The organism is Sporolactobacillus laevolacticus DSM 442, assembly GCF_000497245.1.
GTDB lineage: Bacteria > Bacillota > Bacilli > Bacillales > Sporolactobacillaceae > Sporolactobacillus > Sporolactobacillus laevolacticus.
In genome coordinates this window covers 55,314-112,984 of record NZ_AWTC01000013.1, presented here as the reverse complement: position 1 = coordinate 112,984, position 57,671 = coordinate 55,314, and the positions used below count along the sequence as shown (strand labels likewise).

The window sequence follows — 57,671 nt, the reverse complement described above, 5'->3', positions numbered from 1 at the left end:
GTTGGTTCATCGGCGATAATGATTTCAGGGTCGCTGGCTAACGCGCGCGCAATGGCCACGCGCTGCTTTTGACCGCCTGAGAGTTGACTTGGTCGTTTTTTTAAGTGATCGCCAAGACCCACTTTTTTGAGTAGTGCGATTGCTCGTTCTTTCCGCTGACTGCCCTTAAGTGTAGTCATGTCTAAAGATACCAAAACATTTTCAACGATGTTTAGATGACTAATTAAATTATACGATTGGTATATATAGCCGATCGTACCGCGACGATAGTTGTCTAGCTGTTTTTCCTTGGTGTGGTCAAGCTGACGGCCGTCAACCTTAACCTGACCGGTAAATTTTCGATCCAATCCGCCGATGATATTCATCAGGGTTGATTTTCCTCCACCTGATTCTCCTAAAATTGAGACAAACTCGCCTCGATCTAGTTGGAGATCAATACCATTCAGGACGGGAAATTCTTCTTTGCCTAAAAAGTACGACTTGTGGATATCATTTAGTTCGAGAAAGGCCATGAGTCTCCTCCTTTATTTATTTTGCACCAAAGTTAAATATAAGAAAACTAAAACAGAAAGTCAACAATGTTTTAGTTTTTTTTTGACAAAACCTTAAATTGTTTTTAAAATAATTGTGACAAAAAATGAGCATAGAAGTGTGGAAGTGAGTAGGTATGAAACGAAGCGAACGAAAAGACATGATGCGCGAACGCATTTTACAGACTGCTTCTGAACTGTATTTAAAGGTGGATCCAGAGGAAGTTAAAATGCGTGAATTAGCGCGCATCATTGGCATTTCATCAGCAACGCTTTACAAATATTTTTCAAGCAAGGACGAGTTATCAAGGGCAGTAGTGATGCAAATACTAACCCAGTATCAGAATACGATTATGGATGATTTAAATGACCCGACACTGACATTCCCGGAGATCTTGCAGCGTATGCAACGTTTTTCGAGACAAGCACACCGTAATGTGAATATGAAGACGATGGATCTCTTCTTCAAAATGTACCAGGACAATAATGAAATTAATCGGCTGTTTGACAGTCGGAGTGATTTTTGGCGACAATTTGTCGCTCGTGGTCGAGCAGACGGTTACATTGCCGATGATCTTAGCGATACTGCGGTTTTTATCTACATTGACATGTTCTCCCAGTACTTTCGCAATCAGGAACATATGGATAAGTTCAAGATGACACCTCAATTGTTGCAGAAAATTGACCATGAACTGGACAAGATGTTTTTACGAGGACTGCTTGGCGAAAGCGATGATTGCATTGAGAATCAAACGAAGCCTGAAAACGAAGTCTAACTTAGCTCGGAATACATTGGGTAATTACGAATGACTGTATCTAGGATTACGGCCTCTTGTGTTATTACCCCATCTGTTTTTTGATCAACGGAGTTAGCAGGCAGAACGTTGATTTACCGGGATTTTGAATGAGTTAGAGACGCTTAAGCAGGGTTAAAAAGGGTTTGGATGGTTACACGAGTTGAAAACAAGTACTTAGTCTAAACTGATTTTAGTTCCTAAAATCAATCATTTTTTAGCTATTTTTTTCAAAAGCGTATGGTTTACAAAATATGCTGTTATTAACATAATAAACCCGAAGAAATTTGGGATAATTATGTTAGTATTTTGAAATATGCCTTCGTAATGATATAAAGGCGTTAAATAAATTGCAATACATGTAGAAATTATCATTCCTAGGAAGGGTATTACTATAACTAACTTTTTTATTCTTGCCATCGCTGCGATTATGTAAAAGAAAATATCATCGCATATCCAAAAACTCATTACAAACCAGGCGTGGGATAGCCTAATATTTAATTTAGTTTTGAGATAAGTGATAGTTAAAATATATATTATAAATAGAACAATTACAGGAGCAATATTAGCCAATTTCAACATTTTGGATAGTCTTTTTGTTATTTTGAAATTAATTTCATCACAGTATCTATAAAAAATACTCTTTGACAACATCATAAAAAAAGTAATTAGCAAACCAACCCCTAAAATTAAGTATGACATATCATTCTCTCCTCATTATTGGCTCATATCCGTCAACCGTGCAATAAGACCCAGTTCTCCCCATTATAAATTGATTGATGAGCTATTCGTGTGATTTTAATCATAAAAAGGGAAAGTACCCGCTCGGAAATATGGAAGCAGATTTGATCTCCATCATCTAATTCAAAAAAAGCCTGGTTATATGGTAGAGTGACCTGGAATCTCTATCCGAACCGCGATCAGCAACTCGCACAGACGCTCGATGGACTTTTGACATTGCCGACGTCTGAGGCCAAAGAAACGAATCAGAACTCGGACGAAAATTGCTTACAAAAAGAACACAAACAGGGGGAGAAATCGCCGAATGATTGCCTCTCAGCAGCCAGCTGAAAAATCGGATGGTGACACAGTGTAACCTGAAATTGTGATATGGCGCATAAATAAAGCCCGAAATCCTTACCATACCAAGGATTTCGGGCTTTTGTGTGATTACCCCATCAGGATTCGAACCTGAGCATGACGGAATCAGAATCCGTTGCCTTACCGCTTGGCCATGGGGTAATGAATCAGAACAAGAAATATTATACCCAGTTTGATAAATATATGCAAGGGGTTATTCAAAAAAAATTAAAATAATGTCGATCAATAAAAAAAACATGCTAATTATTGGCGATCTACATGATCAGGGATTGGTGAAAAAAACAAAATGAAAGGGCTTGCAAAAATAAAAGATAGCGTTTACAATGATTGGTGTTAAAGGATATCTAGCAATCGATTTAGTTAATCGATAAACAAAGGAGCGAGTTTTGATGGAAAACGAACAGACGAAGAAAAACAACATTCCTCATGAACTCTATGAAAGCTTAATGATGGGCATTCGGCACATGATTCCTTTTGTTGTAGGTGGCGGCATTCTGATGGCTATATCCTTCATGTTTGGTGTCAACGCGGCAGATCCTAAAGATCCTTCTTACAATGCAGTTGCTGCGCTTTTGTTTAATATCGGCCATGGTAATGGCTTTGCTCTGATGGTTCCTATTCTGGCGGGATTTATTGCCTATGGAATTTCTGGAACTTTGGCACTGGCTCCGGGTATGATCGGCGGTTTAATCGCGGCAAGTACTGGCAGCGGTTTCTTTGGAGGTATTATTGCTGGATACCTATCTGGCTACTTTATTCGTTTTCTGAATCACTTGTGCCGTAAATGCCCTAGTAACTTGGTGAATTTACGTAACGTACTGATCTATCCCGTTGTCAGTGTCTTGTTTACTGGGGCGGTCATGTATGAGGTTGTTGCTTTTCCGATGAGTGTTTTCAACAATTGGCTGGTTGCTTGCCTGAGCAGTTTTCATGGTTCAAGCCTTGAGATACTCGGGTTGATCCTCGGCGCGATGATGGCTGTTGATTTAGGGGGACCGATCAACAAAGCTGCGTATACTTTCGGATTGGCTATGATCAGCGCCGGCAATTATTACCCAATGGCTGCAATCATGGCAGGCGGCATGGTCCCACCGATCGGTATTGGTCTTGCGACGGTTTTGTTCAAAAAGAAATTTGACGCGTTCGATCGTGACCAGGGGAAAACCTTTTTCTTGCTTGGCGCAAGCTTTATCACCGAAAGTGCGATGCCTGTGGCAGCAAAAGATGTATTCAGAATCATTCCTTCGGGCATTGCAGGATCAGCGGTTGCCGGCGCGTTATCAATGGCCTTTCACATTGCGCTTCCAGCGCCGCATGGCGGCCTTTTTGTACTCCCGATCGTACAGGGCGGACTCATCCAGCAAGGGCTCTATCTGTTTGCTGTTTTAGCTGGTGTATTGGTAACTGCGGGTCTCCTAGGTGTATTGCGAAAAGATATTGTTCAGGAAGAAAAAGCGCAACCGCAACAAACGAAAATACCGGATGCTGTACCGACACCTGCTCTGAAAAGTTAACGTAGAAGTTCGTGTACTAATTGTTGAAATGTAAAATGAAAGCGTTATAATGATGATGTAGCAATCGATTAACAAATCAAGGTTAGGGAAAGTGAGTGGTCAGCGATGGAAACAAATGAACAATCAAAACATGCGACAATTTCCATCGTGGCCGAAAAAGCCGGCGTTTCAACGACAACGGTTTCCCGGTATTTAAACGAAAAATATGAATATATGTCATTGAAAACACGGAAACGGATTAAAGAGGTCATTGAGCAGCTCAATTATCGACCGAGCAATATTGCCAGAGGGTTAAAATCGAAGAAAACCAACTTATTAGGTGTCGTTGTCGCAGATATTGAAAATCCCTTTTCATCGATGATGATGAAAGGTGTTAACGATGTGTGCAAGCAGCGAAACTATCATATGCTGATCTTGAACACGGATAATAGCCAGATAAATGAAGAGGAGGGTATTCTCTCACTTATCGATCATAATGTTGATGCCTTACTGATCAACCCAACTGGTTATTCAAGTTCGATTTATACGGAATTAAAGGAAAGCAAGGTGCCTGTCGTGCTCATGGACCGGCAGATCGAACATTTTTTATTCGATTCTGTGACATCAAACAACTATGACGTGACGTATCAAGCGACGGCTTATCTCATTAAAAATAATTATTCGCGAATCTTTTTCGTTTCCGAGAATATTAATAGTATCAGCACGCGTTCAATCCGCAAAAAGGCGGTTGAAGATGCGCTGAGCGAGAAAAAATTAGATAAAGAGCATTGCATGTTGTTTATTGATAAAGATAATCCTTTGGATATTAAAGAAAAGTTAATGAAGATCAAGAGACTCTATCAAAATGAAAAACTAGCGCTTTTCGCGGTAAATGGCCAAGTGCTTCTTCTCTTGCTGCAGATGCTTCATGAACTTCATTGGTCTATTCCTGATGAGATCGGCATATATGGATATGATGACTGGGGATGGGGCGAATTAATTCAGCCCGGTATCACGGTCATTCAGCAAGATCCATACGAAATGGGTAAGAAGGCGGCGGAGCTTCTGATTGATCGCTTGGAAGGAAAACGATTGGGAGCACCGGAGTTGTTTGAACTTCCCGCAAATTTAATGATCCGTGGCTCAACCGAGTAAAATTTTTATTTAGTTATTTATGTAACCGTTTTCGTTAATCGATACACATATTAGAACACTTGCCAATTGGGAAGCTTCTGGCCAATCGAAATCTTATCCAGAATCTTTAATACTTTTCCGTATAAAGGGAGTGAGTAAAGTGAGTACATTATTTTTAAATACACTGATCTTCAAAAAGCAGCTGGATGCACATGAAAAATGTCAGTCTGAACTCTTTCAAACCGTGAAAGAATTAGGTGCTTCAGGCATCGAGGTCCGAAGAGAGTACTTTTTTGAAAACGGTTTATTGGAAGATATGGCACGATGTGGCGAACAGGCGAAAAAGTTTGGACTGCATGTGTTTTACTCCGTTCCTGAAAAGCTTTTTATTAATGGAAAGGTTTCGAACCGCCTGGAAACCTACTTTCGTGAAGGCGCCGTATTGAACGCTGAAAATATAAAACTTAATATCGGTGAACCACCAAAACTTAACTCAGAAACGTTCCGGATCATTGAGGATTTGATACAAACGTATCAAATTCAGCTAACCATTGAAAATGACCAAACGGATGAGAATGGACGACTCGGTTTTGTGAGCGCTACATTGGAAAAATTATGCGCATTGGATAGTCCAATTGGCTACACCTTTGATTTAGGAAACTGGCTCTGGCAAGGCGCAGATCCAGTTGATGCCGCAAAAAAAGTTGGCAAATTCACTACGATTTTTCATTTGAAGGATGTGTCAAAGAAAAACGGCCTTCATACTGAGTTGCTTGGTGAAGGAACGATTGATTGGGTTAGTGCGTTGCATATCTGCACAATCGGAATTCCAGTAGTCATTGAATATCCGATTGAATCTCTTGCAGCCTTGAAAAAGGAAATTGTAAAAGTCCGTGATGTATTAACGAATCAGAAAGAAGGTGCTCGGGTAATGGGCGAAGTGATCACTATTGGCGAACCGATGATTATGTTTGTTGCGGATACAAAGGGAGAATTGAAGGATGTCCAGCATTTTACACGCTATATTGCCGGGGCAGAAGTCAACGTGTCTGTTGGTGTTTCACGTTTGAAGCACAGTGTTTCATTGATCAGCCAGGTTGGAGATGATCCGTTTGGCGCGTATATCCGTCTCTTTCTTGATAAAGAGGGTATTGATACAGGTCTTGTTTCAGTGAACAACTGCTATCCTACTGGATTTCAATTAAAAAGTAAGACAGAAGTTGAAGATCCGGAAGTCGTTTATTTCAGAAAAGGATCGGCTGCCTCAAGATTAGATAAACGCGCAATAGACAACATTGATTTTTCGGGAGCCAAGATCCTTCACTTAACCGGTATTTTTCCGGCATTGAGCGCTGAGACGTTTAACGCGACACTAAGACTGATTGAAAAGGCGCGTGAAAATAATCTGTTGATCACGTTTGATCCAAACTTGCGACCGACTTTGTGGAAGAACGAGGAAACGATGAAGGCACGGATCAATCAGCTCGCCGGATTGTGCGACGTGGTCCTTCCCGGATTCAGAGAAGGCAAACGTCTGACAGGAAGAACAACGAAAGAAAAAATCGCTGATTTCTACCTGAATAACGGAGCGAAAACCGTCATTATCAAGCTTGGCAATACGGGGGCATACTGCAAGAGACTGAAGTCCGATGGCAACGTTGCCGAAACGGTTGTTTCAGCTTTCCACGTTGACCAAGTGGTTGATACGGTGGGCGCCGGCGATGGCTTTGCGGTAGGAATCATCACAGGACTTCTCGATAGCTTGCCGGATGCAGAGTTGTTAGAACGAGGAAATGCGATCGGTGCCATTCAAGTGCAGCATATCAGTGATAACGAGGGGCTCCCAAATCGTGAGCAGCTAGCTGCGTTTATCAAAAAGACAGACTTGAAAACTTTGAATGCAAAGGCCCAATCAGACAATGCTTTGAAAGCGATTTAACTCTATCTATTCAACGAACTCAAATTCAACGAACTCAAATTTTGAGAAAGTGGTGAATCTGATGAAACTGCAAATTGCGATTGACCGTGTGCCGCTGACAAAAGCCAGAGCGCTCATGAAGCAATTGGCCCCCTTCGCGGACATTCTGGAGGCAGGCACTTCGTTAATCAAAGATTATGGTGTGACAGCTCTTGGGGATTTAAAAGAGGCGGTTTCCGATACCCAGCTGCTTGGTGACATCAAGACGATTGACGAGGGTGCCTATGAATTCCGGCAAGGCTATCGTCATGGTGCGGATCTGCTGACGGTTATGGGGGCTTCCTCTGTTGAAACGATTCGAAAATGCTACGAAGTGGCTGAGGAGTACGGAAAAGAGATGATGATCGACTTGCTGGAGTGTACACCGAAAAAAGTTGAGGAGATTATTCAATTCCCAAATGCTATTTATTGCTTGCACACTTCAGTTGATCAAGGTGCGACGGCTGACCCAAACGGAGATGTCCTAACCTTTAAAAAAGCATTTCCTTCAGTAAAACGCATCGCCATAGCTGGCGGCATCAATCTAACGACCGCCGCAGCTTTGTCGGCATCCGCTCCGGAAATCGTTATTGTCGGCTCAGGTATTACAAAAGCAGAAGACCCAATACAAGTAGCAAAGCAATTTAGAAAGGTGATGGAAGAGCAATGCAAATTTTCGATGTGATTTTAAAAGAAATTGAAGATGTTATTGATCAAGTGGATGAAGTCGACCTTGACCAGGCGATGGTCCTCATCAGCAAGGACAAAAGGATCTTCGTTGACGGCTCCGGCCGGAGCGGGTTTCAAGCAAAGGGGTTTGCGATGAGACTGATGCACATCGGCTACCAGTCCCATGTTATTGGTGAAACCGTTACCCCGGCGATCGCGGCAGGCGATGTTTACTTTGCCGTTTCCGGTTCTGGAAAGACAAAGAATGTTGTTAATGACACACGTGCTGCAAAAGAAAAAGGATTGACCATTATCGCTGCGACAAGCAAAGCGGATTCACCGCTTGCTGAACTGGCTGATTGCACGATTGTGATCCCTGGAGCAACCAAAGGCGATAGAAATAAGAAATCGGTTCAGCTGCTCAGCTCTCTGTTCGATCAGGCTGTTCACATCACACTGGACGCACTTTGCCTCAAACTCAGTCTTCGTGATCACACGTCGGAAGAAGACGCAGTCAAAATGCATACGAACGTTGAATAATCAACGTTTTTAAAATAAATAACATTTTTCAGGAGGAATTCATAATGGATAATCTCAATGTGAACATTTACGCAGACGGTGCAGTACTCGATGATATGCTCTCAGCCTATGAATCTGGTTTCGTTAGCGGTTTTACAACGAATCCAAGCCTGATGAAAAAGGCCGGGGTAACAGATTATGTGGCTTTTGCTAAGGATGTCGTTGAAAAAATCCCGGACCTGCCGCTCTCCTTTGAAGTGTTTGCCGACGATTTTGAAACGATGGAAAAAGAAGCGGAGAAGATCCACTCCTTCGGCAAGAATGTCTTCATTAAGATTCCGATCACCAACACCAAAGGTGAATCTTCCATTCCATTAATTAAAAAACTCGAAGACAAAGGCTATTCCCTCAATGTAACGGCGATTCTAACGATTAAACAAGTGGAAGAAACGGTTGCCGCACTGAATCCTAACGTTGAAAACATCGTGTCCGTATTCGCAGGACGCATTGCTGATACCGGACGTGATCCCATTCCTTATATGAAGCAAGCTGTTGACATTTGCAAGACAAAAAAAGGTGCGAATCTGCTCTGGGCAAGCTCACGCGAACTGTTCAATGTGTATGAAGCTGATCGCTTAGGCGTTGACATCATCACGTGTACGCCAGAGATCATCACCAAGCTGAAAAAGGTGGGCAAACCGCTGGAACAGGTTTCACTCGATACTGTAAAAGGGTTCAACACAGACATCAAAACGTTGGGGTACACCATTCTGAACAATGAAGAAACTTCTAAAACTGTTTCTAGATGAGACGAATGAAAAGGAGTGATCGTCATGACGAAAGCGATTGAACAATTATCGATTGATACGATCCGCACATTATCTATAGATGCCATTGACAAGGCGAACTCCGGACACCCAGGGCTTCCAATGGGGGCGGCGCCGATGGCATACACGCTCTGGGCAAAGAAGATGAAGCACAATCCGGCTGATCCCAAATGGTTCGACCGTGATCGGTTTGTGTTGTCGGCAGGCCATGGCTCGATGTTGCTTTACAGCCTGTTGCACTTGTTCAATTACGGCTTGCCGATAGAGGAACTCAAAAAATTCCGCCAATGGGGCAGTCTAATCCCTGGCCATCCGGAATACGGTCACACGGTTGGGGTTGAGGCAACGACCGGTCCGCTTGGGCAAGGGATTGCGATGGCTGTTGGCATGGCGATGGCCGAGGCACATCTGGCGGCAACTTATAACCGGGATGGCTATTCGGTCATCAACCATTACACCTATGTGCTTTGCGGAGATGGCGATTTGATGGAAGGCGTCGCTTCCGAAGCCGCATCACTTGCCGGACGGCTGAAACTGGGAAAACTGATCCTGCTCTATGATTCCAACAGTATTTCTTTGGATGGCAAGCTGAACATGTCGTTTACCGAACAAGTGCGCCAGCGTTTTGATGCGTACGGCTGGCAGACGCTTCTGGTCGAAAACGGCAATGATGTGGAAGACATAGAAAAAGCACTGGATCAGGCGAATGCCGATGCGGAGCGGCCGACCTTGATTGAGGTACGCACAACGATTGGCTATGGCGCGCCGAATCTTGCCGGAACGAACAAGGCCCATGGCAATCCGCTCGGTTCCGAAGAAACCGAAGCGACAAAGAAAAATTACGGCTGGGAACATGAACCCTTTTATGTGCCGGATGAAATCCGCGACCATTTCAATACGCTGAATGTGTCTGAAGCCGCTGCGGAAACGGCTTGGAAGAAACAGTTTGAAGCCTATAGCGAAGCATATCCAGAACTAGCTGCCAAGCTGAGAGCGGCAATCGGCGGGGAACTCGCAGCGAACTATGCGGATCAGCTGCCTCAATACGAAGCGGGGACGCAAAAAGCGACGCGCCAGACCTCGGGTGAAGTGATCAATGCGCTCGCCAAAACAGTGCCAGCATTGTTCGGCGGTGCAGCGGACTTAGCGTCCTCGACCAAGACAGCGATCAAAGGCGGCGGCGAATTCTTGCCGGAATCCTACAGCGGCCGTAACATCTGGTTCGGTGTGCGTGAATTTGCCATGAGTGCCGCGGTTAACGGTATGGCGCTGCATGGCGGCGTGATTCCCTACGGATCAACGTTCTTTACCTTCTCCGATTATGCCAAACCGGCGATTCGCCTGGCCGCTCTAATGGGCATCCCATCAATCTTTGTGTTCACGCATGACTCGATCGCGGTCGGCGAAGACGGTCCGACGCATGAACCGATTGAGCAGCTGGCCGGCCTGCGGGCGATTCCGAATTTGAATGTGCTCAGACCGGCAGACGGCAACGAAGTACGCGAGGCTTGGAAAGTAGCGGCGGAAAGCCGTAACCGTCCGACCGTGCTCGTACTCACCCGCCAGAGCGTTGACACGGTGGAAGGGGAAGTGGACAGCGCAGCGGAAGGCGTTCAGCGCGGCGGTTATATCGTCAGCGAAGCGAAGGGCGGCAAACCGGAGGGCATTCTACTCGCAACCGGCTCAGAAGTGGGGCTGGCCGTAAAAGCGCAACAGCTGCTTGAGACGGAACAGATCTATGTACGCGTCGTCAGCTTACCATCGTGGAAGTTATTTCGCGAGCAGGCAGCGACCTACAAGGAAGCCGTGCTTCCGGCACACCTAACCGCACGCGTCGGCGTAGAGATGGGCGCATCCCAGGGCTGGCATGAGTTCGTCGGTTTGGAAGGTGCGCTCGTCACGATCGACCGTTTCGGCGCATCAGCGCCAGCAGGCATCGTGACCACGGAATACGGCTTTACTCCGGAAAATGTGGCGTCGGTGCTGAAAAAAGTAGTCGCTAAACGACAAACGATTCATCAGTGATTTTGATTCATCTTGTGAAAAAGAATAAATGGATACAACATAATGGATGTCTTACTTCTTTGATCGGCTAATTTGTGAGGTTAAGGCATCTTTTATTGAGTATAAATGTAAGCGCTGACAAAATGTCGTTATTTTCATCAAAAAAAGACTCATAATACCTTGAATGAGATCAACCTCGATGGCACACATGATACGCGAACTGCAAGGTGAATGGAGTCAATTTAACAGAGCATTTAAAGCGCCCAGTTAGCGCAAAGCAGGAGTCAGACAAAAAACCAATTGGGAAAGAGGTCTATTCCATGAAAAACAATGCCTTGTCATCTGTCCGGTGGGTTCGATTAATTCCTATTGTGTTCTTTACGTACAGTCTCGCTTATCTTGATCGTGCAAACTACAGTTTCGGCGCCGCATCAGGCATGGCTCATGATTTGAATATCACAGCCAGCATGTCTTCCTTGCTTGGTGCGCTCTTTTTCCTTGGCTATTTCTTCTTTCAGGTGCCAAGCGCCGGTTATGCAGAAAAAAGAAGTGCGAAAAAACTAGTCTTCTGGTCGTTGATTACTTGGGGCTTTCTTGCTAGTTTAATTGGTGTCGTCACGAACATTTACATGCTGCTTGTTGTTCGTTTCTTACTCGGGATTGTTGAAGCGGCGATCATGCCTGCCATGCTGATCTTTCTCAGTCATTGGTTCACCAGTGAAGAGCGTTCGCGTGCGAACACATTTCTGATTTTGGGAAACCCGATTACTGTGCTTTGGATGTCGGTGGTGTCCGGGTACCTGCTTAACAGTTTCGGATGGCGCTGGATGTTCATTATCGAAGGTCTTCCATCCATTCTCTGGGCGTTTATCTGGTGGAAACTGGTTGATGATAAGCCTGATGAAGCAAAATGGCTGGAACAGCATGAGAAAAAAGCACTGGATGATGCACTTGCCAATGAGCAGAAAGGTTTTAAATCCGTTCCAAATTATCGTGAGGCTTTTAAGCAAAAATCTGTGGTCTACTTGTGCCTGCAATATTTCTTCTGGAGCATCGGTGTCTATGGCTTCGTGATGTGGCTTCCTTCAATCATCAAATCCGCTCCAAATATCAGCATCGTTGAAACGGGCTGGCTTTCTTCTGCCCCTTATCTATTAGCAGCCATCCTGATGGTTGTCGCTTCTTATTTCTCCGATAAACTATTAACTCGAAAATTATTCGTTTGGCCATTCTTGCTTGTCGGCGGTCTCGCTTTCTATGCATCCTATCTTGTCGGCCCATCACATTTTTGGATTTCCTTCACACTAATGGTGATCGCCGGTGGCGCCATGTATGCCCCTTATGGCCCATTCTTCGCGATTGTGCCGGAACTGCTTCCGAGAAATGTTGCAGGCGGTGCAATGGCACTGATCAACAGTATGGGCGCGTTGGGCTCTTTTGTAGGCGCTTACTTTGTCGGCTTTTTGAATGGAACGACTGGGGGATTCTCAGCCTCATATATATTTATGGCCGTATCACTAGTACTGGCTGTGATCTTTACAATTATTGTCAAAGGAACGAAAACGAGTCTTTCAACTGATGATGATCCGATCGATGTGAATAAGCAGGTCATTGTCGGCAAGTAATGAATAAGCAGAGGAGGAAGGATTGTGTCTGCAGATCTTATTCAACGTATTCATTCTGAAAAAATTGTGCCGTTGTTCAGGAAAAAATCAGCCAAATTCATTGTCTCGGTATGCCCGCTGTTGTTAGGCAGCGGATTCCATACGGTTGAAATTACAATGGAATCCAATGAGGCTGTTGAATCTATTCGGTTGATCAAACACGCGTATTCCGGCATTTATGTTGGCGCAGGAACGGTAAAGACGATTGACGATGTTGACAAAGCATTGGATGCTGGCGCAGATTTTATCGTCACGCCAATCCTTAATCACAAGCTACTTCAGTACTTGAATGAAAAAGGTGTGCCATTTATTCCAGGAGCATTCACTCCTTCTGAAATCTTTGACGCATACCAGCACGGCGCGGCGATGGTAAAGGTTTTTCCGGCCGCCGCGCTTGGCACCGGCTTTATTAAAAATCTAAAAGGACCGTTAAGTGAAATCCCATTAATGGTGACGGGCGGCATCAATCTCGGTAATTGTACTGAATTCATTCAGGCTGGCGCAGACGCAGTAGGGGTTGGGTCCTCGCTAATATCAAAGGAAGCCGTTCAAGCGGAAGACTGGGAGGCGGTCAAACGTTCGTTAGAAGAATGGCGACATGTCACCGCGATGAAAAATAAGCAATTTTCCTAAAAAAAAAGCCAAGTTTGTGAGACGCATCGGGGCATTTACGCCATTGTCCCGATGCGTTTTTTTGTACACTATTGCGAATGCCGGACAATTGCTGATAAAGACCGGATCACGGAGTTGGATGATCATTGAGGATTTTGTTTGATGCGACCGCAGTACGGGTACTAAATTAGAAGAAAGCTGCCTAACGACATATAACTGCGCGGTCATGCTCACTCCTGTTTTCTAGTTTTTTCTCTAGAAATAAGGTAGATATTGAATGCTAGCCCAGGGATACCGACAAATCCAGGCAGAATAGATATGAGATTCTTCGTTGTTAGCCAAAGTATGAATGAAACAATGATTCCGCCGATCATAACGATCAAGCAGAAAAAAATAAGGACATTGCCAATGATGTTATTTATATCTTTGTTCTTGATTTTTTTATTTGGCATAGCGTGAACTCCTTTATTTTAGAAGGAATTGATGGTGAGTGGAATGCTTATCAAGTTCTTCCCCGTAAGTTTAAAGTGTGGCGGATAAAAAACGTGTCGAAATATGAAAGCTTAGAAAAATCTGATATAAAGCGGTCAAATCTTTATCTTTTGTAGATTTGAATGGGCAGATTGACTGAGGCATATTGATCGTTATTTGGTTTTAGTGGCATAATAGACTTATTGTTTTGTGCTCGTCTATAAAAGATGCTAAAAAAGATTTAAGAAAAAGATAAAAAACAGTTTTTCTTCCCCTTGGATCGGTCATTTTCGCAAAAAGATCTGTGCGTATGAAAACGGACGATCAAGACACCCTCAGATTCGGATTCCATTTGGTGTACTGCATCGAAGCCACCCTATCCTGTGGAAGTTAGAGCTTAAGGAGAGATGAATATGCGTTTAGTTTTGTTGTCAGGCGGTTCTGGAAAGCGGCTGTGGCCCTTGTCCAATGACGCGCGATCCAAACAGTTCCTGAGAGTGCTTGAAGACCGTGAGAAGCAGTTGTCTTCAATGGTACAGCGTGTTTTCGGTCAATTGAACGATGTTGGATTAGGTGACTCCACGGTAATTGCCACCGGGAAAGGCCAGGTTGAAATGCTGGAGAACCAGCTTGGCAAAGATGTTCCTCTGATTGTGGAACCGGAGCGCCGCGATACATTTCCGGCGATAGCCTTAGCAGCGGCATATCTCTACACGATGACCGAAACGTCACTTAACGACGTTGTCTCGGTTTTGCCTGTCGATCCTTATGTCGATACGGCCTTTTTTAAACGCATTCTCGACTTGGAGACATTGCTTGATGATACGGGTGCTGATTTGGCGCTGATGGGTGTTAAGCCAACATATCCTTCTGAAAAATACGGCTATATTGTGCCGACAAAGGGAGAAAGCAAAAACTACATCAATGTCGATCATTTTACCGAAAAGCCAAATACAGAACTTGCGAAACAACTGATCGAGGAATCGGCATTATGGAATTGCGGTGTTTTCGCATTTCGCTTGAACTATGTGATTTCGATTTTGGAATCGCTTGGATTGCCGCTCAATTATGAAGAACTCTCGCAGCAATTTGCCAAACTGCCGAAAATCAGTTTCGACTATGCAGTTGTGGAAAAAGCGAAAAATATTGTGGCGCTTCCTTATGAAGGTTTCTGGAAAGACCTTGGTACATGGAATACGCTGACAGAAGAAATGGCCACACAGCAGATTGGCAAAGGAATCATCAGTGACGATTCAGAGAACACACATCTGATTAACGAACTGGATCTCCCTGTGACTGTGCTTGGTGTCTCCAATGCGATTGTCGCTGTCAGCCCGGATGGTATTCTGGTTTCGGATAAAGAGCAAAGCCCGCGCATTAAGGAAGTCATGAAAGGCTTTGATCAGCGGCCAATGTATGAAGAACGCCAATGGGGTTCTTACAGAGTACTGGATTACTCACGCTACTCAGCAAATAACGAAGAAGTGCTGACCAAAAAAATAAAAATCGATGAAGGTGCCAACATCAGCTACCACTGCCATCATATGCGCCAGGAGGTTTGGACGATCGTCAAAGGTCATGGCCGTTATGCGGAAAATGGTGTCATTCGTTCCATCAAACCGGGTGACGTGGTTATTGTTCAGGCAGAGACGCTCCATGCAATTAAAGCCGATGAAGCGCTTGAATTGATCGAGGTTCAGATCGGCAGCCAACTGATTGAAGAAGACATTGACCGCAAATTTATGAAGTGGGAAGAAATTGAAGCGAATTGCTCACAAGTAAGAGGATAAGATCGCGATGAACATATAGAACCGAGCGGAGAGGTGAATTCTTCGCTCGGTTTGTTCGTCAGGATAGAAATGACTGATAAAATTTGTGAAATGATCGATATAATTTTCAAATTGATCGATATCGTTTTTAAAATGATTGCTAAATCCGAGAAACTGGCAGACTAAGTAAAAAAGCAGTTTTCTCTCCATATTTTTCCTTGCCTGATGCTTTGTGCTAGAATGCTTATTAGATAAGATGTTCGTCTTCCAGATTTGCGAACACCCGATTATTTGAATGAAAAGGCAGGGTATACAATGAGCCAAGTAAACGTGAAGACAGACAAAGAAGCATTCCTCAATGACCTTTCAGCATTGATCGCGATTCCAAGTACGAAGGATGCCTCCCAGGCAAAGGAAGGGGCTCCATTCGGACCGGGTCCGCTTGCCGGCCTTGAGAAAATGCTGGAAATTGGTAAAAGGGACGGATTCCGTACAAAGAATCTGCAAGGATACGCCGGCTATATTGAATACGGTCCGGAAGATGCAGAAGACTATATTGCAGTGCTCGGCCATGTGGACGTCGTGCCCGCGACCGGCAAATGGGCGCATGATCCATTTACCGCTTACGTGGAAGATGGAACGCTGTATGCGCGAGGCGCGATCGACGACAAGGGACCGACCATGGCTGCTTATTACGCACTGAAGGCGCTGAGAGAATCCGGCGAAACCCTTAAACACAGAATCCGCCTAGTCATCGGTACAGATGAAGAGAGCGGCTGTGCATGTATGAAAAAGTATAATGAACTGGAACCGATGTCCCTGTTCGGCTTCGCTCCCGACGCGGAATTTCCGTTGATTTTTGCTGAAAAAGGCCAGATCCGCGCTTGGATCAACTTACCGCAAAGGGCTGAAGAGGCACCTGTTCATCTTACTGATTTTTACTCAGGTGAGCGGATTAATATGGTACCTGATCATGCCTACGCGGTTCTAGAAGGACCGGAAGCAGAACAATGGTCAGCTCATGCGCAAGCCGCATTAACAGCTAAAAATGTGCCATTTACAGCGGAAAAAACAGCACAAGGGTTGAAACTTACCGTGAAAGGCCAGTCTGCTCATGGATCAGAACCTGCCGGCGGCGTCAACGCTGCATTTTTACTTGCCGGAGCGCTACAGGATCTGCCACTTGCGGAAGCAGAGCAGGCGTTCATCAATTTTCTGGCAGACACGTTAAATAACGATTTTGGCGGTGCTCGCCTCGGAATCGCTGGTCATGACGATGTTTCAGGTGAACTGACCGTTAATGCAGGCGTCATTCGATTTGACAAGACAAAAGGTGGCACCGTTTCATTAGATATCCGCGTCCCAGTCAAGCTGTCTCTTGAGGATATCCAGGCGACACTAACGGCATCAGTAGAAAAACTTGGCTTTTCTATTGGCGAACTCGGCACGAGTAAGCCACTTTACATGGATCAGAAACATCCGGGTGTACAGATCCTGAAAAAAGTTTATGAAAAGCACATGGGACTCAAAGACGTTGAATTGCTCACTTCCGGAGGCGGAACATACGCTCAGTATCTAGATGCAGGCGTTGCATTCGGCGCTTGTATGCCGGATTATCCTTATACTGGTCATCAAGTCGATGAGCACGTCAAGGTGGATGACCTGCTTCTTGCGTCTGCGATCTACGCAGATGCAATGGCTGAGCTCGCAAATTTGGAAAAATAAGCGCATGTCTAGGCGTCAAATGACATTTAGCTGCATAGGATAGCAGTACTTATGGAGAGGGAAAAGTGAATGCTTTGTTCCTCTCCTTTTTATATGATGTTCGATAAGTCCGGGAAAAATTGCTGTCGAATTTCTGCGTCAGCTTGTTCCTTCGCTCCTCACGTATTATTTGTATAGGCTCCGGTGCTCGAAACTGCGCTTCCTTGATCTTCGACGCACAGGACGTGCTAGTGTCAGGCATGCCACAGGACGTGGCGTTCTGCCTGACCTCGGCCCTTTTTGTCCTCNCTTGATCTTCGACGCACAGGACGTGCTAGTGTCAGGCATGCCACAGGACGTGGCGTTCTGCCTGACCTCGGCCCTTTTTGTCCTCCTTATCGAACGAACTTTTTTGGCTACACTTTACTGAAAAAAATGGTTACTTTTTTCTTGATAAGTTGGTAGAATGTGAGTGTTATACGTCAAAGAAAATGGCATGGGATATTCATGAAATACTGGTTTTACCAGCATCTAGGCATATTGCATGCGTTTTCAATTTGTTGGATGTATAACATAAATGAGTGATTTATAGAAAAAGAGATGACCTTGACAGCTGCAGACGGTGAAACCCATGTACATTGTGAGGAATGAAGAGCAAATGGCAAAAGGATTGTTTTGGCTGTGTATGTCCGTATTTTTGAATGCATTCGGGAATGCTCTGACAGTGAAGGCTGCACTTGGCTCCGCGCCCTGGACGGCAGCGGGAATCAATATTTCCAACGCTACCGGTTTAACGGTAGGAAACGCACTGATCATTTTGGGACTGATCACGTTGATTGCGGATGATCTTCTGCGCCGCCGCTGGAACGGCATTAAGGATATTTTTAATTTCCTCTATATGCTGTCCTTTGGCTATCTAATTGATTTTTGGCTGTTTTTGATGCAGTCCGTGGATGTGAATGGATGGTTCCTGCGCACAGTCGCTTGTGTCTTTGGTGTGCTCTGCATTGCTGCCGCGCTTTCCATTTATTTTCGTGTAAACCTTGTGCTCCATCCTTTTGATGATTTGCTGAAAATTCTTCGTGAGAACTACTTGCACGGCAATGTGGTTCTTGCCCAGCGTATTTCACTGGGGATTCCGCTTACAGTTGGATTGTCCATTGGCCTTTTTCGTCATCATTTATTGGGCATCAACCTAGGTACAGCCGTCAGCTTTCTATGCATGGGTTATTTCATCCTGTTTTTCGATCGATTTATTCACTTGCATTTGGATCAAAAGGCGCTATCGCAACGACACCTTCCACATTGGGGGCATCGCGTAAAACATTCAAAAGCATAATTAATCGGCTTGACAAATTTCTCCAAACGGACAATAATAAGTTAACTTAAATAAAGATGAAAAAAGCGATGAAGAGAAGAAGTAGAAAGTGCAGCTTTTCCGCAGAGAGCTCCGTTTGGTGCGAAGGAGCAAAGGCAAGCTTTCGAACATGGCCTCTGAGCTGCGCGGCTGAACGGCGGTTCGTCACCAAAGTAAGTCGCGACAAGTTAAGGTTCTTGTTGCCAAAACCAAAGTATCGAGCGGCTTTCTAAGCTCCGTACTTGCTGAGACCGGTCATGCGAGTGTCCGGTGAATCAAGGTGGTACCGCGGGATAACCCCCGTCCTTAGTCAAATGATTAAGGACGGGGGTTTTTTGATGTCTGCGCAACATGGCGAATAAGAGCATGATGAAGCACTCAGGATCTGGCAAGAATAAATAGAAAAAGATTCAGAAGGAAAGGTGATTTAAATGAGCAAGGCATTAGTATTTCAGACAGATTTCGGACTCGTGGATGGAGCGGTTTGCGCAATGTATGGTGTGGCTAGCACCGTTGATCCTACATTAAGAATATTTGATTTGACGCATGACATTCCGCAGTACAACATTTGGGAAGCATCCTATCGACTGCGGCAGACGATTGATTATTGGCCGGAGGGAACCGTATTTGTATCCGTGGTCGATCCGGGAGTTGGTTCAACAAGACGCAGTGTAATTGCCAGAACGCGTCGCAACCAGTACATCATTACGCCGGATAATGGAACACTGACCCATATTAAAAAAATCGAAGGCATTGAAAGTGTACGCAGCTTTGATGAGAAACTGAACAAATTGCCGACAGCAGGCGAATCCTTCACATTTTTCGGAAGAGATATTTATGCATTTACAGGCGCGAAACTGGCGGCGAGGATCATTGATTATGATCATTTTGGTGAACCTGTTTCGGTCGATTCAGTTGTTGAATTGCCGATTATCCCATCGTATCGAGAAGGTAATCAAGTAAACGGTACAATTGACGTACTGGATGTTCGTTTCGGCAATCTCTGGACGAACATCAATCATTTGCTGTTCCATGAGTTAGGAAATGAGCGCGGAGAACGGCTTGCGGTCAATATCAAAAATGATACTCGTACCGTTTATGAGAACACGATGGTGTTTGCACGGTCATTCGCAGAAGTCGCCATCGGTGAGCCGCTGATCTATGTAAATTCACTTGAAAATATCGGCGTGGCAATTAATCAGGGATCATTCGCAAAGGCGTACACCATTGGCACTGGAACGAATTGGCATATTTCATTTCATAAAGCTTAAAGATTGTGATTTTAAAAGGATGTTCAAAAAGTCCGGGAAAAATTGCTGTCGAATCTCAGCGTCAGCTTGTTTCTCCGCTCCTCACGTATTCCATTCATACGTTCCGGTGCTCGAAACTGCGCTTCCTTGATCTTCTCGGCCCTTTTTGTCCTCCTCTTTGAACAGACAATTTAAGGAGGTGATTCAGTGCGTTTATTTGGAAGTAACACCTATTGAGGAGGTGAACGAGGCAGAAAAGTTACTGTTTAGAAAAAACATATTTTCAAACTTTCTCTTGTTTTATACTAATGTAGTACGGCTTTTAATTTATGAACTTATACTTAATTAAATCAAAAAGGGGTTTTGCCGTATGAAAAATTGGCTGTCTATTCGAACAATCGTTGCAGCGGGTATTGGCGCCGCCATCTTTATCATTCTTCGTTATATTTCAATTCCTGTCGGTTTTATTCCGAATACAACAGTTCAGCTGTCTTATATTTTTCTCGCATTAATCGCCGTGATCTACGGACCCGTTGCCGGAGGCCTGATCGGGTTGATCGGACATTCGCTTGGTGATGCATTTCAATACGGATCCGTCTGGTGGAGCTGGGTGATCGTCTCAACACTTGTCGGCATCGGATTTGGTCTTGTGTCAGGAAGGCTTAAGATTTCCGAAGGTGATTTTAACTGGAAATCTATTGCATTGTTTAATATCGCGCAAGTGATTACTCAGGCGATCGGCTGGTTTCTGATCGCACCTGTTCTCGATATTGTGATCTACGGCGAACCGGCAAATAAAGTATTTGTTCAAGGCTTCACTGCCGGCATTTTGGATATTGTCACGGTAGGTATCTTTGGTACGCTGCTTATCTGGATTTATGCGCAGACACGTACGCGAACTGGAAGCCTGAAGAAAGAAGCATAAGTCGCAGTTGATGAAAAAGTAAAAGCAGAAGGATCACTATGAAAAATACGGTTGTGTCGTTTAAACAATTCAATTTCAAGTACAACAGCCAGGAAAGCCCATCATTGGAAAACATCTCGCTTGATATTCGCCAGGGTGAACGGATTCTGATCACTGGTCCTTCCGGCTCAGGAAAGAGTACACTTGGTCATTGTATCAACGGCCTAATTCCCAATGCTTATAAGGGAGAAATTAAGGGCTCGATTGAACTAATGGGTGAACCTGCAAGTGAACTGAGCCTATTTGACCTCTCGAAAAAAGTAGGCACAGTACTCCAGGATACGGATGCTCAGTTTATTGGCCTGACTGTTGGCGAGGATATTGCCTTCGCATTGGAGAACGATGCTGTCTCGCAAAAAGAGATGAAGCAAAAAGTTCTTCATGCAGCAAAAAGGGTTGGCATGGAAAACTTTCTGGAGCATTCTCCGCATGAACTATCAGGGGGACAGAAACAGCGTGTCTCAATGGCAGGAGTTATGGTTGATCCTGTGAACATCTTGTTGTTTGACGAACCGCTTGCAAATCTAGATCCGACGGCCGGCCGGCAGACCATGCAGTTGATTGATCGCATCCAACGGGAAACCGGAGTCACAGTGGTCATTATTGAACACCGTCTAGAGGATGTATTGGAAATGGATATCGATCGGATCATCGTCATTTCGGATGGCAAGGTAGCAGCCGATGCTCCGCCTGCCGAACTGTTATCTTCGGATCTGCTCCGTACGTACGGTATTCGTGAGCCGCTTTATCTGACTGCATTGAAACACGCCGGTATTCATGTAGATCCTGACATTCATCCTGAAACGATTAGTCGACTTATTGTGGATGGACTGCGGAATCGGCTATTGGAGTGGTCCAACACCGATGTTCCAATTGATAGGAAAAGGACAGGCGAAACAGTTCTGGAGCTGTCACATCTCAATTTTCAGTACGAGAAAGATCTCCCGGTTCTTAACGACGTCAGTTTTTCGATACGCAAAGGTGAACGGATCGCTCTTGTAGGGAAAAACGGTGCAGGAAAATCAACAATAACGAAATTGATCTGCGGTCTTGAAAGGCCCGCCTCGGGCAAGGTTTTGTTGGACGGTCGTGACGCGAGCGATCAGACAATCAAGGAAAGGTCCGAATCTATCGGTCTTGTGATGCAGGATCCAAATCACATGATTTCGCAACATATGATTTTTGATGAAGTTGCTTTTGGGCTTAAGATCAAGGGTGTTGATCCGGATGAAACAAAACGACGTGTTTATGAAACTCTGAAACTCTGCGGGCTCTACCCATTCAGAAACTGGCCGGTATCCGCACTCAGTTTCGGCCAGAAAAAGCGTGTAACCATTGCATCAATTCTTGTACTTGAACCGCAAATCTTAATTCTGGATGAACCAACTGCGGGGCAGGATTACCGGCATTATACAGAAATCATGCGCTTTTTGGAACAGTTAAGTGAGCGCGGGGTAACTCTGATCATGATTACACACGACATGCATTTGATGCTTGAGTATACGGATCGTGCGCTAGTGATGGTAGATGGGAAACTGATCGCTGATGAACCGCCTGCCGAGCTTCTTTCCGATGCGCGAATTGCAGAAAAGGCGAATTTAAAGACGACATCGCTTTTTCAACTTGCGGAACGGATTGGTTCCCCGGATCCCCTCTCATTTGTTCGCCATTGTGTCATAGATGAAAAGAGGAGGCGGTCGCATCATGAACTTTCGGATGCTCAGCTACATTGATCGGCCGTCTCCGATCCATCGCCTGACGGGCGCAACAAAATTAATCTGCTTTATTCTATGGTCTGTCATTGGTATGAGCACTTATGATACACGGATACTTTTCGTCATGCTGATTGTAGGTCTGCTTGTTTTTAAACTGTCACAGACCAAGGTTCGTGAGGTTTCTTTTGTCCTGACGTTCATTCTGATTTTTCTATTGCTGAATGACATTGCCATCTATGTCTTTGCACCGCAGCAGGGGACGCTCATATATGGAACGCGGCATGTTCTGCTGGACCTGCCCGGGCGATACGCGCTGACTTGGGAGCAGCTTTTTTATCAACTGAACATCACATTAAAATATTTTGTCGTCATTCCGTTCGCACTTTTATTTGTGGTTACAACACAGCCAAGCGAATTCGCTGCCTCGCTAAACAGAATCGGCGTTAATTATCGAATCGCATTGGCGGTTTCCATTACTTTGCGCTATATTCCCGATATTCAGCGTAATTATCATGAAATCGCACAAGCTCAACAAGCTCGAGGAGTCGACCTGTCTAGGAAGGCGAAATTCAGGCAAAGGATGAGGCAGGCGGCAACGATTGTCATTCCGCTGATCTTCTCCAGTCTTGAGCGAATCGAAGTGATCAGCAATGCGATGGAACTCCGACGATTTGGTAAGAAGAAGAAGCGGACGTGGTACAATGCAAAGCCATTTGCGTTTCGGGATTTTTTTGCGATCGGATTTTCATTGGCGCTGCTGTTACTCTCTTTGTGGCTGGCGATCCAACATGGCAGTCGTTACTATAATCCATTTCAGTGAAACGTCACCGGAACTTCATCCCGGAGACGTTTTTTTATTGTCTAGGAAATTATAAACGATCGACTTGTGGATAAATACCCGTTAACCTGCTTCAGCACATCCCATTGAAATACTTATGTATGGTTGGACGTTTTGGTTAAGCAGAACCCAGATTTAGCAAGCTGAAAGAAGATCCGCTGGGTATGGATGAGGAAACACAGATGGCCAATTTCAGTTACTTGGAGTGTAGGAAAGAAGATGAAGTGCCTGACTTTGTCATCGAAGCATTTGGTTATGGTTTGGAAAAGGGCTAAAATCGAGGGCTCTCTGTGGCGGCACAATAAAACAAGCAAGAAACAGAAATAGCCCCAGGTGCTGTAGCTTTATTAGGGGCTGGTAAGATCGCATTAGGTTTTGTTCTGTTCATTTTCGTTTATTCAGTTTCACTTTTTGGAAGATCATTCTACGATTGTTCGAATTCTTGGGCAGCCTGAGCAAATGATCTTTCAGTAATTTTCAATAGCTCAATCAACAGTGTACATACATCTCGTCTCTCTCAGCAATTAAACCTTTTTAGTTTCCTTCTTTCACCATCTATTTTTTAGTTTTTCCTTTTTTCTATCTGTACGCCTTTGCTCAATAAGGATATCAATTCTATCGAGAGCATCCTTATTATTTAAAATTTCTTTTCTATTCATTTGTATCAGTTGATGATATTTTAGTTTTTTCCTCATTATTTTCCTCATCCTTTCCTTAATACGAAAAATTTAATGGTACTTTTTACATGTGACTTTGTTGAAAGATTAACCTATAAAAAATTCTCTGCTTATTGCAGAGAAAATGTGAGTTAAATTTAACTGAAGGATTGAGATTATTCATACTATACCACTTAGTATAATTGGTTATCAAGTGTTTTTTTTAATATATCCCGCGATATCTAGAAATTGTCTTTTTCTAAGGTCCATTATAGTCGGCAACTCAATAATTTAATAAATGTCAACAAAGAAAAAGCAGAAAGATTTTTTCTCTCCACTTTTATTTGGTACGTGTTTTTAATTAATCTTTTTACGGCAATAGCCTTAACACTCAAGGGCTGAAATTTATAGAATTTACTCTTTTGGCATAAGTTTAGACAATATCAAGCGGAACTTTTTCAGATGGGTGAGGGAAGGCGTTGTCGAGGAAACGCTGTTCTCCCTCTGATAGCTGGACGGATGCCGCTTGTGCATTCAGCAGCACATGCTCGGGACGACTGGCCTTTGGTATAGCCACAATGCCATCAGATTCAGCACGGCGAATACTCCAGGCAAGAAGCAGTTGAAGAGGGGTCACTTGATGAACAGCGGCGATTCTTACAACGTCAGGATCTTTTAATAACTGTGTTTTTAGCGATCCTCCTTCGGCAAGCGGACAATACGCCATGATTGGCATTCGATGATCACGCTGCCAAGGAATCAAATCGAATTCGATACCGCGGGAACCAAGATGATAGAGTACTTGATTCACCGCACAATTGGCACCATTTGGATTGGAGACGAGTTCTTCCATATCTTTAGTGTCAAAATTGGAGACGCCCCATCTTAGAATTTTACCTGCTTTTTGTAATTCTTCCATACCGCGGATCGTTTCTTCAAGTGGAGTGGCGCCTCGCCAATGCAGTAAATAGAGATCAAGGTGGTCGGTGCCTAGTCGCTTCAGGCTTTTTTCACATGCCGCGGCTAACCGTTTCCGGTCCGCGTGATTCGGGTAGGCTTTACTGACGAGAAACACGTCATTGCGAATATCAGCGATTGCCTCGCCAATGAGCGCTTCCGAACGTCCCTCGCCATACATTTCCGCAGTATCAATCAATTTTAGACCTAATTGAACACCTAAGCGCAGTGCTTCTATTTCTGAAGCATGTTTGAATGGGTCGTCTCCCATACGCCATGTGCCCTGCCCTATTGCGGGAATCCTTGCTCCATCTGCGAGTAGGATGGTCCGTTTCTCCAATTGTTTCCGAATAGCATCAATTTCATGATCTTCTAATTGCATGAATGTTGCTCCTCCTTTTAGCAAGTGGAATGACGATTTAGCCATTTCAAGCCTTCTCGTTTGCTCAAAGGCTTGAGGTCATGCTCGTGAATAAATTGCCGAACTGTTTCAGGAGCGGTCTTTGAATATTCGCGAAGAACCCACCCAATAGCCTTTTGAATGAAAAACTGATCTGAATCTGTGTTCAGCAGTATGTAGCGGAATAAGCGCTTCTCATCCGTAGCACGCTTATACTTTAATTGATATAAGAGCGCTGCGCGACGAAGCCAGAAATTCTTATCGGTGATCCAATTTTCTGCATAACTGTCTATCAGATGAGGTGTGTTCTTAAAAAGCAGACCGCAGCTATTTGGAGCAATCGTATCAACGGTATCCCACCATGATTTTGTGACAATCATCCATTCGAACAGAGGCATATGCCGTTCGTTTAAGATCTGCTTGGCCTTTCCGATCATATCAAGCGCGGCGGCCTGGCATTCTCTTTGGGGCTGTTCCCAAAGTACGTTGACAACATCGTGAAGCTGCTCCGCATCTGGAAGACCATATTCGTTGATAAAAGTCCGCACCAGTTCCTGACGTTCCGGCGACTTAATGCCGAAGAAGGGAAACTGGTTTCTCATATACTGCTCCATTTGACGTGCGTTTTCCGGATTTCGATGATCTTCAAATGCGGTTATGAGCGGACGAATATCGAAGCTCATTTAATCCCGCCTTTCTTAGGTAATTAGCAGTAGGTTTGTTCCGGGATCAGTAGATTTCTTTGATTTAGTTTTTTAATCTATTTAACGAAGCATTTCTCTCTTAATCATTATCTCTATATTCCCACATTTACGAGCGTAATACGAATGATATGATGCGGAATTTTTTTCCCTCTTTCTGATCTCTAAAAAACCTTCCTTTCTTTTTTTATCAATCTCTGATCTCCGTTGTACAATAGAAGTAGATAGAAAATTTTTTATTGATGTGATACATAAGGAGTTACTGTAAAGTGATCATTTCTTCCTTCTTAAAAAAAATGCGCCGTTCGGATTATACCAAAGTTTTTTTCCTCTGCCTGCTGACTTCAGGGCTCATGTTTTTGCCGTCAATCATAGCGAACAAGGGCCTGTTTACCTTAGTTGGTGATTTTAATTATCAGCAGATTCCGTTTAACATGCTGAGTAATCGAGCAATCAAGAGCGGTGATCTGTTTTGGAACTGGTCGACAGACCTAGGCAGCAATTTTATCGGTTCTTATAGCTTTTATACTTTAGGCAGCCCCTTTTTCTGGCTTAGTTTGCTTTTTCCAGCCTCGTTTTTTCCTTATGTGATTGGTCCGATGTTCATGCTCAAATACTGTGTTGCCGGGCTGACGGCATATGGCTATATTCGACGCTATGTAACAGACGGACGTTACGCAATCATGGGGGCTCTGCTCTACGCCTTTTCCGGATTTTCAGCTGTTAACCTGATGTTCAATCATTTCCACGATGTCGTTGCCTTCTTTCCGCTTCTGCTTGCCGGTTTTGACCGTTTGGTGGTAGACAAGAGAAAAGGGTGGTTTGCAGCGGCGGTTGCATTGAACGCCACACTGAATTTCTTTTTCTTCATCGGTGAAGTTATTTTTTTAGTTATCTATTATGTGATTCGGTATTTGGTCGAGGATTGGAAAGGGTATGTTCGCCAGTTGCCGCGAATTGCATGGGAGGGACTGCTTGGCGTCGGTATGGCCAGTCTGTTGTTTGTTCCGGCGATCCTGTTTACCTTGCAAAATCCGCGATTGGATGCATTTTTATATGGACCAAATGCGTTGGTCTACACCGGGAGCCGCTATCTTGAACTCATCAAAGCGATCCTGATGCCTGCAGATTTGATGCCGCATCAATCTTCTATTTTTCCATCAGATTTTTCATCGAGCAGCGCCTATCTACCACTCTTTGGCCCTGTACTGGTTATTGCAATGATGCTCGGACGAAAGCATTGGATGAAGCGGATGATGGTTGCTTCGTTAATCATAGCTTCAGTACCGCTTCTGAACAGTTTCTTTTATGTGCTGAATGCTGCTTATTACGCACGCTGGTTCTATATGCCGGCGCTGATTATGGCTTTGATGTCGGCCGTGGCGCTTGAACGGCGGAATGAGATTCCGTTGAAGAAGAGCTTGCTGATCACAGCATCCTCGCTTGCGCTGCTTGCAGCATTTCTGCTCTTTTATCCATGGAGTGAAACCCAGAAGAATGCAATTTTTCATTACGATCAGTTTCTTTTTTACCTTACAGCGGCGGCAGCGGGTCTTGCTGCGACCTATTATCTCGTTTGGCGATTTAGAAGGGGAAAATACTGGCATCGTGCAGCTTTAATTTTACTCGTGATCTTTTGCGCGGGACTTGGACTGTTTAACATTTTTGCGACCCATTCCATATACGACTATCAGTCCGGTCAAGCGATCCAAAATACCGTAGTGAAAACGGGAAAAGAATTAAAACGCGTGCTGCCAAAAACGGAAAATTATCGTATCGGCATCAGTGATGATGGATGGAATCTGGCCATGGTTGCGAATTTGCCAACGGTCAATTCCTTTACGAGCATGGTCAACGGCTCCATTTTTGAGTTTTATCAGTCGATCGGGTCCCCGCGAGGTGTAAAGACAGTGATTCCTCCGGACGCTTATGGACTAAAACCGCTTCTGTCGGAACGTTTCTTTGTCGACACGGTCAAAATGGATAACAGCAAGCTGTATACTTCATTCAACAATGGGACGAATACGGTTTACATTTATGAAAATAAGGATGCGCTGCCGATCGGCTTCACCTATGACTACTATATAACGCAAAGCCAGTTTCAGCATGTTTCTGATGAGTACAAGCATCTAGTACTGCTTCGTGCGGTTGTTATTAAAGACAGTGATGTGCCGAAAGTGAAAAATTTCCTTGTTCCGCTTCCGGAAACGGATATGTTTACGACAACAAAAGCGGAGTATCAGCATGACTTGAAGATGCGGGCAAAAGAGGCATCGACGGCGTTCCATCGTGATCATACAGGTTTCACCGCGGATATTCGCGCGGATTCTGATAAATATGCGTTCTTCAGTGTTCCATTCGACAAAGGGTGGAGAGCAACGGTCAACGGCGCCCCAGTTCATATTTTGGATGCGGACGGCATGATGATTGTGCCGGTCAGTGATGGCGCAAATCATATCCGCTTTGATTATCGGACACCGGGACTGTCAGCGGGATTCTTTTTGGCGCTGCTTTCCTTTGCTGCTTTTTCCGTTTATCTGTTCTCAAGACGAATCTTCAGTCGCCGATCAATACAACCATCACGAGAGCTCAGTGAGTAAGAAAAGTGAACCTTTTCTATAGAATACCGGAAACCCTCTATGGGGTCTCGTATGGTTCGAAATCAATGGATACCGTCCCGTAAGAGTCTCGGATCTGCCACTCCAATCAAAAGAATAGCAATATCAACATTAAGCTTTAACATAGCTTTTTATTAAAATCACATTGATCTAGCAAAATTCAAAAAGGTTATAACTTTGTGCAGAGCAAACCTGTGATCAAAAAACTTGCAAGATGTTAAGGATACTGCTAATGAAGTACTGACCTCACCAGAGACGATCGACAAGGGCGCGGAGATTATTTCTACGGCAGTACAAAAACAGGGTTTTAAGGTCGACAAGGAAACAGTGTCCAAATTATTAAGCAAAGCGAAAGCAGCTGAAAGTTAATAGATATTGATTAAGAAAATATATTAATAAACATATATAAAACATAGTAAATAAGTTTTAGCATTTAATGTCGATACTTGTCTGATATTTTCATGTGGGATATTTGAATGATTTATAAGGTATTATTTTATGCGGTATTAGTGCGCGAACGCGCACCTTATGTGCGTGATCACGCACAAAAAATGCGGAGACACGTTTAGAAACTTGTAATATAATCGAAAAAAAGGAGGCGATAAAATGGATAATTTTGTAGTTACATCTTAATCTTGTAGCTCCATATTGTCCTAAATCTGGAACAAAATTTGTTCTGTCTTTGTTTATTATCAGTAAAATCAAAAAAGGAGTTGATCGGATGTTTCTTAAAAAGTGCTCAATTATTGTTGCGCTAATTGTTTTTAGCGATGTCCTCGCACCAATTGCCAATGAAGCTCATGCAGAAGCTCCAACCCCAAACATAACAAATAACAATTTGACTTCTTCACAAACTGAAACACAAAGAATTATCGAATTGTCAAAACAAAATGTGACTGTTAAGGATAATAGATTTGTATTGAAGGATGAACAAGGTTTACTAAATCAAGTTAAATTTGGAATTGTCTCGAAAGAAGATTACAAGGGTTTATTAAAGGCATTAAACAAAATAAATACTGCAGCAAAAAAGATTCCGACGCTTGATTTAAATACCCTTAAAGAACAACGTTCAAATAACATTCAACCCCAGTTTTTTACTGATCACAAAAGTGGAAATCATGCAGAGTGGCACTCCACCCATGTTGAATTATGGATTGCCCAAGATGTAGTAGCAATGATTATGGACATTGGAGTAGCGGCTGGTGGTGTTTTGTTATGCTATTATTTTCCAGGGCTTGGTGTATCACTAGCGACAGCTATAGGCGGAATAATTATTGCGTATATTAATCACAAAGTAGCTAGACACGTATATATTGATGAAAAATACAGTGGTAGTTGTTTAGCATTTATATGGAATTACTGATATGAAAAAAAAATTGTATTTGGCGTTGATTTTATTGGTTACTGTTGCTCTGGTCACTATTGATAATCTATATGTTACCAACCGAGTCGTTCAAATTATAATTATCGGTTTAATTATCTTTAGTGCAGGGTCTATTGCGGGTAAATTAAATCATAAATAAGTTGTCCACTGATTGAAAAAGAGAATTTTGGACGGACGATTCTTTGAGAACTTTATAAGGTTATAAATACGAATAAGGATATAACCCCTTGGCGTTGACTCGAGGTTTATATCCTTATTTGTTTTAGCTATTGTAAAGCTCATTTTTGATTTTGCTACTCTGTTGATTAGAGGAGAAGTTGCGGGACTTCTGGAGAACGGCATCAGCTGATTGCGGGTCAAAGGAGACCAAGAAGATGCAAAGCGTCGAGGAGGCGCTTGCAGAAAAGCAACGGGCAAGTTTAACAAATCCTTTTTCACAAAAAATACTTTAATGATACAACGCGTCGTATCGACAACCTGAAGAATACTTGATAGAATAGCATGCACAGACATAAACATAAAGATAAGGATTATCCAAATGGAAGATGGAGAGTGTTGACGTTGACAAACGAAGTGAAGAACGAAGCTTTGACTGTAAAGGCTTACGTGAATAATGTGCTTACCGGTTTGGCAATCGGGATTGTTGCCGGCTTGATCCCATCGGCATTGCTCAGCGAAATCTGTAAGGCGCTGGCTCCTCACGCACCGGTATTTGGCATTATTCTGCAGATCGTAACCACGATCATGTTTACAGTGCCGTTATTAATTGGTACAGCTATTGCCTTTAAATTTAAATTTAATCCGATTCAAATGGTTTCTGTTGCTGCAGCCACATACATCGGTTCTGGAGCGTTGAATTTTACACCGTCTGCTGTGGTCGTGACCGGTATGGGTGACCTGATCAACACGCTGCTTACCGCCAGCATTGCGGTCGGTGTTGTTTTACTTATTGGCGATAAACTGAAGGCTTTTGCGCCGCTGGTTTTGCCAACAATTGTCTGCATTGTTTCCGGCGGCCTTGGCCTTTGGATGCTGCCGTTCGTCCGTAAAATTACGATGGCAGTCGGACAGTTGGTAGACAGCTATTTTGCACTGGCTCCGATTCTCATGGGTATTCTTGTAGCAGTCAGTTTTTCGATCATCATTCTGTCCCCAATTTCAACTGTTGCAATTGCAACAGCCATCAGCATGAGCGGAATTGCGTCAGGTGCAGGTAACCTGGGTGTCGTTGCAGCAGCAGTCGGCATGTTCATTGGCGGACTTCGTGTAAACCCAATTGGGCTGTCCCTCTCGGCATTGCTTGGTACACCGAAGATCATGATTGCGGCGATTGTCCGCAAACCGATCATCGTCGTTCCAGTGATTTTAAACGCTGCCGTTCTCGGCGTTTTAGCAGTTATCTTCAATATTCAAGGCACACCAATCAGCGCCGGATTCGGTTTCTCAGGCCTCGTTGGACCGATCAATGCCATTCGTTTTATGCATGGGGGAGCGACTGCGGCCAATCTATTGATTATCGTACTCGTATTTATAATCATTCCATTTGCTGGCGGCTGGTTCTTTGAATGGCTGTGCCGCACCAAGCTGCACCTCTTTACCAAGGATGATTACAGCACCAAGCCATAATCTTTCTTATAAAATAAATAGTTGATAAAAACATCAGTGTCCCATGGGCGCTGATGTTTTTTGCTTTTGACTATGTTAAAGCTATGCTAGATTTTGCTACTTTGGTCGAACAGAGCCAACTATTCCGTGAACTGAGCGGATTTTTACGTTTGATATGAACATTTTGTGAATTTATCACTTTTTTCAGAAAACAGCAATTAATAATTATTGAAATTAATGGCATATTCTGTATAATTATAGGTATAAATACAGAGTTCAATAGACTCTATATCCATTTTCTCTCCATTTTATCAACCGCTAAATAATCAAGTATCCCCCGGAGCGGTTATTTCCAAACTCATGTGAGTAAGCTGGCAAGGTTGTTTTTCGTGTTTTTTGTGGTAGTGCAATTTTCTTTAGCAGTAAGAAAAAATTTTATTCAGGAAAAGGAGCATATGAATGGAATTATTACAAAATTACATTATCCGTCCGGTGACCATGGCGCTGCTGCCCTATGAGTTTGCCGATGGAACCTTGGGAACGATGGTTATTGAAGAATCCGGAGAACTTTATGTAAAGCAAATGCCAAAGAAGATTATTGATGAATCATGTGGCTACTATGGTTCAACTTATCATGGAAGAAAAAAAGGTGCAATGGCGATGGGCTATAAAAGCATGCCGCCAATCTGTGTGTGCAGTGAATTGGGGATTTTCTTCTTGCCATCCATGACTGAAAAATCCGAGAACTGCGTTTGGCTGGCCCATTCACATATCCGCCAGTGGATGGAGAGCGGAAAGAAGTCCGATACTGTTTACGTGTATCTGACCCATAAACAAAAAATCGAGTTGCCGATGAGTTTACGCCCATTCAGCGGACGTGTCATGAAGGCGACGCAATACCGATATCAGCTGCGTGAGCGGATTTCTCCATACCAGATGCTTGATACAGATATACCGAGAAAGAAAAAAGAGCCCAGAAAAATCATCTTTAATGAAAGAGGCACTTTTTTCATTCAACCAGACGCGTTTGAGGACGCTGAAGCATAAATGCACATAGAATAGATCGAATACTTACTGCATACCCCGATTGTTGGATACCAATAAATCGGGGTATGTTTTTATTATGGAGTTGTTGACAATGTAAATCAGTGAAACAGGGTATACTAGTAACAAAATAAATCGAGCGGTGTCATGGTGGGCTATAGATTATTTTATATTTCATGACTTCGACACATTGGTTACGTTTGCAAAAAAATTGAGTAGATACTTTATCTGTTATACTAAAACTGTAATATAACAGAACAAATAAAGGAGCATTATTATATGACAAAGTCTTTCCTTTTTCTTTCTGATTTCGACGGTACATTAACGGATAAAGATTTTTTTCATGTCATTATTGATCATCATTTTGCCGATCAGCGTGATAAACTGTATGATGACTGGGATAAGAAGGTCATGACAGATCTTGACTACCTAACCCGTTTGTTCAAATCTATTGACCGGGATCAGGCGGGGATTGACGATGATATTGATGCAGTGCCCTTTGATCCTTATGCGAAAAAAGTGATTGATCTTGTCAAAGAACTTGGCGGTGATTTTGTTGTAATCAGCGCAGGTACAGATTATTATATCAAGCGCATCTTCGAGAAAAATGGTATTGAAGGCGTGAAAATCTACTCAAATCCCGGAGTTTATGAAAATCGAGGTATTCAACTGAAGGTCGATCCAAAAGGTCCATATTATTCGGAACTTTATGGAATAGATAAACAAAAGCTTGCGCGAGATCTGATGAAGGAGTATGATACAGTATTTTTCGCAGGTGACAGTCTGCCTGATCTAAAGGCTGCAATGCTGGCGGACACCATTTTTGCAAAGGGCAAACTTCAGGGCCTACTTGATCAGGAAAAGAAGAATTATGTCGCAATCAAAAGTTTCAAAGATATAGAGGACTATCTTGCCACTCATGAGGAGGAAATGGCTAATGGGAGCCGATAATCATCAGATTGTTGTTCCTTCGCTACTCGATGTGCGGAAGGGGAATTTGGCGGACATCGGGCACCTGCTCGGTCGTCACCAGTTTAAAAAAGTTGTGATCTTTTTCGGCATGGGTTTGACGGAAATGCTTGGTGATACAGTGTTTACGTCAATGAATGATTCAGGGATCGATGTTTTGAAAACAGTAGAGATCAACGATATTGATATCGATAGTGTTGTTGATCAAGCATTCCAGCTCCCCTTTCAGACCGAAGCTGTAATCGGAATTGGTGGCGGCAAAGCGCTTGACGCGGCAAAATACACGGCGCTTTTAAGAAAATGGCCGTTTATCAGTGTGCCGACTTCAACATCGAATGACGGATTTTCAAGTTCTAACACATCATTGACGATCCATGGACGCCGGATCTCAGTACATGCCAAAATGCCATACGGAATTCTAATCGACATTGATGTGGTCAAGAATGCACCGGAGTGTTTTATCTACTCAGGTGTCGGAGACCTGGTCTCGAAAATCACGGCAGCGGAAGATTGGATTTTTGAAGAAAAAAACGGGCGTACCCGGGTGGATGACTGTGCGCTGATGATCGCGAAAAAGGCTGTGAACAGCTTCGTTCGTACCGATTTTGGCACCATAAAGGATGATTTGTTTATTAAAGAACTCGTCGATTCGCTGACGATGGCGGGTATTTCGATGGAAATCGCCGGCAACAGTGCACCAACAAGCGGCAGTGAACACTTGATTTCGCACGCGCTTGACACCTATTCTGCAAAACCACAGCTCCATGGTATCCAGGTCGGCGTCGCCACCTATCTAATGAGCAAGGTGCAGGATCATCGTTACGAGCGCATTACGAAGGTATTAAAAGACACCGGCTTTTTCGAATTCGCCAAGACAGCCGGCATGACTAAGGCGGATTTTGACATGGCGATTGATCGCGCCCCGGAAATGAAACCGATGCGTTACACATTCTTGCACGTGGCCGAATATCGAGAACTTGCTCATCAGATCCTCCACAATGATCCGATTTTGCAGGATGTTTTGGTGTAGCTCATTAGAAGGCATAGGACAATAATCAAACTGGTATAAAAAAACAGAGACGGTAGCGTCTCTGTTTTTTTCGAAACATAAGTGAACGTGTAAAATCTTGGAAATGACCGATAAATTCCCAGAAATGATCGATAAAAAATAAATCACTAGAATTTATCACTTTCCCAATGACATCGATCTTTTTACCGTTGACGGCACTGCCGGTATAAAGGGTATAATGATTCAAGTAATGATTTATAGAATTCGATCAAGCGCGTCTATTTAATCTGAGCAGTTTTCTGAGGTTTGCCGCCTGCCCAGTGATGAGTGGTTGTGATTCGGATTCATAACATGGAATGCTTGCATACAGAAAGGGGACGCATATAGTGAGTGTCATCTTGTACAACGACACGTTCCTGACGAGGGAACAGGGCAAAGTGGATATGGAAGACAGAGGTTACCAATTTGGAGACGGCATTTATGAGGCGCTCCGCGTGTATAACGGAAAAATGTTCTTACTTGATCTACATATGAAACGTTTGGCTCGAAGCGCACGTGAGTTGCGGCTTACGCTTCCTTATGACACGGATCATCTGGCTGAAAATCTAGACAAGCTGATCAAGGAAAACAAGATGGAAAACGGCTATGTCTATTTTCAGATTACGCGAGGCGCGATTGAGCGTAAGCATCGTTTTCCCGAAAAACCAATCAGCTGCGTGCTGACCGGCAGTGTCGAGGAGACAACTCAAGATGAGGACCTGCATGCGGAAGGAATCAAGGCGAGTCTTGTTGATGATATTCGCTGGCTGCGATGCGATATCAAGACATTGAATTTGCTAGGCAATGTGCTCGCTAATCAGGACGCATTTGAAAAAGGAGCCGATGAAGCAATTCTGCATCGCGATGGTGTGGTGACAGAAGGGTCAACCTGTAATGTGTTCATTGTGAAAGATGGCACCTTAATCACGCATCCCGCCAATCATTTTATCCTTAACGGCATCACACGCATCTTTGTGCTTGAATTGGCAAACCGGCTTGGCATTCCGGTTGAGGAACGGACCTACACCACAGAAGAACTGCTAAATGCGGATGAAGCATTCATCACCAGTACCGGTGTACGCGTTACTCCGGTTGTTCAGATTGACGATCACCTTGTTCGTGATGGCAAGCCGGGACAAATCACAACACGCCTGCTTGACGCATTCAATCAAGACGTGGATCAGTTCATCGCGGAGACTCTAGTCTGACTATATTAACAGCGAAATATGGATCTGTGACATACTGGTGTACAAGAAAGAAATTAGTGAATTAAGTTTCCGGTAATCTAGTGATCTTTCATTAATAGTATCGTAAACTTGTAAAGTTGAATTTGAAACAGCTGTTCAGGCATGAATTGAATGGCTGTTTTTTTAGGCACAAGGACATCTTAGTTGAGCAAGGACGGACAACAATGGCAAAACGATCGTTTTATTTATTGGCGTTTATTATGTTTCTTTCGATGACAGGTTATGGTGTCGTTTTTCCAGCACTGCCTTATCTGGCGAGCAAGTTGGGACTTAATTCTTTTCAGATGGGCTCACTGATCACCGGGTGGGCTTTCTCGCAGTTTATCTTTGTCCCGTTTTGGGGAAGGTTGATCGACCGCTTAGGAAGGAAACCGGTTTTGGTATTCGGGCTAACCGGGTTCGGTGTGGCTTTCTTGTTAATGATTTTCGCCCAGAGTTACGCGCAGCTGCTTCTAATCAGGATTATTGGAGCGATGGTATCGACAGGAACGATGCCGGCGGTTTATGCGATGATCAGCGATGTGTATGACAAAAGGCAGCGGGGACCGGCGATCGCAAAAATGACGGCTGCTAATACATTCGGCTTTCTCTGCGGTCCGGTCGTGGGAAGCGCGCTTTCACCGTTTGGGATCAATATGCCTTTCATCGTGGCATCGATGTTAAGTTTTGTCACGATTCCTTTTGCCATAATTTTTTTGCGGGAGCCAAATCGACGAATAATTCGAAAAGAAAATCTTTCGTTTGGAAAGTCGCTGGGTATTCTAATTAAACCCGGTTGTACGGAACTGTTCCTTATGACTTTTGGACTTGCTGTAGCTGGTTCCGGGTTTTTCTCGATGCTAGGTTATTTTATGATTGAACGCTTCGGCGCACATGCGAGTCAAACTGGTCTCGCGTTTAGTACACAATCATTTTCTATGGTCATCCTGCAGCTTTTTGTTATGGGAACAATCTATCGGAAACTAAGCGAAATACGAATCGCAAAAATTGGAGCGCTGATTGACGCATCCGGTTATGCGTGTGTTGCTTTTTCAGTATCTGTCTGGATGATTTTTCTTGGTTGCGTGCTCATTGGTATTGGCCATGCCCTTGTCCAGCCGACAATGGTCTCGCTTCTGTCCAAGCAGGATTCGGTTGGACAGGGGATGGTGATGGGGCTGCAGCAATCCATGGATAGTCTTGGTCGAAGTGTCGGTCCGCTGCTTGCCGGCTGGCTGTTCTTTTTCCATGATTCAGCACCGTTCTTTGGGTCTGTCAGTATGATCCTAATTTTTTTGGTGTTATTCGTTGTCCGCCGGAAAGCCGTAATGGCTGATCAGGCAGTAGGCATTCAGCATGAATACACCGCAAAATAAAGCAGTAGCCTTGATTGACGTTCTGATTGTCATTCGGTTAAAATGTATAGGGCATAAAAATTGCAACGTGATGAATGGTTTACTATAGTAGGTTTATTTTTATAGAAAATGAGGGTTAGAACATGGCTACGTATGATGACAAGAGCTTTCCGGCAACAGATAAAATGAATGCTTCAGTGTTCACAAATGTTTTGCCGTTAAGCCAGACGGGTGTTCATCATAAAGCGTAGTTATGCTGTGTTTTCAGACTTTAAACGGAAAGGAGTCTGTTGCCTGGCATAATGCATGCCGGGCGCGGACTCTTTTTTTATTTGAGCAGTGAAGGTGAGGTTTTAACGATGAAATGGCGTGACTGGGATGTTAATTTAAAAGTTCGGCTGATTGGCGAGGGAGTGTTTAATATCCTTTTTTGGATGTTCTTTCCCTTTATGGCGATTTACTTTTCCGATCATTTCGGCCAAGAGATGTCCGGATATCTCTTGATTTTTTCACAAATTATCGGAACAGTGATTGGCCTTTTCGGCGGTTATTGCGCCGATCATTTTGGCCGCAAAAGGATGATGGTGTTCGCCGCAATTGGTCAGACGGTTTGTTTTGCCTTCTTTGCCTGGGCGAATTCACCATGGTTTGTCTCGCCATGGGTAACCTTTATCAGCTTCTCGCTATTGGGGTTGTTTGGCCAGCTATATTGGCCGGCGAGCAGTGCGATGATTGCCGATGTGGTTCCTGAGAAGCACCGTGCAGGCGTGTTCGCAGTTTTCTACACGTCGATTAATGTTACCGTGGTGATCGGCCCGCTTCTTGGTGCCATCTTTTTCTTCGACAACCGTTTTGCATTCTTGAGCGTTTGTACGGTTGTGAGTGCCGGCTTGATTTGGGCACTTCAGCACTGGATTCACGAAACGGTTCCTCAGACTGTTCAGCCATCGAACGATACGGATTCTAGAAAAGGTTGGACGCAGCATCTAAAGAATCAGCTCAGTGATTATCGAGTAATCTTCACGGATCATATTTTCTTGCTGTACATATTAGCCGGTGTGCTTGTCGCTCAGACGTTTATGCAGCTCGACCTTTTGATTGCTGTTTATACAACGAATAAAGTGCCGCTTCAATCCCTTCTTTCATTCGGAGACTGGAAGTTCATGGTGAGCGGCAAAGATCTGTTCAGCATGATGGTTTCGATGAATGGATTATGTGTTTCATTGCTCACTGTTCTCGTGACGAAATGGATGACTAAGTTTCGTGAAGGCAACGTGTTTATGAGCTCTGCATTCTGCTATGGCATTGCAATGATCCTGATGGGATCTACACTTAATGTCTGGCTGCTTCTCTGTGGAGTGGTGCTGTTCTCGTGGGCGGAATTAATGACCGTTGGTGTACAGGACAGTTTTATCGCCAAACTTGCTCCGGAAAACCTGCGCGGTCAATATTTTGCAGCAGCAGGTCTGCGGTTTTCACTTGGCCGAACGATCGCTCCGATTGCCATACCGATGACGGTGTGGTTCGGTTATACATGGACATTCGTTGTACTAGGAACAGTCGCCTTTTTGGGCATGATCATTTATGGACTGATGTTTTCGATATTCTATAGACGACAAGCACCGGTGTCCGGCCAAACGGAAAGCTTGTAATTAGATCAAGTGATTTGAAGAATCGAATAACAAAAAGGATGAGGCACAGTGTCCTCATCCTTTTTGTTCCAAGTAAAGAAAGTATACGATTTTTGGCAAAACCAAGTTGATGATCAAACGCGCAGATGCGAGATTCCTGCGGGAATCGCGAGCCAAGTGAGACCCCGCAGATTGCCGCCTGTCTGAGGAGGCTCACGGATCGCCCGCGGCCGCACCTGTTGATGCGAGCAATTGGAGCGTAGTCAAGGTTAGTGCCCAGCCACCGCGTCTTGCGGGAGTACGAGCCGGGCGCTTTTTGCCCGGTTTTTCTTAAATAGGAGATAAGTTATCTTTTATTCCGGTAAAGGTACATCGTAATCGGCGCAAAAATGATAATGAGAATAGCAGAAGAAAGCAGGACTAAACCCATTTCACCGACTGATGCGCGTCCACGCATCAGCCCGCGAACAGCGGTTGTCAGTATTGATACCGGATTGGCATTGACGAATGCGCGCAGCCAGGAAGGCATGGTTGCCGGATCGACAAAGATGTTGCTCGCGAATGTGAATGGAAAAAGAAGCGTCATGCTGATGCCCATTACGGATTTCGGCGTTTGCAGAAGCAGACCGATTACAGTGAAAATCCAAGAGAGACTGAAAGCGAAAATAAGGATCAGCACGATACCGAGCACAATACCAATGATCCCGCCTGATGGACGGAATCCGAGAACTAGCCCAAGAATAATGACAATGATTGAGGCAATGGTGTAACGGAAAGCATCCGCGATCAGTGCGCCCACGAGCGGTGACGGGCTCCAGATTGGAAGCGAGCGGAATCGATCGAATGTTCCTTGTGAAATGTCGGTATTCAAGGCGACTCCGGTATAAACGGTTGTGAAGACAACCGTTTGAACAAGGATACCTGGGAGCAGGAACTGCAAGTACTCATTGGTTGATCCGGCGAGCGCACCGCCGAACAGATAGGTAAACATCAACGTAAACATCACGGGGAAAAAGGTGACATCGAGCAATTGTTCAGGCACATATTTGATTTTTAAAAGTGCCCGCCAAGCAAAAGTTAGCGAGGTAATCAACCCGTTTGGCCGTGCAGGTCTCGATTGCTCCACAAGCGCGCTTTTCATTTTATCTTGTTTTGTTTGCGCATTTTCTGTGCTCATTCCCTGACACCTTCTTTCTTGTCCGTGTTATCAGCCGGTTTGCCGGTCAGCGTCAGAAACACTTCGTCAAGGCTTGGCTGTCCAAGTGAAAATTCACTGACCTTGATGTGTTTCGCGTCGAGAGCATTAAGCGCCTGAGCTGCCCGGTTCGTTTCAGAGAGCTGTGCGGATAAAGCGGCAGGATCTGAGGAAAGATGCACCGGAGTGTCAAGAACTTCAATCAAAAGCTTTTGCGCCTCGGCACGCATTGCAGGATCAAGAAGCCGGACATGAAGCACACCAGAGCCAACGGAAGCTTTCAGTTCACCGCTTGTCCCTTCGGCTATAATCTTTCCATGGTCAATGACGGCGATTCGGTCGGCGAGCTGATCGGCTTCATCGAGGTATTGTGTCGTCAGAAGGACGGTGGTTCCGGTGCCGACTAATGCCCGGACAATATCCCAAATCTGATTCCGGCTGCGCGGATCAAGCCCTGTTGTCGGTTCATCGAGAAACAACAAATCCGGCCGGACCACCATGCTGGCAGCGATATCGATCCGTCGGCGCATGCCGCCCGAATATTTCTTAACTTGGCGTTTTGCCGCATCCAGAAGTCCGAAAGCATCTAGAAGTTCGGATGCTCTTTTTTTGGATGTACGCCAGGAATACCCCATGAGCCGAGCAATCAAGATGAGATTTTCTATTCCGGACAGATCTTCATCGATCGATGCGAATTGGCCGGTCAGGCTGACCCGATTGCGAACTGCATCGGGTTCTTTAAGTAAATCATGGCCCATGACCCGTGCTTGTCCTTCATCCGGCCTCAGTAACGTTGCCAGCATCTTTATTGTCGTTGTCTTCCCGGCACCGTTCGGACCGAGAAAACCGTAGACCGTTCCTTGAGGAATTGCTAAATCAACGCCGTCTACAGCATGTTGCTTGCCGAATACCTTAACCAAGCCGGAAGCCTCAACAGCAAGCGGCTGGTTTTGACTATACGTGTCGTTATTCATGTTTATCCTCCGTATGTTCTTTTTTCTATTAAATATCCTTTTAATTAGACACTAGGTGCTGTCGAACTGTACATATGTGTCAATTATATGAAATATTTACGTTAAACGCGAATCATACACGACACCACTTTGCTGCTGGCATGATTGCTGTCATTCAGGCATAATAAAAGGGAAATAAGCATTATTTATGTAATCGGTGTATTGTCATCCGGTTGACAATACACCGATTAAAAAGGCAAAAAAATGAAGAAAACGTTGATTATTTTCAGAACGGAGTGTAAATATGGCTCTTGAAAACCAGCAGACCAACACGAAGGTAGATAACGAAACTCAAACAGCAAAAAGATGGAGACTCGGGTACCATATCATGGCACCATCTGGGTGGATTAATGACCCAAACGGGCTCATTCAGTACAAAGGAAATTACCATGTATTTTTTCAGCATTATCCATATGGTGTTGAATGGGGCCCGATGCATTGGGGGCATGTGGCGAGCCATGACTTAGTCCACTGGAAGTACTATCCGATCGCACTCGTTCCAGGCGATACATATGACCGTGACGGTTGCTTTTCAGGAAGCGCTGTAGAAGATGAAGGTGAATTGTGCTTGATTTATACAGGACATCGTTATCTGGATAAAGAAAAATCGCTGGCTGATCAAGTCCAATGCCTGGCGGTCAGCAGGGACGGCATTCAATTCACAAAGGATTCGAATAATCCGGTCATTGCTTCTTATCCGGAAGAAGGATCTGGCGATTTTCGTGATCCGAAGGTTTGGCGCCATAACGATTTCTGGTATCTGATTGCCGGAACAACAAAAAACCATATTGGCAAAGTCGTTCTTTATCGTTCGAGTGATCTGAGAACTTGGACATATCTCGGAGGGATTGCGCAAAGTGAAGGTAATCAGGGGTACATGTGGGAATGCCCGGACTTTTTTGAACTCAAATCCCCGCAAGGAATTGAGCCAGAAGACGATTGTTACCAAAATTTGCACCAGACAGGTTACTTTGTCGGTCATTTCGATGATGAATGCTTTGATTTCTCTCATGGCTCATTCAATGAACTGGATAAAGGCCATGACTTTTATGCAGTTCAGACATTTCAGGATGATCAAGGACGTCGTATCGCTTTTGCCTGGATGGACATGTGGGAGTCTTTAATGCCGGAACAGGAAGAAGGATGGGCAGGTGCGCTGACACTTCCGCGTGAACTAACACTTGCCGCCGATGGCAAAATTCGGATGACACCGGTAGAAGAATTGAAAAAATTACGGAAGAACAAACTTCTAAGCGTTGAAAATGAATACATCTCAGGAGAAAAAACTTATCATGAATTAACGGACGAACTGCTTGAAATCGAGGTTGAATTTGACACAACCTTAGTTGAAGCCTTTGACTTTGGCATCAATCTTCGTGTCGGTGAGACTGAAGAGACTGTGATCCGCTACGATCTTAAAGAAGAAAAACTGATATTGGATCGAACCAAAAGTGGCACGGGAGTTGGCGGTGTGCGTCAGACCGCACTTCCAAAAAGTGAACGGCTCAGGCTGCATATCTATCTTGATCGGTCATCGGTAGAAGTCTTTGCTAATGATGGCGAAACAGTAATGACCAGCCGTATATATCCTACTGAGAAGAACGAAGGTGTTCGCTTATTCTCAAATGAAGGGGATGTCCGGATGACCAGATTAAATGTCTGGAGATTGGAAAACATCGGGCTAAATTTCGAAAACAAATAAAATAGATTCTCTGTACGTGAAGAACACAAAACTTTAACTGAGTAAGTACGTCAAAAAAGGTGGCTCGAGATTCATTAAAGAATTTCGAGCCACCTTTTTACTGCATGGTTATCGTTTCATCTGTTATCGTTTCCAACAAATTCAGGTTCATCATACGAAAAAAAGTTCTTTATATGGTCATTGCGGTCATCAGAAAAAAGCTCATCGGCAACAGCTTGTGCAATTCTCGGCAAGCTGTATTTCATTCCGGATAGCGCAGAAGCGGAAAGACCGCAACTGATCATTGCCGAATAGTTAAAAGCAAAAAGACCATGAAGCAGTTTTTTGCCCTCTTCATCGCGGCTTAATAACGAGAAGCCGGGACTGAGGTAGGGATGTGCATCTAAGACAGGATTTTTAATTTCTTCAGGGGCATTGTACCGATCACTCCAGCGGGCGATGTGGCTTTCGACAAGTTTCAATTCCGGACGAAGGGCGGGATCAGTGCGAAGACCGGTGCTGATAATCAGAAAATCAAAAGTGAAAGTACCCTGAGGGGTCTTCACTGATGCTGAGTCGCCAGAATCCACCACGTCGAGCCAAGGCGAACCAAGATGCAGCCGGAATCCTGGCCATGAAGATGCGCGTGCGAACATGTCATTAGTCGGCGGCTGATTTAGCTTGAAAAAATGAGCCATGATCGCATATTTTTCCGCATCGGCAAGCATATGAAAATGCTCAATCAGGCCGGACGGCTCCAGTTGGCGGATCGGATTGACACGCGGCAGTTCTTTGCGCCTTACGAAGACATGAACCTCAGCAGCACCCTTTGTCAGAGCGAAATTAGCATTATCGAAAGCGGAAGCGCCTCCGCCTAAAATAGCAATCTTCTTTCCTTTTAATCGATCAAAATCAATGAGTTCAGAAGTGTGCGCATAGCGTTTCTTCGGCAGCTTTTCCGTAATCATCGGCGGAATATACCATTTTCCTCCACCCTGAATGCCAGTCGACAAGATTACTTTGCGGGCAAGCAGTGTTCCGGATCGTGTACCATCCCCACTGACGCGCAGACGGTAAATACCATCTTTCGACGGTTCGATTTCATTTAATTTTACTTGATTTCTTAATGGGAGACCGAGAACTTTTCGGTACCAGCGTAAATAGTTCATCCAGTCGCCGCGCGGGATTTTGTCGATAGCTTCCCAGCTTTGCTCTCCAAACTGCGCTTCCCACCAGGAGCGGAAAGTCAGAGATGGGATTCCAAAATCGAGAGGGGTCAGCTGTTTCGGTGTTCTTAATGTTATCATGCGGGCGTAAGTCACCCACGGTCCCTCTAAGCCTTCCTCATTTTCATCAATGACCAGAATATTGGAAATGCGTTCACGCAGGAGGCCGAACGCAATACCCAGGCCGCATTGGCCACCGCCGACAATCACCGCGTCATAGACATGGCCGTCAGGATGGCTGACCGGACGAACCCAATCCGGACTATCCATAACAAGATAAGAAAGATCTTGTTTCACTCGTTCGTTCAACGCTTCCAGACTCACGGCCGCACAACTCCTTTGATGTGAAGTTTTGTTACATCATTTATATTTATAGTATAATTTTCGTACATATAGATCAATTGCGATATATCTAAATTTTCTTGTTTTTATTATTCAAATTCACTAGAAGAACGATGGGATGATCATTTTGGATGGATGAAATAAACAATTTAACCAAATAACGAGGTAGCTTTTTGTACTATTTGTTCATGACCTAGGCTGCTGGCGTGAGTTAATTTAGTATTAGATGATTTTGCAGTATAATGATGAAGAGCTTTTTTCAAAAAATTATGATAAAAAGAGGTGGTCGTAAAAATGGAGCAAGATCGATTTGGCGCTTTCATCGAGGATGAAATGAACATTGAACCCGCAAGCAAAGGATTGCTTGATCATATGAATTTTGCTGTCAAAGATGCTTTCGCTGTAAAAGGGCATGTCAATAGTGCCGGAAATCCGGACTGGCAAAGAACGCATTCTGCCGCACAGAAACATGCCTGGGCAGTCGACCAGCTGCTGAAAAATGGGGCGTTGCTCCGTGGTATGACCGTAACCGACGAACTGATGTATAGCCTGAAAGGAGACAATATTCATTTCCCGCCGACCATCAATCCACACCTGCCTGAATCTTTCTCCGGCGGTTCGTCAAGTGGCTCTGCAGTAGCTGCTGCAGCTGGGCTAGCCGATTTTGCGATCGGTACCGATACCGGTGGATCAGTCCGGATCCCATCTTCCTATTGCGGCCTTTTTGGTATCCGCCCCACCCATGGTGTGATCACTCTTGATGGTGTTATTCCCCTGGCGCCGAGCTTTGACACGGTCGGCTGGATGGCGCAGAAACCCGATGTACTGGCTGCGGTCGGCGAATGTCTGCTGCCTGTTCAAGAAGAATCATCTTACCGGAATTTTTATATGCTGGAAGAGGCATGGGAACTGATCTCTTCTGAAACAGTCAAAGCAACTTTAAATCATTCTGTATCCAAGTTATTTTCCGGTCGAACGGTTCAGCAATGCCATTTGCCGTTCTCCTCACTTTCGGAGCTTGTGGAGACCTTTCGCATCATTCAAGGCGTCGAAGCCTGGCAAGCACATGGTCGGTGGATTGAAGAAAATCATCCGCAATTCGGCAAGGATATTGCCGGAAGATTTGATGCGGCATCAAAAATGAAGCGGGATGAAGTCTTTGAACGCGCCGTGCAGATCAAAAAACAGTTTCGACAGGACATGAGAAATCTGCTTGGATCAGACAGTCTGCTGATTCTTCCGACCACTTACGGACCGGCTCCGGAACGTAACGCATCGTTTGAAGAGAGTGAAAAAGTCCGTGCGCAGACTATGAAGCTGACCTGTATTGCAGGTGTTTCAGGATTGCCGCAGGTTACCATTCCTGTCATGGATCACGGTCGACCGATTGGTCTTTCTTTGATTTCCGGTGAAAGCACAGACAAGCAACTGTTAGCGTTTGTTGAAGAACTTTTCAAAAATAATGCTCACTGACACAATCGACAATGGGAGGAATGTCGTTTGAAGCTTGAGACATTGAATGCGGCGGCCACAGAGAAATTTGTGCAGCTGCTGGACGGAATTTTTGAGCACTCGCCATGGATTGTTGCGGAAACAGCTAAGCTGAAACCTTTTTCTTCTGTTGATGAACTGTTCGGAGCGATGGAGTCGGTTGTCACATCAGCCACACATGAACAAAAGGCAACACTGATCAATGCCCATCCACGACTCGGATCTGCCGGCAAAATGACCAAAAACTCAACCGGTGAACAGCAAGGAGCTGGGCTTCGGAATCTGGAAGAAGAGGAAGCGGCAGCCTTCTCGGAATTAAATGCTGAGTATGAAAAAACATTTGATTTCCCGTTCATTATGGCTGTCCGCGGGAAGACCAAATCTGAAATTTATGCCGTAATGAAGACGCGGTTGAGCAATGCAAAAAAGGATGAATTTGAAACTGCTATTGAGGAAATATTGCAGATCGCCCATTTTCGCCTGGATGATCTACTGCAAGCAGGAGATAAGTAAGTGCCACTTGGAGTTGTATCGGCAGAATTTTGAAGATGACGTGCAGAACATGGGTTCAGACACATGATAAGATGAGAGGGGATGCGTATGGGGCAGCTCACCACACATATTTTGGATTTAACAAAAGGTAGACCTGCAGCAAATGTCCAGATTGATGTGTACGAAGCGTATGAGGAGTCGATAACATTTTTAAAGAGCAGTGTGACAAACTCGGATGGCCGCCTGGACGCACCACTTCTCGCCGGACCTGCTCTACATAAAGCAACCTACGAATTGCATGTTCATATTGGCGATTTTTTTAAGTACGCGAACGGCTTCCCGGATTCACCATTTCTGGATATCATCACAATCCGTTTCAACATTGCGAACGTAGACGAAAACTACCACGTACCGTTGCTTGTGTCTCCATTCGGTTATCAGGTTTACCGAGGAAGTTGAGCAAGGCATATTAAAAGAAGCTCGGCGAGATCGCCGGGCTTCTTTTTTCAAGAAAAGAAACATCCATGACCCGCTTGAGGGGAGCGGGACACCGCTTGAATGAAAATGTAGGTTACGCTTACTCACGATATAGAGTGGGTACTAGTAAAATAAGGACAGAATTGAGGTCGAATACTTTTGGCAGTCTCATTGGGTGAACTCCGTTAAAGAAACCGACCTCCTGCATTGTTGAGTACCGCCTATTGTGGCTTTTCTAAGCACGTGTACAAAAATTCATATTGACTCGGGTGCAGGTCCTGTCCTTCCATTTTTTATTGAGGGGATGATCAATCATGGATGCTCTATTGTCGCGTTGTGCAGGTTTAGATGTGCATCAGGAAACCGTTGTTGCCTGTGTTCTTTATGGGGAACCGGGTCAAAAGGTAAACAAACAGATTCGGACCTTTGGCACAACCACCAAGGAGTTGCTTGCTTTAAGTGATTGGCTGCTCAAAATGGAGAGTAGGTACGTCGCGATGGAAAGTACAGGTGTCTATTGGAAACCCGTTTGGAATATCCTCGAAGAGGAATTCGAATTGGTGCTGGCTAATGCACACCGTATTAAGAATGTTCCAGGAAGAAAAACAGATATCAGCGATGCCCAATGGATTGCCAAACTTTTACTCAATTGATTAATTGAATCAAGTTTTGTGCCTCCGGTCGATATCCGTAATTTGCGCGACTTAACTCGATATCGACGTAGCTTGATGCAGATGGCGACGGCTCAAAAAAATCGAATTCATAAAGTGCTTCAGGATGCCAACATAAAATTAACCAGTTATATGAGTAATGTATTTGGGGTATCCGGCCGATTGCTTTTGGAATCGATCATGAATGGCGAAACACTGACCTTGGAACAGGTACGTCGTTTGATCAAAACAAAACTGAAAGTCAAGGCACCCAAATTGGTAGATGCGTTAAATGGCAAGGTGCGTGCGCATCATCGGGAATTAATGCGCCGGCAATATGATCTACTGCTCGTCCTTGAAGACCATATTTGTGAGATTGAAGCGGAAATTGATCACAGCGTTCAAGCGTATAAAGAAGAACTGGGTCTGCTGGTTACGGTTCCAGGCATTGACCAGGATGCGGCGGCGGAAATCCTGGCTGAAATCGGTCCGGACATGACTCGGTTTCCAACATCAGCTCATCTTGCTTCCTGGGGCGGACTCAGTCCTGGAAACCATGAAAGTGCAGGTAAAAAAAAAGCGACTCGAACCCTACGGGGCAATAAGGCGTTGAAATCAATCCTTTGCCAAGTGAGTTGGGCGGCTGCCCGAAGTAAAAAAACTCGATTGTCTGCCTATTATTATCGATTGGTTAAGCGACGAGGACCGAAAAAAGCCAATGTGGCGCTCGCTCACCTTATTTTAAGGATTATCTATTCAATGCTTAAAAAGAAAGAAAAATACAGAGAGTTGGGTCCAGATTACCTGCCAAAGAAGAAAAGCAGCGCCGAGTACTATCAACGACAATTAGAGAAGCTTCTCGGTCACGAAATAGAAATTCACGAAAAAACAGCATAAGCTGAAAAAAATTCAGCTCATGCATCAGGAGTAGTCTTTTTTTTTTACTTTTTTAGCGTTCATCACATTTACGTACAAAAGTATAAGATTAATAGAAATTAACGTTGTCGGATAGCATTTCCCGATTGATTCAATCAGGATTTCGTCGCACTGGTTTCAGCGATCATCTGCTTCGACAGGTCGGTAACTTTTTCTTCGGTCGTGTGGCGGCCGACATTAAAGATAATATTTAAAATAAGAGCGGTAAGACTGCCGGAAACAATGCCGTTATTGGTTAGAATCTGTACGAGACTTGGAAACTTTGCGAACAGCGCAGGTTGAACGGTAACACCAAGGCCGACCCCAATCGCGCAGGCAACAATAAGCAGATTTTCCTGACGTGAAAAGTCAACTTTGCCAAGCATCCGGACGCCGGAGGCGATCACCATGCCGAACATAGCGAGTGTGGCGCCGCCGATCACCGCATTCGGAATCAATACGGTCAAAGCGCCGATCTTCGGAATCAGGCCAAGGATAATCAGCGCGATGCCGCAGACAATCGCAACGCTTCTCGTTTTTACACGTGTCATTTGGACAAGCCCTACATTCTGTGAAAATGTTGTGTAAGGGAACGCGTTGAACAATCCTCCGACGAGAATCGCCAAGCCTTCTGCTCGGTATCCATGCTCCATTGCTTTCTCATCGATCGGCTGCTCGCAGATTTCACTGAGTGCCAAATACACCCCGGTTGTTTCAATCATGCTGACAATGCCGACGATCGACATGGCAATGATCGCGTCAACGTGAAAAGTCGGTGCACCGAAGCTGAACGGCTTGATCAGGCTGAACCAGCCGGCTCCGCCCAGCGATGAAAAATCGACCATACCCATGAAAGAAGCGGCAATTGTTCCAATGACGATGCTCAGAAGAATAGAAAGCGTGCGCAGAAATCCTTTGAAAAAGCGGTTCATGATGATAATTAGCGCGAGTACACCGAACCCGAGCGCCAAATTTTGTGGACTTCCGAAATCCTTTGCACCAACCCCGCCGCCTAAATTGTTGATCGCAACCGGAATCAGCGTAATGCCGATTATCATCACGACCGTACCTACGACAACAGGCGGGAAGAGATGAACAATTTTACCGAAAAACGTGGATAAAATCAGTACAACCAGCCCAGCGACAAGAATCGCACCGCAAATTCCGGGCATCCCGTACGATTTTCCAATGATAATCATTGGTGAGACAGCGGTAAAGGTACACCCCATCACAATCGGAAGCCCGATTCCAAAATATCGGTTTTTCCAGGCCTGAAGCAATGTGGCAAGTCCGCACGCAGCCAGGTCAATTGAAACGAGTAATGCGAGTTCCGCACCTTTCAGCCCCACAGCGACGCCGACAATCAAAGGAACAATAACCGCTCCTCCATACATTGCCAGCATGTGTTGAATGCCGAGCGATAAAATTTTTCCGGGTTTTTGAGTCGTATCCATTTTTCACACTCCTACTCTATGATTTTTTGTATCTATAAAATAAAGAGATAATGCCGGGGGAATTATCTCAGCTTGCCTCATTCTCTTCTTTCAAGGGGTCACCATTGAACGGTTGATTACTCATTTTAATGGATTCGGACGGACACCCTTCATAGGCATCGACGACATCATCCAGGCTGTCTTCCGGTATTTCCGCAGTTCCCTGATTGCCATCGAGAAGAACCTGTGATATTCCATCATCATCGTAACCGAAGACATCCGGTGCTGCGCACCCACAGGCGCCGCATGCAATACATGTATCCTTGTCGACGATAACATACTTCATACATTGGTCACCTCCATTTTTACCAAAGTACATTAACTCGTGTAGTGCTTGCCGAGTCCCATTTCCTTAAGCAGCTTGCGGTAGGCAATTGAAGTTTTGTCGGCCATGATATGTGCTTCAGCCATAAGATCAAGAGGCAGTTCCTCCGGTTTCTGGTTCTCGACCATTTCCTTATCCTCATTGAAAATCTTTAGATTGAAAGCACAAGCATCCTCGATCGACAGATTCTTATCGAAATTCTGGGCGATCGGACAGAAGAGCCGCGTTTTCCTCGCCGAGATCGGGCTGACTGCATTCAGAATCCAGAGCAGTTTATCATCCGGAAAATGAACAACCAGCCTAGCTGCGAGCGGTGGATAGATATCGTATTCCCGCAGCCATTTGAAATCGGCGGGTGACGGATCCTCCATGCCCTTCGGATAGTTGCTGACGGAACTCAAATAGTCCGTATGCAAACCGTCATCCGTGCGAGTTACTTTATAGCTCGGAACAAACGCGTTATTCCGATCGGCAAACGTGTCCGTATGTACCCAGGCGAAGTGGGCGACATCCAGGAAACCTTCGACTTGACGTCCGGCCGATCCATTAATATCGATTACCGGAGCAATAAATGAAATATAGTCAGGATCCTTCCAGGCCGGAAACGGAGGAACTTTTTCTTCTTCCCCGGTTAAGGTTGTCCAGACCAGTCCGTATCGCTCGACGGTGGGAAAAACAGTCAGGCAGAGACGCGGCGAAATCTTTGCTTCAGGGTGGGCTGGGATGGAGACGCACTGTCCATCGGAGGCATAGCTGAATCCGTGATAAGGGCAAACAATGTTATCATTTTCGACCCATCCCATGCTTAGCGGTGTTCCGCGATGGATGCAGAGATCGCGGGCGACAACGGGCTTGCCGTTTGCACGGTATGCAACCAACTCAACATCAAGCAGCTTAACAGCCAGCGGTTTGTCTGTTACCTCTTCACTTCTCGCCACCGGATACCAGTATTTGGCCAGAACGGTCCAGTCCTCCACGCTAAATGTGCAATCTGTTGGATAGGATATGTTCCTTTTGGTATTTACTATTGCCATAACGATTCTCCCTCCCAAAATGTTTGATTCTCAGAAAGTTTATAATAAATCTCGTAAAAACTGCATCATTGTGTTAGAAGATCTTACAATTATCCGCTTTTTTTGTAGGTTTAGTTCATGAACAAGTTTTTCTTTTGGATTATTTGTCAAAATTGTGAACATTTTTATATTTCGATGTCTTTCATTATAGCATTGGAATGTAAATTTATGATCGTTGATGACGTATATACCTGTAAAAAATGATGCCACATCAATTTTTTTATCTGTTTTGAACAAAACCAGTTATTGATTTTGGCTACTTAGACCAATGACAGTCGGCGTCAATAAATTTAACATAATGCATATACAAAAGATTACACACGAAGTCGCTATCATTAATTTTTGAAAATTTGAAAACTAATGGAAGCAGACACTGACGGCACAAAAATTCGAATAGGAGCTGAACAGAAAATGCAGGTACGATCAATCAAAACTTTACTTATTTGTTTGTTATCCTTAACCCTTCTTTTGCTCACAGCATGCGGGAATACTGACAAAGGTTCAACGAGTTCAACCAAAACGATGTCGGTAGGTTTAGTTAATGCTCCAACAAGCTTCAATCCCATTAATACAGGTGATATTGCCGGACAGTTCATTGAACGCTTTATGTTTGATTCGTTCTTGGATATGACGCACCCTTTGAAATTTGAACCGAAGCTGGCAGAATCCATTGACACAACAGATAATCAGACCTACAAAATCAAATTGAATCCAAAGGCAAAATGGTCGGATGGCAAGCCAATTACTGCTGATGATGTTGTGTTTACGTTTAATCTGATTGCAAATCCAAAATCGGAAATTGCGGTCGGCGCTTATCTTTCGGCTCTTGAAGGGATGGATAATAGCGGTAAATTGAAAAAAGGCGAAACAGCAATTCCGGATTTGAAAAAAGTGGACGAGCATACGGTGAGCTTCAAGACGAAGGTACCTGTCGATCCCAATTACATCAAAGAAATGATTGGCACGAAGATCATCACACTCCCGGCGCATGTGCTTCAGAAGATCAAACCGGAGGATTTAGCAAACAGTACGTATATGCAAGCACCGAATGTAACAAGCGGTCCCTATACATTTGTGAAATATGTGAAAAATACTTACGTACAATTTAAAGCTTCGAAGAATTATTATCTTGGCAAACCCAAAGTTAGCAGCATGATTCTCAAAATCATGCAGGCACCAAATCTTGTTGATGAACTAAAGACAGGCGGCATACAGATGACCGCGTCAGGAGGAAACGGCAATATTTCCTTCCAGGATTTAAAGACAGTGCAGCAGTTTTCCAACGTAAAAACACAATTGAATAAACAGATCGGCTATCAAACGATGATGTTCAACACAAAGACCATTAAGGATGCCAAAGTACGCCAAGCCATCGCAACAGCCATTAATCGTGAACAGATCGTGAAACAATTGCTAAAGGGCTATGGCGACATTGTTGACGGACCTTATACAAAAATCAATCCGTACTTGAATACAAAAATGAAAACGATTGGGTATGATCCGGCTAAAGCAAAACAAATGCTCAAGGATGCGGGCTTTGATTTTAATAAGACAATCAATCTTGTCGTGCCAATCGGCAATAAAGTGCGTGAACAATCGGCAGATATCATTACTCAAAATCTAAAGGCTGTAGGCATTAAAGTGAATGAGACCACCTATGATTTTCCAACCGTGATGCAGAAAGGAAAAGCAGGAGATTTTGACTTGCTTCTGATCGGTCTTGGCTTCACCATTGATCCGGATATTTCATCCGTTTATGCCCCAGGCGGCGCTTATAACTTCATGAGCTATAATGATCCCGAATCAACAAAACTGCTTGAGCAAGGAAAGCTCGAACCAGACAGCAGCAAACGGCATGCAATTTATAACCAGCTTCAAGAGATATGGGATCGGGATATGCCGATTTTCACCTTGTATTCAAGTGATGACACCGTTGCAGTCGGCAAGGATGTGGCCTACGGCGGTCCGGCTTCATTCTGGCCGGGAACTGCGCACAATCTACAGAAATGGTCCTATAAGAGCACCAAGTAAGTGAAAACTGTGATCTGTATCGGCTGTTTCCTTTAACGGGAGACGGCCTTTTTCATAAGAAAAAAAGTTTAAATTTTGAAAGGTCTCAGGGTTCAAATAAGCGGCGTGATGATTTGGAAAAGGTTCTGATTAAACACGGAAGTGCGAGACTCCTGCGGGACTGTTCTAGTTGATAAGAGCCAGGGGAGACCCCGCAGGTCTCTAGGTGAACCGAGGAGGCTCCCGGATCGCCCGCGGAAAGGGAGCAACTGGAGTGTGATCAAGCGCAGATTAAGGCTGGAAAATTGTTGGAACAATCGACAAAACATTCGAAAAATGGTTCACTAAAAGCAATAGAAGTTAAATGGGGGAACATGAAGATGATTGTCTCGGATATTTTTTCTCAACAAATATTTTCCGGATTCAGACTCATTGCAGGTGATAACGGGTCTGATCGGGAGATACGCAATATTAATATGATGGATGCTCCGGATATCATTGATTACCTTAAGCCAGGTGACTGGCTGGTTACCTCGGGCTATCATCTGAAAAACAATACCGAGTTTTTTGAAAAGCTGGTTCGGCAGATGGCTGAAAAAGGATGTGCTGCGCTTGGTATCAAAACGAAACGTTTTATCGAGGACATTCCTGATGAAGTGATTCGAATTGCGAACCAGCTGTCGTTTCCGCTGATTTTTATTCCGAACAGCATCCCGCTTGTTGATATTGTGAACCAGACGTTGACGTTGATTCTTCATGCGCGTACGCAGGAACTGCAATTTGCGATTAACACGCACCAACAGTTTTCCAGCCACATCATGAATGGCGAAGGAACAGTACAGCTTTTGAACAGTCTTTCCCAATTAATCGGGTACCCGGCCGCTCTTCTTGACAATTATTTCAAGCCGATTGCGGTAACGGGTCAGGAAGCGGATGGATCTGGGCAGGAACTCTTTGCGCCACTGAAACAAGTTGGCTCTTCTTTTGCGCAGATGAATAAATCTTATTCAGCGTTCTGCTTGAGAGCAACACATCAGGCGTATACACTATTCCCTCTTTATACTTATAAAACAAAACGTCATTTTCTAATGATTGCCGGACACATACCGATGGAAGAACGAATGCTCGTTCTGACGATTGAGCAGGCGGCGAATGTTCTGGCTTTTGAATTGATTAAAGATGAGGCATTGAAGCAAAGCGACCGAAAAATCCGCGACGATTTTTTTCTGAAATTAATCATGGATGAATTTTCCTCTAAGGAGGAGATGGTTAGCCGTGCGAAGGAATTCGGGATGCTGAGCGAACAAAAAACGATTCTTGCTGTTGGAAAACTCGACATTGACGACAAACAGATCAGCTTTACGAAATTCAGAATGAAAACAAATGATGTCAGTGATTTTATCGAGGGAGAAATGGAAAATTTGCCTTTTACTGGCTACTTTTTTGTAAAAGATAGTTTCTGTATTTGCTTATTTGATGTCGGGGAAGGATGGGCGAATGGCCCGAGACAGCTCTTGCCTTATTTGAGTAGAGTTCAGAAGCAAGTGGAACAATTCTTTTCAGAAACGATTTCCTTCGGCCTTAGCAATCTTTGCGTGAATCTGTCCGATGTCTCTGCTGCATACCAAGCCGCAATCGATGCTCTGCAAACCGGTCTGCATTCCAGCCGGCGCTCTTTCATTCAAATCTATCAGTCTAAGGGCTTTTCCGATCTGTTGCGCATGGTGCCTTTGGAAGATTTGCGCAAGCTGTACTATGAAACTTTTCAGGTTCTGTCCTTTTCAAAAAAACAGGAAGATGAAGATCTTTTTCACACGTTAATTGTCTACTTTGAATCCAATTGCCAGATTTCAGAGACAGCAAAGAAGTTGTTCATTCACCGCAATACCGTTATTTATAGAATTGAAAAATGCGAGCATCTCCTTGGAAAGGATTTGAAGGATCCTGAGACGGGATTCCTGATTCGATTTGCCTTTCGGCTACAGCCTCTTCTGAGTAATAATGAAAAAGGGAATTGATTCAAAAGATTTAGTTGTGCATTTTAACTGAATCTAGTTTTTAAATACAGAGATTGTGCCAATGGTCAACATCTTTTATTTTGCTAAAATGAAATTATTCAGATAAATGTCAAGTAATTTAACATAGAAAGAGGGCTCGTCAGATGGTTTTTCGAACCTCAGAAACGTTGTCTCAGGAAATCAATCGATTAATTGAATGGTTGGGAAGTATTGGTTATACAGAAAATGGCGGAGTCACACGCTTACTTTACAGCTCATCGTGGCTGGAGGCTCAGACTGCTGTAAAAAAGAAAATGGAAGAAATGGGGCTCTCATCACGTTTTGATGATGTCGGAAATGTCTTCGGAAGACTTGAGGGTACTGAGGAACGTGAACGTGTTATTCTTGTCGGTTCCCATATTGACACGGTTGTTGACGGTGGAAAGTATGATGGTGCTTTTGGTGTATTAGCAGCAATGATTGCAGCTGAACAGCTTTATTTGCAATACGGGGCTCCTAAGAAAACCATTGAGACGGTGTCGCTCTGCGAAGAAGAGGGCAGCCGATTTCATCTAGCCTTTTGGGGTTCAGGAAGTATCACCGGCAGGTATCATCTTTCGGATGCGAGCCAAGTGACCGATGCAGAAAACGTAACCTTGGAAGATGCAATGCATGAGGTGGGATTCGGAACGGGTACTTACCCCTCGGCAAAGCGCGAAGATATTGCTTGTTTTCTAGAAACTCATATTGAGCAGGGCCAAATTCTAGAAAGTGAAAAGATATCCTGGGCGGCGGTCAGCCATATTGTTGGTATGAAGCGGATGACCATCCACTTAACTGGTACAAGTAATCATGCAGGAACAACGCCGATGGACCGGCGCCGCGACTCGCTTTATGCGGCGTCGCAGATGATCGCCGACGTGATTGGAAATGCAAAAAAACAAAAGAACGGGCTGGTGGCGACGGTTGGTCAACTCAGCTTGCTGCCAAACGTCGGAAATGTGATTCCGGGTACATGCGTGTTTTCACTTGACGTTCGCCATCATGAATATGATGTGCTTAATCAGTTCTGCCGGGACGAAATAGAGACATTTAAGTCGATTGCGAGACAAGAAGGCATAGACATTGAGATTAAGACATGGCTTGATGATTCTCCGGTTCGGATGGATCCTATGATGACTCAGCGCCATTTGGAACTTGCACAGGAGGCGGGTATTTCATTCAAGAAGATGGTCAGCGGCGCCGGACATGATTCACAGATTTTCGGGGTTTATTGTCCGACCGCTATGATGTTTGTGCCCAGTCACAACGGTGTGAGTCACTCACCTAAAGAGTTCACAAAAACAGAGGATTTGGAAACAGGGGTTCGGATGTTGATGAAGATTCTCTATCAAATGGCTTACTAAAATCTTTTTTTGAAAAGAGTGAAACTATGGAACGAACAAAGGAACAAAGAATGTTAAAAATACCACCGCGTAAAATTATGACTCCGGGTCCGGTAGAGGTAGATCCACGTGTACTGCGTGCAATGTCGATGCCGATTCTGGGCCAATTTGATCCGGCATTCACCCAAATTATGAACGAAGTGATGGTCATGCTGCGCGAAGCTTTTCAAACAAAGAACCATTGGGCTTACCCGATTGACGGCACTTCACGTGCTGGATTGGAAGCAGTCATTGCCAGCCTTATCGAACCCGGTGATCGGATGCTTGTACCGATCTACGGACGTTTTGGCGATTTGTTTGTTGAGATCGGTGAACGCTATGGTGCTGAAATTCACACAATGTCTTGTCCGTGGGGGACTGTTTTTGATCCGCAGGACGTGATTAATGAAATTAAAAAAGTACGTCCAAAGGTTGTCGCTCTCGTGCACGGTGAAACGTCAACGGGGAGAATGCAGCCGCTTGCTGAAATTGGCCACGCCTGCCGTGAACTGGATACTCTGCTTGTTGTTGACGCCGTGGCAACTTTTGGAGGTGCAGATGTTCGTGTCGACGACTGGTGCCTTGACGCCGTGATTGGCGGTGCTCAGAAATGCCTCTCAGTTCCATCGGGCATTGCACCGATCACCTATAATGAACGCATTGAAAAAGTAATTTTAAGTAGGAAAAAGGTTGAACGAGGCATTGCGACTGAATCAGATAAAAAAGTGGCGTCGGCCATGCCGATCCGCAGCAATTATTTTGATCTGAGCCAGCTTCAGGATTATTGGAGTGAACGCCGCCTTAATCACCACACAGAAGCGACATCAATGGAATATGCACTGCATGAAGGCTTGCACCTCGTTCTTGACGAAGGGCTTGAGCAGCGCTTCGCCCGCCATCT

Annotated in this window: 49 protein-coding genes, 1 tRNA gene, 1 pseudogene and 1 other annotated feature (2 of these 52 cut by a window edge); of the genes and pseudogenes, 38 read left to right on the top strand and 13 right to left on the bottom strand. The window is 44.4% G+C overall.

Annotated features, from left to right (window positions below):
- On the bottom strand, positions 1-512 hold the start of the coding sequence (locus P343_RS31545; RefSeq protein WP_023510874.1) for an ABC transporter ATP-binding protein/permease. 1,471 nt of this gene lie to the left of the window's left edge; 512 of the gene's 1,983 nt are visible here — the first part of the coding sequence; its start codon is at positions 510-512; its stop codon lies off the left edge, out of view.
- A gap of 155 nt (positions 513-667) precedes the next feature.
- On the opposite strand from P343_RS31545, the gene P343_RS31540 reads away from it, so the two are divergent.
- On the top strand, positions 668-1,306 hold the full coding sequence (locus tag P343_RS31540) for a TetR/AcrR family transcriptional regulator (protein WP_023510873.1): 639 nt from the start codon (positions 668-670) through the stop codon (positions 1,304-1,306).
- Positions 1,307-1,534: 228 nt separating this feature from the next.
- On the opposite strand, the gene P343_RS31535 is transcribed toward P343_RS31540, so the two are convergent.
- A complete protein-coding gene (locus P343_RS31535; RefSeq protein WP_023510872.1) occupies positions 1,535-2,026 on the bottom strand; it encodes a hypothetical protein in 492 nt (163 codons plus the stop codon).
- 118 nt (positions 2,027-2,144) lie between these two features.
- Here P343_RS31535 and P343_RS37820 point away from each other — a divergent pair.
- A pseudogene (locus P343_RS37820) lies at positions 2,145-2,219 on the top strand (HNH/ENDO VII family nuclease); the annotation flags it as partial.
- A 275-nt stretch (positions 2,220-2,494) separates the two neighbouring features.
- Here P343_RS37820 and P343_RS31525 read toward each other — a convergent pair.
- Positions 2,495-2,566 (bottom strand) — tRNA-Gln (locus tag P343_RS31525).
- 248 nt (positions 2,567-2,814) lie between these two features.
- On the opposite strand from P343_RS31525, the gene P343_RS31520 reads away from it, so the two are divergent.
- The 9 genes from P343_RS31520 to P343_RS31485 all read left to right on the top strand — a co-directional run bounded on the left by P343_RS31520 (position 2,815) and on the right by P343_RS31485 (position 13,325).
- Entirely contained in the window at positions 2,815-3,939 is a 1,125-nt protein-coding gene (locus P343_RS31520) for a PTS fructose transporter subunit IIC (RefSeq protein WP_023510870.1), read from the top strand.
- Between the two features lie 105 nt (positions 3,940-4,044).
- Positions 4,045-5,073, top strand: coding sequence for a LacI family DNA-binding transcriptional regulator (locus P343_RS31515; RefSeq protein ID WP_023510869.1), 1,029 nt, complete (start codon positions 4,045-4,047; stop codon positions 5,071-5,073).
- A 139-nt stretch (positions 5,074-5,212) separates the two neighbouring features.
- Complete coding sequence (locus P343_RS37700) at positions 5,213-6,991, top strand: PfkB family carbohydrate kinase (protein WP_023510868.1); 1,779 nt, start codon at positions 5,213-5,215, stop codon at positions 6,989-6,991.
- A gap of 61 nt (positions 6,992-7,052) precedes the next feature.
- Complete coding sequence (locus P343_RS31510; RefSeq protein WP_023510867.1) at positions 7,053-7,694, top strand: orotidine 5'-phosphate decarboxylase / HUMPS family protein; 642 nt, start codon at positions 7,053-7,055, stop codon at positions 7,692-7,694.
- A complete protein-coding gene (gene hxlB, locus P343_RS31505) occupies positions 7,676-8,218 on the top strand; it encodes a 6-phospho-3-hexuloisomerase (protein WP_023510866.1) in 543 nt (180 codons plus the stop codon). The genes P343_RS31510 and hxlB overlap by 19 nt, the downstream gene beginning before the upstream one ends.
- Positions 8,219-8,262: 44 nt before the next feature.
- Positions 8,263-9,006 carry a transaldolase gene (locus P343_RS31500; RefSeq protein ID WP_023510865.1) on the top strand — a complete coding sequence of 248 codons (744 nt, stop codon included), beginning with the start codon at positions 8,263-8,265 and terminating at the stop codon, positions 9,004-9,006.
- Positions 9,007-9,030: 24 nt separating this feature from the next.
- On the top strand, positions 9,031-11,049 hold the full coding sequence (gene tkt, locus P343_RS31495) for a transketolase (protein WP_023510864.1): 2,019 nt from the start codon (positions 9,031-9,033) through the stop codon (positions 11,047-11,049).
- A gap of 299 nt (positions 11,050-11,348) precedes the next feature.
- Positions 11,349-12,653, top strand: a complete 1,305-nt coding sequence (locus P343_RS31490; protein WP_023510863.1) for an MFS transporter — start codon at positions 11,349-11,351, stop codon at positions 12,651-12,653.
- Between the two features lie 24 nt (positions 12,654-12,677).
- The gene (locus P343_RS31485; protein ID WP_023510862.1) at positions 12,678-13,325 is read left to right on the top strand and encodes a bifunctional 4-hydroxy-2-oxoglutarate aldolase/2-dehydro-3-deoxy-phosphogluconate aldolase; all 648 of its coding nucleotides are present in this window, start codon (positions 12,678-12,680) and stop codon (positions 13,323-13,325) included.
- A gap of 209 nt (positions 13,326-13,534) precedes the next feature.
- Here the strand turns inward: P343_RS31485 and P343_RS31480 are convergent, their stop codons facing one another.
- Positions 13,535-13,756 carry a hypothetical protein gene (locus tag P343_RS31480; protein WP_023510861.1) on the bottom strand — a complete coding sequence of 74 codons (222 nt, stop codon included), beginning with the start codon at positions 13,754-13,756 and terminating at the stop codon, positions 13,535-13,537.
- A gap of 432 nt (positions 13,757-14,188) precedes the next feature.
- On the opposite strand from P343_RS31480, the gene P343_RS31475 reads away from it, so the two are divergent.
- From P343_RS31475 to P343_RS31440, 7 genes are all read left to right on the top strand, one after another.
- Complete coding sequence (locus P343_RS31475; protein ID WP_023510860.1) at positions 14,189-15,565, top strand: sugar phosphate nucleotidyltransferase; 1,377 nt, start codon at positions 14,189-14,191, stop codon at positions 15,563-15,565.
- 294 nt (positions 15,566-15,859) lie between these two features.
- Positions 15,860-17,269 (top strand): dipeptidase PepV, encoded by a 1,410-nt coding sequence (gene pepV, locus P343_RS31465; RefSeq protein WP_023510858.1) that lies wholly within the window; start codon positions 15,860-15,862, stop codon positions 17,267-17,269.
- 610 nt (positions 17,270-17,879) lie between these two features.
- Positions 17,880-18,587, top strand: coding sequence for a YczE/YyaS/YitT family protein (locus P343_RS31460; protein ID WP_023510857.1), 708 nt, complete (start codon positions 17,880-17,882; stop codon positions 18,585-18,587).
- A gap of 59 nt (positions 18,588-18,646) precedes the next feature.
- Positions 18,647-18,916, top strand: a binding site (T-box leader).
- A 120-nt stretch (positions 18,917-19,036) separates the two neighbouring features.
- On the top strand, positions 19,037-19,876 hold the full coding sequence (locus tag P343_RS31455) for an SAM hydrolase/SAM-dependent halogenase family protein (RefSeq protein WP_023510856.1): 840 nt from the start codon (positions 19,037-19,039) through the stop codon (positions 19,874-19,876).
- 349 nt (positions 19,877-20,225) lie between these two features.
- The gene (locus tag P343_RS31450) at positions 20,226-20,780 is read left to right on the top strand and encodes an ECF-type riboflavin transporter substrate-binding protein (RefSeq protein ID WP_023510855.1); all 555 of its coding nucleotides are present in this window, start codon (positions 20,226-20,228) and stop codon (positions 20,778-20,780) included.
- 38 nt (positions 20,781-20,818) lie between these two features.
- Positions 20,819-22,552, top strand: coding sequence for an ABC transporter ATP-binding protein (locus P343_RS31445; protein ID WP_023510854.1), 1,734 nt, complete (start codon positions 20,819-20,821; stop codon positions 22,550-22,552).
- Positions 22,524-23,354: an energy-coupling factor transporter transmembrane component T family protein gene (locus tag P343_RS31440; protein WP_023510853.1), complete on the top strand. Its 831-nt coding sequence runs from the start codon at positions 22,524-22,526 to the stop codon at positions 23,352-23,354. The genes P343_RS31445 and P343_RS31440 overlap by 29 nt, the downstream gene beginning before the upstream one ends.
- Positions 23,355-23,920: 566 nt before the next feature.
- On the opposite strand, the gene P343_RS36800 is transcribed toward P343_RS31440, so the two are convergent.
- From P343_RS36800 to P343_RS31430, 3 genes are all read right to left on the bottom strand, one after another.
- The gene (locus P343_RS36800; protein WP_023510851.1) at positions 23,921-24,067 is read right to left on the bottom strand and encodes an FbpB family small basic protein; all 147 of its coding nucleotides are present in this window, start codon (positions 24,065-24,067) and stop codon (positions 23,921-23,923) included.
- Between the two features lie 394 nt (positions 24,068-24,461).
- The gene (locus tag P343_RS31435; protein WP_023510850.1) at positions 24,462-25,367 is read right to left on the bottom strand and encodes an aldo/keto reductase; all 906 of its coding nucleotides are present in this window, start codon (positions 25,365-25,367) and stop codon (positions 24,462-24,464) included.
- A gap of 17 nt (positions 25,368-25,384) precedes the next feature.
- On the bottom strand, positions 25,385-26,068 hold the full coding sequence (locus tag P343_RS31430) for a DNA alkylation repair protein (RefSeq protein WP_023510849.1): 684 nt from the start codon (positions 26,066-26,068) through the stop codon (positions 25,385-25,387).
- Positions 26,069-26,355: 287 nt separating this feature from the next.
- Here P343_RS31430 and P343_RS31425 point away from each other — a divergent pair, with 287 nt between their 5' ends.
- The 10 genes from P343_RS31425 (at position 26,356) to P343_RS31385 (ending at position 38,987) form a co-directional block, all read left to right on the top strand.
- Positions 26,356-28,686: a YfhO family protein gene (locus tag P343_RS31425; protein ID WP_023510848.1), complete on the top strand. Its 2,331-nt coding sequence runs from the start codon at positions 26,356-26,358 to the stop codon at positions 28,684-28,686.
- A 225-nt stretch (positions 28,687-28,911) separates the two neighbouring features.
- A complete protein-coding gene (locus tag P343_RS37220) occupies positions 28,912-29,073 on the top strand; it encodes a hypothetical protein (protein ID WP_023510847.1) in 162 nt (53 codons plus the stop codon).
- Between the two features lie 352 nt (positions 29,074-29,425).
- Positions 29,426-30,067, top strand: coding sequence for a hypothetical protein (locus P343_RS31420; RefSeq protein WP_023510846.1), 642 nt, complete (start codon positions 29,426-29,428; stop codon positions 30,065-30,067).
- Between the two features lie 582 nt (positions 30,068-30,649).
- Positions 30,650-31,714, top strand: coding sequence for a PTS sugar transporter subunit IIC (locus tag P343_RS31415; protein ID WP_023510845.1), 1,065 nt, complete (start codon positions 30,650-30,652; stop codon positions 31,712-31,714).
- Between the two features lie 438 nt (positions 31,715-32,152).
- Positions 32,153-32,740, top strand: coding sequence for a competence protein ComK (locus tag P343_RS31410; protein WP_023510844.1), 588 nt, complete (start codon positions 32,153-32,155; stop codon positions 32,738-32,740).
- A 276-nt stretch (positions 32,741-33,016) separates the two neighbouring features.
- Entirely contained in the window at positions 33,017-33,688 is a 672-nt protein-coding gene (locus tag P343_RS31405; RefSeq protein WP_023510843.1) for an MtnX-like HAD-IB family phosphatase, read from the top strand.
- Positions 33,675-34,736, top strand: a complete 1,062-nt coding sequence (locus P343_RS31400) for an iron-containing alcohol dehydrogenase family protein (protein WP_023510842.1) — start codon at positions 33,675-33,677, stop codon at positions 34,734-34,736. Before P343_RS31405 ends, P343_RS31400 begins: the two co-directional genes overlap by 14 nt.
- Before the next feature lie 365 nt (positions 34,737-35,101).
- On the top strand, positions 35,102-35,962 hold the full coding sequence (dat, locus tag P343_RS31395; RefSeq protein ID WP_023510841.1) for a D-amino-acid transaminase: 861 nt from the start codon (positions 35,102-35,104) through the stop codon (positions 35,960-35,962).
- Positions 35,963-36,078: 116 nt separating this feature from the next.
- Positions 36,079-37,356, top strand: coding sequence for an MFS transporter (locus tag P343_RS31390; RefSeq protein ID WP_317134711.1), 1,278 nt, complete (start codon positions 36,079-36,081; stop codon positions 37,354-37,356).
- A gap of 338 nt (positions 37,357-37,694) precedes the next feature.
- Positions 37,695-38,987 carry an MDR family MFS transporter gene (locus P343_RS31385; protein WP_031264086.1) on the top strand — a complete coding sequence of 431 codons (1,293 nt, stop codon included), beginning with the start codon at positions 37,695-37,697 and terminating at the stop codon, positions 38,985-38,987.
- Positions 38,988-39,312: 325 nt separating this feature from the next.
- Here the strand turns inward: P343_RS31385 and P343_RS31380 are convergent, their stop codons facing one another.
- Both P343_RS31380 and P343_RS31375 read right to left on the bottom strand, forming a co-directional pair.
- On the bottom strand, positions 39,313-40,143 hold the full coding sequence (locus P343_RS31380; RefSeq protein ID WP_023510837.1) for an ABC transporter permease: 831 nt from the start codon (positions 40,141-40,143) through the stop codon (positions 39,313-39,315).
- Positions 40,140-41,135, bottom strand: coding sequence for an ATP-binding cassette domain-containing protein (locus tag P343_RS31375; protein ID WP_023510836.1), 996 nt, complete (start codon positions 41,133-41,135; stop codon positions 40,140-40,142). Before P343_RS31375 ends, P343_RS31380 begins: the two co-directional genes overlap by 4 nt.
- 283 nt (positions 41,136-41,418) lie before the next feature.
- On the opposite strand from P343_RS31375, the gene P343_RS31370 reads away from it, so the two are divergent.
- A complete protein-coding gene (locus P343_RS31370; RefSeq protein ID WP_023510835.1) occupies positions 41,419-42,876 on the top strand; it encodes a glycoside hydrolase family 32 protein in 1,458 nt (485 codons plus the stop codon).
- Positions 42,877-42,992: 116 nt separating this feature from the next.
- On the opposite strand, the gene P343_RS31365 is transcribed toward P343_RS31370, so the two are convergent.
- Positions 42,993-44,405: an NAD(P)-binding domain-containing protein gene (locus tag P343_RS31365; RefSeq protein WP_023510834.1), complete on the bottom strand. Its 1,413-nt coding sequence runs from the start codon at positions 44,403-44,405 to the stop codon at positions 42,993-42,995.
- 312 nt (positions 44,406-44,717) lie between these two features.
- Between P343_RS31365 and P343_RS31360 the strand changes: the two genes are divergently transcribed.
- The 5 genes from P343_RS31360 to P343_RS31345 all read left to right on the top strand — a co-directional run bounded on the left by P343_RS31360 (position 44,718) and on the right by P343_RS31345 (position 48,430).
- The gene (locus tag P343_RS31360; RefSeq protein WP_023510833.1) at positions 44,718-45,896 is read left to right on the top strand and encodes an amidase; all 1,179 of its coding nucleotides are present in this window, start codon (positions 44,718-44,720) and stop codon (positions 45,894-45,896) included.
- A gap of 27 nt (positions 45,897-45,923) precedes the next feature.
- A complete protein-coding gene (gene uraD, locus P343_RS31355; protein WP_023510832.1) occupies positions 45,924-46,427 on the top strand; it encodes a 2-oxo-4-hydroxy-4-carboxy-5-ureidoimidazoline decarboxylase in 504 nt (167 codons plus the stop codon).
- 87 nt (positions 46,428-46,514) lie between these two features.
- On the top strand, positions 46,515-46,865 hold the full coding sequence (uraH, locus tag P343_RS31350; protein ID WP_023510831.1) for a hydroxyisourate hydrolase: 351 nt from the start codon (positions 46,515-46,517) through the stop codon (positions 46,863-46,865).
- A 332-nt stretch (positions 46,866-47,197) separates the two neighbouring features.
- A complete protein-coding gene (locus P343_RS37500; protein WP_236620358.1) occupies positions 47,198-47,536 on the top strand; it encodes an IS110 family transposase in 339 nt (112 codons plus the stop codon).
- A gap of 18 nt (positions 47,537-47,554) precedes the next feature.
- Positions 47,555-48,430, top strand: coding sequence for an IS110 family RNA-guided transposase (locus P343_RS31345; protein WP_236620357.1), 876 nt, complete (start codon positions 47,555-47,557; stop codon positions 48,428-48,430).
- A 134-nt stretch (positions 48,431-48,564) separates the two neighbouring features.
- Here P343_RS31345 and P343_RS31340 read toward each other — a convergent pair whose 3' ends face one another.
- The 3 genes from P343_RS31340 to P343_RS31330 form a co-directional block, all read right to left on the bottom strand.
- Positions 48,565-49,902: a nucleobase:cation symporter-2 family protein gene (locus P343_RS31340; RefSeq protein ID WP_023510830.1), complete on the bottom strand. Its 1,338-nt coding sequence runs from the start codon at positions 49,900-49,902 to the stop codon at positions 48,565-48,567.
- A gap of 67 nt (positions 49,903-49,969) precedes the next feature.
- Entirely contained in the window at positions 49,970-50,227 is a 258-nt protein-coding gene (locus P343_RS31335) for a ferredoxin (RefSeq protein WP_023510829.1), read from the bottom strand.
- Between the two features lie 32 nt (positions 50,228-50,259).
- Positions 50,260-51,300 carry an aromatic ring-hydroxylating dioxygenase subunit alpha gene (locus P343_RS31330; protein ID WP_023510828.1) on the bottom strand — a complete coding sequence of 347 codons (1,041 nt, stop codon included), beginning with the start codon at positions 51,298-51,300 and terminating at the stop codon, positions 50,260-50,262.
- Positions 51,301-51,750: 450 nt separating this feature from the next.
- Here P343_RS31330 and P343_RS31325 point away from each other — a divergent pair, with 450 nt between their 5' ends.
- The 4 genes from P343_RS31325 to P343_RS31310 form a co-directional block, all read left to right on the top strand.
- Positions 51,751-53,370 carry an ABC transporter substrate-binding protein gene (locus P343_RS31325; protein WP_031264085.1) on the top strand — a complete coding sequence of 540 codons (1,620 nt, stop codon included), beginning with the start codon at positions 51,751-51,753 and terminating at the stop codon, positions 53,368-53,370.
- 287 nt (positions 53,371-53,657) lie between these two features.
- Complete coding sequence (locus tag P343_RS31320) at positions 53,658-55,367, top strand: PucR family transcriptional regulator (protein ID WP_236620356.1); 1,710 nt, start codon at positions 53,658-53,660, stop codon at positions 55,365-55,367.
- Between the two features lie 143 nt (positions 55,368-55,510).
- A complete protein-coding gene (gene allC / locus P343_RS31315; RefSeq protein WP_023510825.1) occupies positions 55,511-56,752 on the top strand; it encodes an allantoate deiminase in 1,242 nt (413 codons plus the stop codon).
- Positions 56,753-56,778: 26 nt separating this feature from the next.
- Positions 56,779-57,671, top strand: the 5' portion of a protein-coding gene (locus P343_RS31310) for a pyridoxal-phosphate-dependent aminotransferase family protein (RefSeq protein WP_023510824.1). The gene runs 352 nt beyond the window's last position; 893 of the gene's 1,245 nt are visible here — the first part of the coding sequence; it begins with the start codon at positions 56,779-56,781; its stop codon lies beyond the right edge, outside the window.

What these genes read in the sequence shown, in the direction of transcription:
- P343_RS31445 (WP_023510854.1), top strand. Translation starts at nt 20,819, where the DNA reads ATGAAAAATACGGTTGTGTCGTTTAAACAATTCAATTTCAAGTACAAC.
- P343_RS31455 (WP_023510856.1), top strand. Translation starts at nt 19,037, where the DNA reads ATGAGCAAGGCATTAGTATTTCAGACAGATTTCGGACTCGTGGATGGA.
- P343_RS31410 (WP_023510844.1), top strand. Translation starts at nt 32,153, where the DNA reads ATGGAATTATTACAAAATTACATTATCCGTCCGGTGACCATGGCGCTG.
- P343_RS31475 (WP_023510860.1), top strand. Translation starts at nt 14,189, where the DNA reads ATGCGTTTAGTTTTGTTGTCAGGCGGTTCTGGAAAGCGGCTGTGGCCC.
- hxlB (WP_023510866.1), top strand. Translation starts at nt 7,676, where the DNA reads ATGCAAATTTTCGATGTGATTTTAAAAGAAATTGAAGATGTTATTGAT.
- P343_RS31480 (WP_023510861.1), bottom strand. Translation starts at nt 13,756, where the DNA reads ATGCCAAATAAAAAAATCAAGAACAAAGATATAAATAACATCATTGGC.
- P343_RS31405 (WP_023510843.1), top strand. Translation starts at nt 33,017, where the DNA reads ATGACAAAGTCTTTCCTTTTTCTTTCTGATTTCGACGGTACATTAACG.
- pepV (WP_023510858.1), top strand. Translation starts at nt 15,860, where the DNA reads ATGAGCCAAGTAAACGTGAAGACAGACAAAGAAGCATTCCTCAATGAC.
- P343_RS31360 (WP_023510833.1), top strand. Translation starts at nt 44,718, where the DNA reads ATGGAGCAAGATCGATTTGGCGCTTTCATCGAGGATGAAATGAACATT.
- P343_RS31420 (WP_023510846.1), top strand. Translation starts at nt 29,426, where the DNA reads ATGTTTCTTAAAAAGTGCTCAATTATTGTTGCGCTAATTGTTTTTAGC.
- P343_RS31430 (WP_023510849.1), bottom strand. Translation starts at nt 26,068, where the DNA reads ATGAGCTTCGATATTCGTCCGCTCATAACCGCATTTGAAGATCATCGA.
- uraH (WP_023510831.1), top strand. Translation starts at nt 46,515, where the DNA reads ATGGGGCAGCTCACCACACATATTTTGGATTTAACAAAAGGTAGACCT.
- P343_RS31510 (WP_023510867.1), top strand. Translation starts at nt 7,053, where the DNA reads ATGAAACTGCAAATTGCGATTGACCGTGTGCCGCTGACAAAAGCCAGA.
- P343_RS31500 (WP_023510865.1), top strand. Translation starts at nt 8,263, where the DNA reads ATGGATAATCTCAATGTGAACATTTACGCAGACGGTGCAGTACTCGAT.
- P343_RS31435 (WP_023510850.1), bottom strand. Translation starts at nt 25,367, where the DNA reads ATGCAATTAGAAGATCATGAAATTGATGCTATTCGGAAACAATTGGAG.
- P343_RS31460 (WP_023510857.1), top strand. Translation starts at nt 17,880, where the DNA reads ATGTACATTGTGAGGAATGAAGAGCAAATGGCAAAAGGATTGTTTTGG.
- P343_RS31370 (WP_023510835.1), top strand. Translation starts at nt 41,419, where the DNA reads ATGGCTCTTGAAAACCAGCAGACCAACACGAAGGTAGATAACGAAACT.
- P343_RS31380 (WP_023510837.1), bottom strand. Translation starts at nt 40,143, where the DNA reads ATGAGCACAGAAAATGCGCAAACAAAACAAGATAAAATGAAAAGCGCG.
- P343_RS31330 (WP_023510828.1), bottom strand. Translation starts at nt 51,300, where the DNA reads ATGGCAATAGTAAATACCAAAAGGAACATATCCTATCCAACAGATTGC.
- P343_RS31450 (WP_023510855.1), top strand. Translation starts at nt 20,226, where the DNA reads ATGAAAAATTGGCTGTCTATTCGAACAATCGTTGCAGCGGGTATTGGC.
- P343_RS37500 (WP_236620358.1), top strand. Translation starts at nt 47,198, where the DNA reads ATGGATGCTCTATTGTCGCGTTGTGCAGGTTTAGATGTGCATCAGGAA.
- P343_RS31385 (WP_031264086.1), top strand. Translation starts at nt 37,695, where the DNA reads ATGAAATGGCGTGACTGGGATGTTAATTTAAAAGTTCGGCTGATTGGC.
- allC (WP_023510825.1), top strand. Translation starts at nt 55,511, where the DNA reads ATGGTTTTTCGAACCTCAGAAACGTTGTCTCAGGAAATCAATCGATTA.
- P343_RS31340 (WP_023510830.1), bottom strand. Translation starts at nt 49,902, where the DNA reads ATGGATACGACTCAAAAACCCGGAAAAATTTTATCGCTCGGCATTCAA.
- P343_RS31540 (WP_023510873.1), top strand. Translation starts at nt 668, where the DNA reads ATGAAACGAAGCGAACGAAAAGACATGATGCGCGAACGCATTTTACAG.
- P343_RS31325 (WP_031264085.1), top strand. Translation starts at nt 51,751, where the DNA reads ATGCAGGTACGATCAATCAAAACTTTACTTATTTGTTTGTTATCCTTA.
- P343_RS31535 (WP_023510872.1), bottom strand. Translation starts at nt 2,026, where the DNA reads ATGTCATACTTAATTTTAGGGGTTGGTTTGCTAATTACTTTTTTTATG.
- tkt (WP_023510864.1), top strand. Translation starts at nt 9,031, where the DNA reads ATGACGAAAGCGATTGAACAATTATCGATTGATACGATCCGCACATTA.
- P343_RS31515 (WP_023510869.1), top strand. Translation starts at nt 4,045, where the DNA reads ATGGAAACAAATGAACAATCAAAACATGCGACAATTTCCATCGTGGCC.
- P343_RS31400 (WP_023510842.1), top strand. Translation starts at nt 33,675, where the DNA reads ATGGGAGCCGATAATCATCAGATTGTTGTTCCTTCGCTACTCGATGTG.
- P343_RS31335 (WP_023510829.1), bottom strand. Translation starts at nt 50,227, where the DNA reads ATGAAGTATGTTATCGTCGACAAGGATACATGTATTGCATGCGGCGCC.
- P343_RS31375 (WP_023510836.1), bottom strand. Translation starts at nt 41,135, where the DNA reads ATGAATAACGACACGTATAGTCAAAACCAGCCGCTTGCTGTTGAGGCT.
- P343_RS36800 (WP_023510851.1), bottom strand. Translation starts at nt 24,067, where the DNA reads ATGAGGAAAAAACTAAAATATCATCAACTGATACAAATGAATAGAAAA.
- P343_RS31490 (WP_023510863.1), top strand. Translation starts at nt 11,349, where the DNA reads ATGAAAAACAATGCCTTGTCATCTGTCCGGTGGGTTCGATTAATTCCT.
- P343_RS31520 (WP_023510870.1), top strand. Translation starts at nt 2,815, where the DNA reads ATGGAAAACGAACAGACGAAGAAAAACAACATTCCTCATGAACTCTAT.
- P343_RS31440 (WP_023510853.1), top strand. Translation starts at nt 22,524, where the DNA reads ATGAACTTTCGGATGCTCAGCTACATTGATCGGCCGTCTCCGATCCAT.